Annotated in this window: 72 protein-coding genes, 2 tRNA genes and 1 other RNA gene (1 of these 75 only partly in view); 69 read left to right on the top strand and 6 right to left on the bottom strand. The window is 33.9% G+C overall.

Annotated features, from left to right (window positions below; genetic code table 11):
* The first annotated feature begins 146 nt into the window (after positions 1–146).
* From comGA to ssrA, 9 genes are all read left to right on the top strand, one after another.
* Positions 147–1,124 carry a competence type IV pilus ATPase ComGA gene (comGA, locus tag QM512_RS05380; RefSeq protein ID WP_282804772.1) on the top strand — a complete coding sequence of 326 codons (978 nt, stop codon included), beginning with the start codon at positions 147–149 and terminating at the stop codon, positions 1,122–1,124.
* Entirely contained in the window at positions 1,090–2,091 is a 1,002-nt protein-coding gene (locus QM512_RS05375) for a type II secretion system F family protein (RefSeq protein ID WP_282804771.1), read from the top strand. The genes comGA and QM512_RS05375 overlap by 35 nt, the downstream gene beginning before the upstream one ends.
* 12 nt (positions 2,092–2,103) lie before the next feature.
* A complete protein-coding gene (gene comGC / locus QM512_RS05370; RefSeq protein ID WP_282804770.1) occupies positions 2,104–2,400 on the top strand; it encodes a competence type IV pilus major pilin ComGC in 297 nt (98 codons plus the stop codon).
* Positions 2,401–2,513: 113 nt separating this feature from the next.
* On the top strand, positions 2,514–2,813 hold the full coding sequence (locus tag QM512_RS05365) for a type II secretion system protein (protein WP_282804769.1): 300 nt from the start codon (positions 2,514–2,516) through the stop codon (positions 2,811–2,813).
* Positions 2,803–3,021 carry a type II secretion system protein gene (locus tag QM512_RS05360; protein ID WP_282804768.1) on the top strand — a complete coding sequence of 73 codons (219 nt, stop codon included), beginning with the start codon at positions 2,803–2,805 and terminating at the stop codon, positions 3,019–3,021. The genes QM512_RS05365 and QM512_RS05360 overlap by 11 nt, the downstream gene beginning before the upstream one ends.
* Before the next feature lie 5 nt (positions 3,022–3,026).
* A complete protein-coding gene (comGF, locus tag QM512_RS05355; protein WP_282804767.1) occupies positions 3,027–3,545 on the top strand; it encodes a competence type IV pilus minor pilin ComGF in 519 nt (172 codons plus the stop codon).
* A gap of 197 nt (positions 3,546–3,742) precedes the next feature.
* Positions 3,743–4,744 (top strand): class I SAM-dependent methyltransferase, encoded by a 1,002-nt coding sequence (locus QM512_RS05350; RefSeq protein ID WP_282804766.1) that lies wholly within the window; start codon positions 3,743–3,745, stop codon positions 4,742–4,744.
* Positions 4,745–4,765: 21 nt separating this feature from the next.
* Positions 4,766–5,965 (top strand): acetate/propionate family kinase, encoded by a 1,200-nt coding sequence (locus tag QM512_RS05345; RefSeq protein WP_282804765.1) that lies wholly within the window; start codon positions 4,766–4,768, stop codon positions 5,963–5,965.
* A gap of 56 nt (positions 5,966–6,021) precedes the next feature.
* Positions 6,022–6,388: a transfer-messenger RNA gene (gene ssrA, locus QM512_RS05340) on the top strand.
* Between the two features lie 82 nt (positions 6,389–6,470).
* Here ssrA and QM512_RS05335 read toward each other — a convergent pair.
* The 5 genes from QM512_RS05335 to QM512_RS05315 form a co-directional block, all read right to left on the bottom strand.
* Positions 6,471–7,589, bottom strand: coding sequence for a tyrosine-type recombinase/integrase (locus tag QM512_RS05335; RefSeq protein ID WP_135352311.1), 1,119 nt, complete (start codon positions 7,587–7,589; stop codon positions 6,471–6,473).
* Between the two features lie 201 nt (positions 7,590–7,790).
* Positions 7,791–8,117, bottom strand: a complete 327-nt coding sequence (locus tag QM512_RS05330; protein WP_188884601.1) for a hypothetical protein — start codon at positions 8,115–8,117, stop codon at positions 7,791–7,793.
* 2 nt (positions 8,118–8,119) lie between these two features.
* Positions 8,120–9,649, bottom strand: a complete 1,530-nt coding sequence (locus QM512_RS05325; RefSeq protein WP_282804764.1) for a TerB N-terminal domain-containing protein — start codon at positions 9,647–9,649, stop codon at positions 8,120–8,122.
* 11 nt (positions 9,650–9,660) lie between these two features.
* Positions 9,661–10,065: a hypothetical protein gene (locus tag QM512_RS05320; RefSeq protein WP_282804763.1), complete on the bottom strand. Its 405-nt coding sequence runs from the start codon at positions 10,063–10,065 to the stop codon at positions 9,661–9,663.
* Positions 10,055–10,375 (bottom strand): helix-turn-helix domain-containing protein, encoded by a 321-nt coding sequence (locus tag QM512_RS05315; RefSeq protein WP_282804762.1) that lies wholly within the window; start codon positions 10,373–10,375, stop codon positions 10,055–10,057. The genes QM512_RS05320 and QM512_RS05315 overlap by 11 nt, the downstream gene beginning before the upstream one ends.
* 290 nt (positions 10,376–10,665) lie before the next feature.
* Between QM512_RS05315 and QM512_RS05310 the strand changes: the two genes are divergently transcribed.
* The 53 genes from QM512_RS05310 (at position 10,666) to QM512_RS05050 (ending at position 50,489) form a co-directional block, all read left to right on the top strand.
* Positions 10,666–10,875, top strand: coding sequence for a helix-turn-helix domain-containing protein (locus QM512_RS05310; protein ID WP_282804761.1), 210 nt, complete (start codon positions 10,666–10,668; stop codon positions 10,873–10,875).
* A 4-nt stretch (positions 10,876–10,879) separates the two neighbouring features.
* Positions 10,880–11,143, top strand: a complete 264-nt coding sequence (locus tag QM512_RS05305) for a helix-turn-helix domain-containing protein (RefSeq protein WP_282804760.1) — start codon at positions 10,880–10,882, stop codon at positions 11,141–11,143.
* Complete coding sequence (locus QM512_RS05300; protein WP_188884606.1) at positions 11,140–11,289, top strand: hypothetical protein; 150 nt, start codon at positions 11,140–11,142, stop codon at positions 11,287–11,289. The genes QM512_RS05305 and QM512_RS05300 overlap by 4 nt, the downstream gene beginning before the upstream one ends.
* Positions 11,290–11,431: 142 nt before the next feature.
* The gene (locus tag QM512_RS05295; protein ID WP_282804759.1) at positions 11,432–11,908 is read left to right on the top strand and encodes a siphovirus Gp157 family protein; all 477 of its coding nucleotides are present in this window, start codon (positions 11,432–11,434) and stop codon (positions 11,906–11,908) included.
* Positions 11,909–11,924: 16 nt separating this feature from the next.
* Positions 11,925–12,197 (top strand): hypothetical protein, encoded by a 273-nt coding sequence (locus QM512_RS05290; RefSeq protein ID WP_282804758.1) that lies wholly within the window; start codon positions 11,925–11,927, stop codon positions 12,195–12,197.
* A complete protein-coding gene (locus tag QM512_RS05285) occupies positions 12,198–12,323 on the top strand; it encodes a DEAD/DEAH box helicase family protein (RefSeq protein WP_262975501.1) in 126 nt (41 codons plus the stop codon).
* Positions 12,316–13,584: a DEAD/DEAH box helicase gene (locus tag QM512_RS05280; RefSeq protein ID WP_282804757.1), complete on the top strand. Its 1,269-nt coding sequence runs from the start codon at positions 12,316–12,318 to the stop codon at positions 13,582–13,584. The genes QM512_RS05285 and QM512_RS05280 overlap by 8 nt, the downstream gene beginning before the upstream one ends.
* Entirely contained in the window at positions 13,584–13,751 is a 168-nt protein-coding gene (locus QM512_RS05275; RefSeq protein WP_282804756.1) for a hypothetical protein, read from the top strand. The genes QM512_RS05280 and QM512_RS05275 overlap by 1 nt, the downstream gene beginning before the upstream one ends.
* A gap of 14 nt (positions 13,752–13,765) precedes the next feature.
* Positions 13,766–14,125, top strand: a complete 360-nt coding sequence (locus QM512_RS05270; protein ID WP_282804755.1) for a hypothetical protein — start codon at positions 13,766–13,768, stop codon at positions 14,123–14,125.
* A complete protein-coding gene (locus tag QM512_RS05265) occupies positions 14,126–14,893 on the top strand; it encodes an AAA family ATPase (protein WP_282804754.1) in 768 nt (255 codons plus the stop codon).
* Positions 14,893–15,477 (top strand): DUF669 domain-containing protein, encoded by a 585-nt coding sequence (locus QM512_RS05260; protein WP_282804753.1) that lies wholly within the window; start codon positions 14,893–14,895, stop codon positions 15,475–15,477. The genes QM512_RS05265 and QM512_RS05260 overlap by 1 nt, the downstream gene beginning before the upstream one ends.
* An 18-nt stretch (positions 15,478–15,495) precedes the next feature.
* On the top strand, positions 15,496–15,807 hold the full coding sequence (locus tag QM512_RS05255; RefSeq protein WP_282804752.1) for a hypothetical protein: 312 nt from the start codon (positions 15,496–15,498) through the stop codon (positions 15,805–15,807).
* A gap of 2 nt (positions 15,808–15,809) precedes the next feature.
* Positions 15,810–16,118, top strand: coding sequence for a hypothetical protein (locus tag QM512_RS05250; protein ID WP_282804751.1), 309 nt, complete (start codon positions 15,810–15,812; stop codon positions 16,116–16,118).
* 2 nt (positions 16,119–16,120) lie between these two features.
* Positions 16,121–16,921, top strand: a complete 801-nt coding sequence (locus QM512_RS05245) for a bifunctional DNA primase/polymerase (protein ID WP_282804750.1) — start codon at positions 16,121–16,123, stop codon at positions 16,919–16,921.
* Positions 16,918–17,406 (top strand): hypothetical protein, encoded by a 489-nt coding sequence (locus tag QM512_RS05240; protein WP_282804749.1) that lies wholly within the window; start codon positions 16,918–16,920, stop codon positions 17,404–17,406. Before QM512_RS05245 ends, QM512_RS05240 begins: the two co-directional genes overlap by 4 nt.
* The gene (locus QM512_RS05235) at positions 17,330–18,226 is read left to right on the top strand and encodes a VapE domain-containing protein (protein WP_282804748.1); all 897 of its coding nucleotides are present in this window, start codon (positions 17,330–17,332) and stop codon (positions 18,224–18,226) included. The genes QM512_RS05240 and QM512_RS05235 overlap by 77 nt, the downstream gene beginning before the upstream one ends.
* A gap of 492 nt (positions 18,227–18,718) precedes the next feature.
* Positions 18,719–18,934: a hypothetical protein gene (locus tag QM512_RS05230; protein WP_282804747.1), complete on the top strand. Its 216-nt coding sequence runs from the start codon at positions 18,719–18,721 to the stop codon at positions 18,932–18,934.
* Positions 18,935–18,936: 2 nt separating this feature from the next.
* On the top strand, positions 18,937–19,140 hold the full coding sequence (locus QM512_RS05225; RefSeq protein ID WP_282804746.1) for a hypothetical protein: 204 nt from the start codon (positions 18,937–18,939) through the stop codon (positions 19,138–19,140).
* Positions 19,141–19,142: 2 nt separating this feature from the next.
* Positions 19,143–19,301 carry a hypothetical protein gene (locus tag QM512_RS05220; protein ID WP_282804745.1) on the top strand — a complete coding sequence of 53 codons (159 nt, stop codon included), beginning with the start codon at positions 19,143–19,145 and terminating at the stop codon, positions 19,299–19,301.
* A gap of 150 nt (positions 19,302–19,451) precedes the next feature.
* Complete coding sequence (locus QM512_RS05215; protein ID WP_094497005.1) at positions 19,452–19,790, top strand: VRR-NUC domain-containing protein; 339 nt, start codon at positions 19,452–19,454, stop codon at positions 19,788–19,790.
* A 20-nt stretch (positions 19,791–19,810) separates the two neighbouring features.
* Positions 19,811–20,254, top strand: coding sequence for an ArpU family phage packaging/lysis transcriptional regulator (locus QM512_RS05210; protein WP_282804744.1), 444 nt, complete (start codon positions 19,811–19,813; stop codon positions 20,252–20,254).
* Positions 20,255–20,542: 288 nt separating this feature from the next.
* Positions 20,543–20,941, top strand: coding sequence for a hypothetical protein (locus QM512_RS05205; protein ID WP_282804743.1), 399 nt, complete (start codon positions 20,543–20,545; stop codon positions 20,939–20,941).
* Positions 20,942–20,989: 48 nt separating this feature from the next.
* Positions 20,990–21,412, top strand: a complete 423-nt coding sequence (locus QM512_RS05200; protein WP_282806453.1) for a terminase small subunit — start codon at positions 20,990–20,992, stop codon at positions 21,410–21,412.
* Positions 21,399–22,667, top strand: a complete 1,269-nt coding sequence (locus tag QM512_RS05195; RefSeq protein ID WP_282804742.1) for a PBSX family phage terminase large subunit — start codon at positions 21,399–21,401, stop codon at positions 22,665–22,667. Before QM512_RS05200 ends, QM512_RS05195 begins: the two co-directional genes overlap by 14 nt.
* Before the next feature lie 12 nt (positions 22,668–22,679).
* Positions 22,680–24,107: a phage portal protein gene (locus QM512_RS05190; RefSeq protein ID WP_282804741.1), complete on the top strand. Its 1,428-nt coding sequence runs from the start codon at positions 22,680–22,682 to the stop codon at positions 24,105–24,107.
* A complete protein-coding gene (locus QM512_RS05185; protein ID WP_282804740.1) occupies positions 24,085–25,788 on the top strand; it encodes a structural protein in 1,704 nt (567 codons plus the stop codon). Before QM512_RS05190 ends, QM512_RS05185 begins: the two co-directional genes overlap by 23 nt.
* Complete coding sequence (locus tag QM512_RS05180) at positions 25,785–25,961, top strand: hypothetical protein (RefSeq protein WP_167797437.1); 177 nt, start codon at positions 25,785–25,787, stop codon at positions 25,959–25,961. The genes QM512_RS05185 and QM512_RS05180 overlap by 4 nt, the downstream gene beginning before the upstream one ends.
* 123 nt (positions 25,962–26,084) lie before the next feature.
* The gene (locus QM512_RS05175) at positions 26,085–26,651 is read left to right on the top strand and encodes a DUF4355 domain-containing protein (protein WP_282804739.1); all 567 of its coding nucleotides are present in this window, start codon (positions 26,085–26,087) and stop codon (positions 26,649–26,651) included.
* A 15-nt stretch (positions 26,652–26,666) separates the two neighbouring features.
* Positions 26,667–27,602 (top strand): hypothetical protein, encoded by a 936-nt coding sequence (locus QM512_RS05170; RefSeq protein WP_282804738.1) that lies wholly within the window; start codon positions 26,667–26,669, stop codon positions 27,600–27,602.
* Positions 27,603–27,659: 57 nt separating this feature from the next.
* Positions 27,660–28,013: a phage head-tail connector protein gene (locus QM512_RS05165; protein ID WP_282804737.1), complete on the top strand. Its 354-nt coding sequence runs from the start codon at positions 27,660–27,662 to the stop codon at positions 28,011–28,013.
* Entirely contained in the window at positions 28,003–28,317 is a 315-nt protein-coding gene (locus QM512_RS05160; protein ID WP_282804736.1) for a hypothetical protein, read from the top strand. Before QM512_RS05165 ends, QM512_RS05160 begins: the two co-directional genes overlap by 11 nt.
* A complete protein-coding gene (locus tag QM512_RS05155) occupies positions 28,307–28,669 on the top strand; it encodes an HK97-gp10 family putative phage morphogenesis protein (protein ID WP_282804735.1) in 363 nt (120 codons plus the stop codon). The genes QM512_RS05160 and QM512_RS05155 overlap by 11 nt, the downstream gene beginning before the upstream one ends.
* The gene (locus tag QM512_RS05150) at positions 28,666–29,055 is read left to right on the top strand and encodes a hypothetical protein (protein WP_282804734.1); all 390 of its coding nucleotides are present in this window, start codon (positions 28,666–28,668) and stop codon (positions 29,053–29,055) included. Before QM512_RS05155 ends, QM512_RS05150 begins: the two co-directional genes overlap by 4 nt.
* Positions 29,056–29,682 carry a phage major tail protein, TP901-1 family gene (locus QM512_RS05145; protein ID WP_282804733.1) on the top strand — a complete coding sequence of 209 codons (627 nt, stop codon included), beginning with the start codon at positions 29,056–29,058 and terminating at the stop codon, positions 29,680–29,682. It abuts the gene before it with no gap.
* Positions 29,682–30,068, top strand: coding sequence for a tail assembly chaperone (locus tag QM512_RS05140; protein ID WP_282804732.1), 387 nt, complete (start codon positions 29,682–29,684; stop codon positions 30,066–30,068). Before QM512_RS05145 ends, QM512_RS05140 begins: the two co-directional genes overlap by 1 nt.
* Positions 30,069–30,115: 47 nt before the next feature.
* Complete coding sequence (locus tag QM512_RS05135) at positions 30,116–30,427, top strand: hypothetical protein (protein WP_135352286.1); 312 nt, start codon at positions 30,116–30,118, stop codon at positions 30,425–30,427.
* Positions 30,427–33,171: a phage tail tape measure protein gene (locus tag QM512_RS05130; RefSeq protein WP_282804731.1), complete on the top strand. Its 2,745-nt coding sequence runs from the start codon at positions 30,427–30,429 to the stop codon at positions 33,169–33,171. Before QM512_RS05135 ends, QM512_RS05130 begins: the two co-directional genes overlap by 1 nt.
* Positions 33,159–33,977 (top strand): hypothetical protein, encoded by an 819-nt coding sequence (locus QM512_RS05125; RefSeq protein WP_282804730.1) that lies wholly within the window; start codon positions 33,159–33,161, stop codon positions 33,975–33,977. The genes QM512_RS05130 and QM512_RS05125 overlap by 13 nt, the downstream gene beginning before the upstream one ends.
* A complete protein-coding gene (locus QM512_RS05120) occupies positions 33,977–36,355 on the top strand; it encodes a phage tail protein (RefSeq protein WP_282806429.1) in 2,379 nt (792 codons plus the stop codon). The genes QM512_RS05125 and QM512_RS05120 overlap by 1 nt, the downstream gene beginning before the upstream one ends.
* Positions 36,348–36,740, top strand: a complete 393-nt coding sequence (locus QM512_RS05115; RefSeq protein WP_282806428.1) for a hypothetical protein — start codon at positions 36,348–36,350, stop codon at positions 36,738–36,740. The genes QM512_RS05120 and QM512_RS05115 overlap by 8 nt, the downstream gene beginning before the upstream one ends.
* Positions 36,721–39,411, top strand: coding sequence for a metallophosphoesterase family protein (locus tag QM512_RS05110; RefSeq protein WP_282806427.1), 2,691 nt, complete (start codon positions 36,721–36,723; stop codon positions 39,409–39,411). Before QM512_RS05115 ends, QM512_RS05110 begins: the two co-directional genes overlap by 20 nt.
* The gene (locus tag QM512_RS05105) at positions 39,408–39,809 is read left to right on the top strand and encodes a hypothetical protein (protein ID WP_282806426.1); all 402 of its coding nucleotides are present in this window, start codon (positions 39,408–39,410) and stop codon (positions 39,807–39,809) included. The genes QM512_RS05110 and QM512_RS05105 overlap by 4 nt, the downstream gene beginning before the upstream one ends.
* 67 nt (positions 39,810–39,876) lie before the next feature.
* Positions 39,877–40,098 (top strand): hypothetical protein, encoded by a 222-nt coding sequence (locus QM512_RS05100; protein ID WP_282806425.1) that lies wholly within the window; start codon positions 39,877–39,879, stop codon positions 40,096–40,098.
* Positions 40,091–40,285: a crAss001_48 related protein gene (locus QM512_RS05095; protein WP_282806424.1), complete on the top strand. Its 195-nt coding sequence runs from the start codon at positions 40,091–40,093 to the stop codon at positions 40,283–40,285. The genes QM512_RS05100 and QM512_RS05095 overlap by 8 nt, the downstream gene beginning before the upstream one ends.
* Entirely contained in the window at positions 40,285–40,680 is a 396-nt protein-coding gene (locus QM512_RS05090; protein WP_282806423.1) for a phage holin, read from the top strand. Before QM512_RS05095 ends, QM512_RS05090 begins: the two co-directional genes overlap by 1 nt.
* Positions 40,681–40,689: 9 nt before the next feature.
* Positions 40,690–41,637: a GH25 family lysozyme gene (locus QM512_RS05085; RefSeq protein ID WP_282806422.1), complete on the top strand. Its 948-nt coding sequence runs from the start codon at positions 40,690–40,692 to the stop codon at positions 41,635–41,637.
* Between the two features lie 553 nt (positions 41,638–42,190).
* Positions 42,191–44,575 carry a glycoside hydrolase family 68 protein gene (locus QM512_RS05080; protein ID WP_282806421.1) on the top strand — a complete coding sequence of 795 codons (2,385 nt, stop codon included), beginning with the start codon at positions 42,191–42,193 and terminating at the stop codon, positions 44,573–44,575.
* A 246-nt stretch (positions 44,576–44,821) separates the two neighbouring features.
* Positions 44,822–45,712 carry a DUF3737 family protein gene (locus QM512_RS05075; RefSeq protein WP_282806420.1) on the top strand — a complete coding sequence of 297 codons (891 nt, stop codon included), beginning with the start codon at positions 44,822–44,824 and terminating at the stop codon, positions 45,710–45,712.
* 2 nt (positions 45,713–45,714) lie between these two features.
* Entirely contained in the window at positions 45,715–46,881 is a 1,167-nt protein-coding gene (locus tag QM512_RS05070) for a MalY/PatB family protein (RefSeq protein ID WP_282806419.1), read from the top strand.
* Between the two features lie 60 nt (positions 46,882–46,941).
* Positions 46,942–47,907 carry a mannose-6-phosphate isomerase, class I gene (gene manA / locus QM512_RS05065; protein WP_282806418.1) on the top strand — a complete coding sequence of 322 codons (966 nt, stop codon included), beginning with the start codon at positions 46,942–46,944 and terminating at the stop codon, positions 47,905–47,907.
* Between the two features lie 24 nt (positions 47,908–47,931).
* Positions 47,932–48,324: an SdpI family protein gene (locus QM512_RS05060; protein ID WP_282806417.1), complete on the top strand. Its 393-nt coding sequence runs from the start codon at positions 47,932–47,934 to the stop codon at positions 48,322–48,324.
* Positions 48,324–49,034, top strand: coding sequence for a response regulator transcription factor (locus tag QM512_RS05055; RefSeq protein ID WP_282806416.1), 711 nt, complete (start codon positions 48,324–48,326; stop codon positions 49,032–49,034). The genes QM512_RS05060 and QM512_RS05055 overlap by 1 nt, the downstream gene beginning before the upstream one ends.
* 3 nt (positions 49,035–49,037) lie before the next feature.
* Positions 49,038–50,489, top strand: a complete 1,452-nt coding sequence (locus QM512_RS05050; RefSeq protein WP_282806415.1) for a sensor histidine kinase — start codon at positions 49,038–49,040, stop codon at positions 50,487–50,489.
* A 37-nt stretch (positions 50,490–50,526) separates the two neighbouring features.
* Here the strand turns inward: QM512_RS05050 and QM512_RS05045 are convergent, their stop codons facing one another.
* Positions 50,527–52,719, bottom strand: coding sequence for an LTA synthase family protein (locus QM512_RS05045; RefSeq protein WP_282806414.1), 2,193 nt, complete (start codon positions 52,717–52,719; stop codon positions 50,527–50,529).
* Between the two features lie 159 nt (positions 52,720–52,878).
* Here QM512_RS05045 and QM512_RS05040 point away from each other — a divergent pair, with 159 nt between their 5' ends.
* The 7 genes from QM512_RS05040 to QM512_RS05010 form a co-directional block, all read left to right on the top strand.
* On the top strand, positions 52,879–53,481 hold the full coding sequence (locus QM512_RS05040) for a VanZ family protein (protein WP_282806413.1): 603 nt from the start codon (positions 52,879–52,881) through the stop codon (positions 53,479–53,481).
* 81 nt (positions 53,482–53,562) lie between these two features.
* Positions 53,563–54,906 carry a glucose-6-phosphate isomerase gene (locus QM512_RS05035; RefSeq protein ID WP_282806412.1) on the top strand — a complete coding sequence of 448 codons (1,344 nt, stop codon included), beginning with the start codon at positions 53,563–53,565 and terminating at the stop codon, positions 54,904–54,906.
* 105 nt (positions 54,907–55,011) lie between these two features.
* Positions 55,012–56,406, top strand: a complete 1,395-nt coding sequence (locus QM512_RS05030) for a DHA2 family efflux MFS transporter permease subunit (protein ID WP_282806411.1) — start codon at positions 55,012–55,014, stop codon at positions 56,404–56,406.
* Positions 56,407–56,412: 6 nt separating this feature from the next.
* Positions 56,413–56,853: a hypothetical protein gene (locus QM512_RS05025; RefSeq protein ID WP_282806410.1), complete on the top strand. Its 441-nt coding sequence runs from the start codon at positions 56,413–56,415 to the stop codon at positions 56,851–56,853.
* A 151-nt stretch (positions 56,854–57,004) separates the two neighbouring features.
* Positions 57,005–57,076, top strand: a tRNA-Glu gene (locus QM512_RS05020).
* 5 nt (positions 57,077–57,081) lie between these two features.
* A tRNA-Gln gene (locus QM512_RS05015) sits at positions 57,082–57,154 on the top strand.
* 57 nt (positions 57,155–57,211) lie between these two features.
* Positions 57,212–57,281: the 5' end (the start) of a serine hydrolase domain-containing protein gene (locus tag QM512_RS05010; protein ID WP_282806409.1), read on the top strand. Its footprint extends 950 nt past the window's final position; the window shows 70 of its 1,020 coding nt (coding positions 1–70); it begins with the start codon at positions 57,212–57,214; the stop codon falls past the right edge of the window.

Here is a 57,281-nt window from a genome sequence, read left to right as displayed (position 1 = left end):
TATCGAAAAATAGACCTAAGTTGATTTAGGTCTATTTTTTTATGGCTGACATTTGTGTCAGCCTTTTTTTATTTGTTTTTTTAAATAATAAAAAAATTTTAGCCCTTTTTGCGTACTAATAAGTGTATGGCAAAGGAGGGATTAATGTGAACGAAATATCGAAAACTATTTTAGAAACAGCATTTGAAAGCCATGCGAGTGATATCTTTATTTTTCCTACCGTTAATGGGTATGAGATAAAGATTCGAAATGCATTAGGTTTAAGTAAAGTAGAGGACCTAAGTTATCAAGCCGGGAGAGAATTGCTCAACTTTTTTAAATTTCAGGCGCAAATGGATATTGCTGAGAGGCGCAGGCCGCAAGTAGGAGCTTATCAGACTGAAATTGCGGGTAACAAAGTATTTTTACGTTTTTCAAGCGTTGGCGAGTTTACTGGTGATGAATCTTTGGTAGTTAGGTTGATTTATGGTGAAAAAAATAATAATTATTTTTTGCCAGAACAATTAACCTTGCTCAAAAAATTAACCAGACAACGTGGACTAATTATTACTAGCGGTCCAACTGGATCAGGAAAAACGTCAACAATGTATGAACTTGCACAACTGGCTGGAGAAGGAAAAGTGGTAATGACTATTGAAGATCCAGTTGAAATTTGGAATCCTGGTTTCTTACAAACACAGGTAAATTTGATTGCAGGAATCGCTTATCCAGACTTGTTGAAAGCAGCTCTAAGGCATCGACCTGATATTTTGATTATTGGAGAAATTAGAGACCAGGAAACTGCCAAGATTAGTATTAATGCTGCTTTAAGCGGACATTTAGTATTAGCAACTATTCATGCCAAAACTGCTATGCAAACAATATCACGTCTTGAAGGATTAGGGATTAAAAAAGATGAATTGGATAATTGCTTGACTGCTGTTTCTTATCAAAGGTTGCTGCCACTAAAAAAGAAAAATAAAATAGCTTGTCTGATGGATATTGGATATGGTGAAGAACTTCGCCAAGCAGTCGCAGATAACGAAAAACGTCATAACTTAAGTAGTTGGCAAAATAATTTAGAGCAGTTAGTTAAACGGGGAAAAATCAGTGAAGAGACGAAGCGTTTTTTTAAAGAAGGATAAATTAAATAGTAGCGATCAGCTTATTTTTATTGATTATCTGAGGCAAGCATTAATTAATGGATATTCTTTAAATGCTAGCTTAAAGCTATTGCCTAAAATATGGACTGGTAATTCTGAAAAACTAACTTATATAAAGGAACAAGTTGAACAAGGCAGCAAGCTAGGAGATGTACTACATGAGGTTGGATTTTCTAGCACTTTAGCTGCACAAATCAATATGGCTATTATTGACGGAAATTTATTGTCTTGTTTAGACCAGTTAAGTAAGCTTATTCGATTAAAAAACAAGCAATTGAAGAAACTAAGAGGAGAACTGGCCTATCCAGCACTTTTAATTGGAATGATGGTTACTTTGTTAATTTGTATGCAGACGTTTTTAAAGACAGAAATGTCAGATAATGACTGGACGAGTAATTTGATGCTTGTGGGACTTTTGCTGTTAGTGATTAGTGCTGTAGCTTTTATTAGTAAGACAATTAGACTGCTTAATAAGCAAGATTATTATGCTCTTAAAAAGTTAACAAAATTACCAATCATTGGCCAAGCATTAAGTTTATATGTTCATTATCTTATTGTTTCTGATTTAGCTGTTTTATTAATCAATGGCTTTTCTTTACAAAAAATTTGTCAATTAGCCGCAATTCAACCAAATAGTTCATTGCAGCAGGTAATTGGAGAAAAGGTGAATAAGCAATTAGTGCAGGGAATTGAGATTAAGGAAATTATTGAGCAAGAATTTTTTATACCTAATAATCTTGTAATGCTTTTAGAAACTGGAACAACAAGAGAGCAGATTGGAAAAAGAGCATTGTTACTTAGCAAAACCCTTTTTTATGAATTAAATCTCAAATTAAATAGTTTAATTGTTAATCTACAGCCGCTATGCTTTATTTTTATTGGAATTTGTATTTTAGGGATGTATTTAAAAATTTTAATGCCAATGTATCACTTGATGGAAACGATGTAGGAGAGAGATAAAATGGAAAAATTAAAAAAATTTATTACAAAGAATCAACAAGTAAAGGGGTTTACTTTAGTAGAAATGGTAATCGTAATTGCTATTATTGCAATGCTCATCTTGTTAATTGTTCCTGGCTTGAGTAAGCAAAAGGATAGAGCAACTAGCAAGACTGATGAAGCTTTAAGAACAACGATTGAGACACAAAGACAGTTGGCTGAAGATAATGGCGATGGGACTTCATTAGAAGAACTTGTGAAAAAGGAATATATTTCACAAAAACAAAAAGAAAGATATGAAAAATTACCACAGAGATGATTTTTAAAAAGATAAAAGCTTTTACTTTAATTGAAACGATAGTTACCTTAGCAGTTGTTTGTCTACTTGTATTAATGCCTACGTTATATGTAAAAAATATTAAGGAACAGATAGTGTTAGATAGTTCAACACGTCAAATTAAATCTACAATTAACAAATATTTGCATCGTTCAACTGTAGAGAGAAAATCCTATTTTTTATCGTATTTTGATAATAATTCTTCAATTCAGGTAATGGAGCCAGATAAGGTAACAAAGGTTTATTTAGATCGACATGTTAGAGTTTATAATTTTGACAACTTTTATATAAGTAATCGCGGAACAATTTCACCAAGAACAATAACTGTTAAGAATGGTAATAAAGAAAAGAAAATAAAAATACAAATGACATGGGGAAGAATGGTTGAAGAATAAAAGAGTATCAGGATTTATTTTATGGGAAGCATGTCTAGGATTTACGATAGCTTGTTTAGGTGTATTGCTTTTAGGGATGACGATCAAACAAAATAATCAGACTGAAAAGCGGGTCGAAAAGCGTGTAGATAAGGCTTATGCTGAATATATTTTTAGACATAGTGATAAAAAGACATTATTAGTTCATGATCATGTCTACCATAGGTAAAAATAATGAAAAGAATAAGAGGCTTTACTTTATTAGAAGCCGTTTTTGCAATTGCAGTTACGATTTTATGTGCACAAATTTTATTTGGACTGGTGGGTACACTTAGAAAAATTAATCGTCAAAAAACTGGCATAAATGAAATAGCTTATAGTTATGTGCAAGTAAATAATTTTTTAAAAGAAAGCGGACATGTTGAAGTAAGTACGACTGGTTCAGATACGACTAAGATTGTGCTTAGAAAAGTATCAAGCAAAAAGAATAAGAATAATGAGCCAATTTATGATACTTATGTGATTGATCTAAGTTCAAACGATGTTCTAAGAATGAGAACAGATGAAGGCGGACATATGCCATTACTGTTTAAAGTTAAAAAAATTCGATGCACTACTTCAAAGGATTCATTTACGATCTTAGTAACTGAAAAAGATGGCAGACAAAGTGAGATGTTTTTTAAAACTGATTTGCCAGAAAAAAAGAAAGAGAATGTAAAGGATGAGAAAGCGGAGAAGAATAAAAAGAATTAAGGGAAGTGCTCTGATTAGTAGCTTATTGCTTATTAATATTTGTATTGCCTTTGTAATGATGTATCAGCATAGCTTTACTGAAAATATGGAAAGTAATATTACTTTAATAAATTATTTTTCTAAGTAAATAATGATTGCTTGCTAGTATTTGAGGATACCGATAGAATATTAGAAGGAATATTAAAGAAGGAAGAAAAATGCAAAAAGTAGAAGAATTGTATCCAAAATTTCAGACAGCTGTTGAGCATTTACAAAAAGCGCTCAATGTTTCTTTCTCATCTGCATTGACGGAAACTTTTGATAATCTAGAAAATGGAAAAATCAAGGTAGAATCAGGTGCTCCAGATAAAGAAACGGTAGCTGAGTTGACTGAAGAATATCGTCAATTAGATTATGATAATTTGCCACGTGCCTTAAAGGTACAAGTGTTTACTTTATTAACTTTAAAAGCAATTTCTCAAGACGGCAGCGACTATAACTTGATGCCAACGCCTTCAGTAATTGCAACGATAATTGCTCTAATTTGGCAAAGAATCGTTCCTGCTGGTAAGAAAACTGTAGTTGATCCAGCTATTGGAACGGGGAATTTACTTTATTCAGTTATTAGACAGCTTATCCAAGAAAATCACTCACAGAATAATTACAATTTAATTGGAATTGATAATGAGGAATCATTGCTAGACTTAGCCGATATTGGCGCTCATCTTGAAGATTTAAAGATTGATTTGTACTGTCAAGATGCCTTAGATCCATGGATGATTGAAAAAGCTGATGTAGTAGTGAGCGATGTGCCAGTAGGCTATTATCCACTTGATAATAATGCTAAGCGTTTTGAAAATCATGCAAAAGAAGGTCATTCATTTGCACATACTTTGTTTATTGAACAAATTGTAAATAATCTTAAACGTGATGGTTTTGCATTTTTAGTGGTACCTAGATTGTTATTTACTGGTAAGGGATCTACTGAATTTATGACCTGGTTAGCTAAAAAGGTTAATATTCAAGCAATTGTTGACTTGCCAGATGATATGTTTTCAAGTCAGATTCAGCAAAAATCAATTTTGGTTTTCCAAAATCACGGAGAGCATGCAATTAAGCGTGAGGTATTGGTAGCTAAACTAGATTCATTAAAGAAGCCTGAATCTTTAGTAGCATTTAATATGAAGCTAAATGACTGGTATCATAAGAGTGAAGATTAATTTTTATAAGAGGTATATAGTATGAAAAAAGTTTTAGCAGTAAATTCAGGTAGTTCATCATTTAAGTACAAATTATTTTCTCTTGATAATGAAGAAGTGATTGCTTCTGGTATGGCTGATCGTGTTGGATTGCCAGGATCTGTTTTTACAATGACATTAGCTGATGGTAGCCAACATGATGAGCAAAATGATATTGCTAATCAAGAAGAAGCCGTTCAAAAATTGCTTAGTTGGCTTAAGGAATACAATGTTATTGATTCTTTAGAAGATATTGCAGGTGTGGGTCATCGCGTTGTTGCTGGTGGTGAAGAATTCACTGATAGCACAGTTATTACCGAAGATAATCTTTGGAAAATCTACAACATGAGTGATTACGCTCCGTTGCATAACCCAGCTGAAGCTGACGGTATTTATGCTTTTATGAAAGTCTTGCCTAATGTTCCTGAAGTTGCTGTGTTTGACACTTCTTTCCATCAATCTTTAGATCCAGTTCAATATTTATATTCAGTACCTTACAAGTATTACGAAAAATTCCGTGCTAGAAAGTATGGCGCACATGGTACTTCTGCACGTTATGTTTCACGTCGCACTGCTGATCTATTAAAGAAGCCAGTAGAAGACTTAAAGATGGTTCTTTGCCACTTAGGTAGCGGTGCATCTATTACTGCAATTAAAGATGGAAAATCTTTTGACACTTCAATGGGTTTTAGTCCTGTAGCAGGAATTACCATGAGTACTCGAAGCGGTGATGTAGATCCATCTTTACTTCAATTCATTATGAAGAAGGGTAATATTACTAGTTTTAATGATGTGATTAAGATGTTGAACACTGAATCTGGTTTACTTGGTCTTTCAGGAATCTCACCAGATATGCGAGACATTGAAAAAGCCATTAAAAATGGTGATAAACAAGCTAAGCTAACTAAAGATATTTTTATTAATAGAATTGTACGCTACATTGGTGCATATATGACTGAAATGGGTGGTTTAGATGTTTTAGTCTTTACTGCTGGAATTGGCGAACATGATGCAAGTGTGAGAAAACAAATTATGGATGGACTCACTTGGCTTGGTCTTGAATATGATGAAGATGCTAATAAGGCTAACCATGAAGGAATTATTACTACTCCAAACTCCAAAATTACTGCTATGATTGTTCCAACAAACGAAGAATTGATGATTGCACGTGATGTTGTTCGTCTGGCTAAATTAGGTAAATAGCATTGAAAGCAAAGTTATAGCATTTTAACAGTGACTGTGATATCATTGAAGCATCTGGGGATGTTTTGGGATTCGACAGGCGTAGATTCGCGTTGACTGCGATTCGTAGGTCACGTCTACGTTAAAAACGTCACAGTTAAATTATAACTGCAAATAACGAAAATTCTTACGCAGTAGCTGCTTAGTCAGCCTGCGTGATCCAATGACGGATTGCTCGTGTCTGTCTGCGGGTCTTACCATTTAACGAGCTACGTTTAACTACTTACCTTAATAGTTAGAAATAAGATTCTTAGGTTAGTTTTGATAGTTTAGCCCTGTTATATGGCGTTTTATCAAAGCGAAATTTAAGTAATATAACTATGATCGTAGAAGTTAACGACGGAATACGTTTGGACAGGGGTTCAATTCCCCTCATCTCCATAGATAAGAATAAAAACCGCTCTATATCAACATTTAGAGTGGTTTTTATTTGTTTTTGATACAATTTTGATACAATAAACGATTTTTAAATATTTAATGAGTTCATATAACTTCTGATATTTTCCATGCCTTCTTGGGTGGCATGAGTATAATGTTCAGTCATTTCTATACTGTTATGACCCATAACTGCTTCCACGTCGGTTCTTTCTTGATTCTTATTGAGAGTAGCATAGGTGTGTCTAAAACCGTGTATGGTAATTTTTTTAAGGGATTTATCGGCATTATAAATTGCTTGTAACCATCTATCGGGTTTTGAAAGATTAACGTAATTATTACTAATGCCATGAAAAATTATAGGGCAAATAATTTTTTGCTGTTTTCGATATTCTTTAAGAACGCTAATCATATGTTCAGTAAGTGGAATTGGCCGATTTGAAGTTAAACTTTTAGGTGTTTGAACAATTAATTTATTATCTATTCCTAAAGCTAAAGTTTTTGTGATAGAAACAGTTTTGGCTTCCCAGTCAATATCGGACCAAGTTAAAGCTAATGCTTCGGATTTTCTAATTCCTGAAGTAGCTAGCAAGAGAAAATAAGTATAGCTACGATAATTTTGTTTTTCTGCAACTTTTAAAAATTGCTTTAATTGATCTAATGTATAGAAATTTTTTTGAATATTTCTACGACGTCTTTTTGTCTTTCGAGGAATAATAACTGCATTAACTGGATTATATATTTTTTGACAGTATCTTAATGCAGCCCCATAATCATAAATTTGACTAAATCGATTAATGACTTCTTTGTACTTAACTAAATTTTTATAAAGTGAGTTAACCCAAGACTGAAATTTGGCAGTATCAATTTGATCTATATAATCATTCCCAAACCATGGCTTGATATGCACCTTATAATTAATCGCTGTTTTATTAGCTGTAGATTGTTTAACAGTCTCTTTATAGGCTTCAAACCATACCTTATAAACTTCATCTACTGTATGTTGTTTAGGCTTAATGTAGCCTTTAACGCCTTTAGCGATAAGTTCATCATAAACTTCCTTAGCTTCATTATAAGTAGCAAATTTTCTTTTAGTGATTTGGATAGGTTGCTCGGTTACAGGATCTTTACCTAAATAAGCATGGAACATGTAACGAACATCACCATTTTTTAATTTATATTGTTTTATGTGTTTATCTCTTTTTGGCATAATAAAAAACCTCCTATTGTAGCCTAAATAGGAACTCTGCTACAATAAGAGGGCAGAGTCCTAGTTTATGGCTTTGTTAATCGAAAATATTTATGTTTTGAGCTATTGGCGTAGCTCATTTCCTTATCCCACTGATGTTGGCGCATCGGTGGGATTTTTGTTTTATCTGGCTTTTATCGTCTTCAAGATATGGGACAAAATTTATTTATTATTTTCTTTAAGTAATTTGATTATTTCATCATTTTGCTTAATTAAACGATCATTTTGACGAATCTGCATCCAATTTTGAGCTTCTAAAACTAGCTGTTCTGCATAAATGGTTCTAATACCAGCGTCTTGAAATTGAGGAATTGTTCCTTTAGCAGCTGAAGCAATAGCAACTTGATTCATTGCCTCTTCATTTTCATCAGTGTAAAGATCTTGTAAGTGATTCTCACTTATATATTTTTTAATTTCTTTTTCCCATGCTAAAACTTCCATATCTTTTTTTGGCTGTTTATTTTGAGTTTTTTTATTAAATAATCCCAATTTTAATTCTCCTTAATTTCTTTTATATTTTTAAAATCATTCTCTGAAAGACAAGAAAGATCATGTAATTGATGTTTCTTATACTCAGTCATTGCTTTAGCTATGTCTTTTTCGGTAAATGTTTTATTGTACAGATATGACATGACTTTAGACTTAGTTGCTTCTCTAGTAATTAGGACAATATCATAATACCTTTTTTCTTTTCGATATAATATTCCTAATTTATCAATAGCATGAGGCATTAAATATATTAATTTTAACCATTCTTTTTCGGCTTTATCCCATTGTCCTAACCGATAAGATAATAGTCCTTTTTCAAATCGTGGAAGGATATAGTCTAATAACATATCTTGTTGTAAAGTGCCTGGATCCATATATTTTAATAATTCTGGATTGCTCTGAGATTTATCCTGAATTAATATAAGTGAATCATAAGTAGAAACAATTTGCTTATCGGTAGAAACTGGATATCCTGTTTCTACATTTACACGCTTTTTTCCTAATACCTTTATTTTTATTGAAGTGATATAACTAGGTAAATCGCTTTTTAATGTAGCTCCAACATATGAATAATAGGGACTACTGCTCTGTGCTGTACTACTTTTTATATGTGAACTACGTTTTGTTTTAAGTAACAATTTAACTTTGTTATGTGCTTGTTGTAAGCAAGAATTAATATCTTCTTTAAATTGTTCATTAGAAAAGGGATCAGGTATAAGAATACTTTGAGCCTTATCTCTAATAGAAATATTTGAAAAATGTAGTTCTTTTTTAGGCATTGTATCAGGATTATTAAAATTGCAAGGGAAAGTTTTTTCTCCAAATTTCTCTTTTAAAACTTCAACTAATTTATCATTAAAAATATCGGGATATGCCTTAATGTATCGCTTATTAGTAAAGCCAACTTGACGTGCACATTTAATTAAATCTATTGTAGATAGTTTTTGTTGAATAATAATTTTAAGTTCAATAAGACATTTATCTAAATTTAAATTCGAAATAATATCTTTTTGATCAAGTTGAAAATAAACATAAGCAATTGAGGCGGAAGCATAATATTTAAAAGAATCATTATCAGTTAAATTAATTAAACGTGATAAAAGAGAAACACACTCATCTACTTTTTGGTGATTAACTATATGTCGTTCAATACAATTTAATAAAATAAAGAAATATCCTATATCTGCATCTGAAGGGAGATTGTCTGATAACCACTTTAAATATCCGTTTCGTTGTGCGGGCGTAGCATTAGATAATGATGGATAATATCCTAATTTTTGTGGTAAATGTGTTGAAATTGACCACTTCATAGAAATAGCAGATGGTTCGTTTCTTTGAAGATCAATATTTTTATACTTGCCATCAGTGAAATACAGTAATGTAAAAATATCATCGTCAATTTTATATGAATGATGTGAAATTTTAATAATATTATTTTCTAATTCTGAATGTGAATATGAGGTAGCAGAATCATTTCCTATGATATTTCTACCTAGAATTATGTCTATAAAATGTTTAATTTTTTCTTTCATCTGTATACCTACTACAACGATTTTAAATATTTAACAACCCAATCTTTATAAGATGGAGGAATGCAATAATACATCATAAAATTATCTACATTCCATTCTTCTTTAGGAATATTCTCAAAATAATAATTGGCAAGAATTTTAATACCTGTTTTATGGGCATTTACTTCTATAGGGGATGAACTACTATCACCACAATAATAAAATTTTCCTTTATCTCCATTAAAAATATGGCCAATTTCATGAGCTATTTCTAACGGTAAACCTTCTTCGTCATTATTAAGATTAATGACCATTTTTCGGTTAGTAGTATTGCAACAAGAAGGGGTGCCAGGATGAAGTAAGTGAGTAGCTTCAAATTGAATATTGTGAGCCATCGCAAAATTAAATAAATAAGTAACTGTTAAATTATTCATCATCGTTTTTAAGCAACCTTCTTATAATCTTTAAGTCTTCTGGAGGGATAGGCCTGCCTTGGAAAGTAAAAATAGTGTCATCATCATCTAAATCAGCTTGAACAGTACTTTCCTTACTGTTCGTATCTGATAATAAATCATTAGGTTCAACGTGAAGAACATCAGCAATTTTGTTTAATGTTTTCATACTTGGATTAGTACCATCCTTATACTGATAAATCATATTTTTACTTAATCCAGCAGCTAATGCGACTTTTTGTAAAGATAATCCTCTTAATTTCGCATATTTTTTTATTCTCTCGAATGTTGTCATACCAACGATCCTCTCAATCGTTGACAAAATAATTATAATTTTACTGTAAAAAATACTTGCATAATTACAGTACAGCTGTTAATATAAATATCGTCAACGAGTTAATAAACAAATTGATTTACAAGTTAATAAATTAAATAAGCTTAATAAAAAAGGTGTGTATTGTTTTTACGCTTATTTATTATACATTTAATTTACAGCTATACTGTGAAAATGTCAATGATTTTTATAACAAATAAATTAACAAGTTAATTAACTTATTGAACATCAACTATATCGAGGTGAATAAAATGCCGATTGAAGAACATTTAGAGAGTGCTTCAAGAGAAATTGAAGTAGAAATAAAAACTGCACTAATGAAAAAAGGCTGGACTCAAGCTGACTTAGCTAAGAGATTAAATATTAGTCGACAACAGCTTAATCAAGCTGTAAAAGGAAGCAATTCTAAACGTGCTAAAGAAATCCGAGAAACGGTTTATGAGTTATTAGGAATGGAGTGATCTCATGGAGGCTATAGAAAAAGCTAATGGATTAGTGAGCGAAGCATTTGAATTAGTTTATCAAGATGCTAAATCAAAAGCTCCGAAATTAAAAAATCCAATGTATGGATATTTTAATAAAACAAAAGCTTCAGTTTACCTAGGAATTAGTCGAACCACGTTTGATGTTTGGCTAAAAAAATATCAAATTCCCTACACAATGATTGATGGAATTCGTAGATATGCCAAAAAGGATTTAGATAAATTTATGGAGGAACATAAGCGATGAGTAAGTGGATTAATTACAAAATTAATAAATTTATGGGCACTGATTTCACTATTAGAGAAACAGAAATCTTGAGTTTAGGCAGTGTTATCACAGCCTTAATGATTTTTACATTCATCATGTACACAGCAATTTTTCCAAACATTTAAGGAGTAAAGATGCTTAGTAAAACTACTATTAATAACTTAATTGCAAATAGCAATGCAATTACAGACGGACAAAAAAAGCCGTTACCTGCGCCAACAGATAACGACCAACAAAGTAAATATATTTATACAAGAGGATTATAACATGAATGTTTTCGATATTAACAACGCCATTGAAGAATTAGAACAAAAAGATTTAGATCCAGAGGTTCTAGTAGATACCATTGAAAGTTTAAAGCTCACTAGAGATCAGAAACTTGATGGTGCAGCTGGACTATCTGACAAATATGATAGCCAAATAAACTGGGCTAAAGAACGAATGACTGAACTTAGAGAATTCATAAAAGTATTAACCAATAAGAAGAACCGTCTTAATCAATTCATCACTGACGCAATGGATGATGCTGGATTAAAAGAGTTACAAACTGAACATCATATCTTAAAGCCACGAAATTATCGTGATTCTGTGATTGTTGAAGAAATTAAAAAGCTACCGATTGATTATGTCGTGGAAGAAAAGACTATTAAAGCAGATAAGAAGAAACTTTATGAAGACCTTAAGGCTGGTAAAGAAATTACCGGTGCACATTTAAAAGCTAATAGAAAGACATTGATTAAGTAAGAGAGGTAAAAAAATTATGTTTGAAAAAGAATTGAAATTAGATACAGAAGATAAGAAACATTTACAAAAACACTTTGATGACATCTTAAATGGCAAAGTTAAGAATTTCGTGATTTTAGGTTTGAACGATGAAACAGGAGAAGTTGTAAATCATGAATCAGGTCACAGAATTATTCTCAATGGTTTATTGCACGATGCCGTAAGAGGTAATGACTATCATGATAATGAAATGGATAAGAATGAGAGCATTAGTGGTCTAATGAATAAGCTTTTCAGTAATGGTAACTAAATGTACGAATTAAGACCATATCAAACAGATTTAATTAATAAAATTGTCGATTCGATGAAGAAAAAGCATCGTGTAATTATCGTTCAAAGCCCACCTCGAACAGGTAAGACAGTGAGTAATGGCTGAGATTGCCAGGAGAACTACTGAAAATAATAACCGTGTAATGTTCTTGATTCATCGTAAAGAAGTCCTTGATCAAGCTGTTAAGACTTTCAAGAAACAGAAAGTTAATTCTAATTTACTAACTGCAGGCATGGTTCAAACTCTTACGAGAAGAGTTAAAAAATTACCAAGGCCTAGCGTGATCCTAGTTGATGAAGCACATCATGCTTTAGCTAAGTCATATCAAAATATTTTGAATAGGTTTCCTAACGCAATTATTTTGCTTTTCACGGCTACGCCTCACAGAACTGGACGACAACAATTAGATCAGATTGCAGATGATATTATTGTTGGCCAGTCTATCCATGATTTAACAGAAAAAGGTTTCCTAGCCCCGCTTAGATATTTTCAACCTCCAGGTGATTTTGATGAAAAAGCATTAAAGCGTGGAAGTACTGGGGATTATACAGCAGAATCCATGCAAGAAGCGATGTCTACTAAAATATTTGGTCACATTGTTAAGCAATACAAAAGAATAGCATATGGTAAACAAGCGGTTGTTTATACATATTCAGTTGATTCGGCTATCAAAATAGCTACTGAATTTAATTCTGCAGGGATTTCAGCAATTGAAGTAGATGGAACGACTTCAAAAGAAAAACGTGATAGAGCGGTGTGTAAGTTTCGAGATCAAGAAATTAAGATACTGGTTAACGTTAATTTATTCACTGAAGGTGTGGACCTACCTAATGTTGATTGTGTCATTATGGCACGTCCTACAGCATCACTCGCATTATACCTCCAGTTTTCGATGAGGTGTTTAAATCCACGTGAAGGCAAGACGGCCATCATCATTGACCACGCCAATAACTTTAAAAAATTTGGTTATCCTGATGATGACCGGGATTGGAAGCAAGCAATTAAATCTGGAAAACAAAAGAGTAAAACATTGCTTAAAGATCCAGGATTATCAATTGTTACTTGTGATTACTGCTTTGCAGTCGTAAGAGCAGCAGACGTTAAGGATGGTAAATGCCCAATTTGTGGCAAACCAATTAAAGTGCATGAAGCTAAACCTATAAGTGATGTTGATTTAGTTGAAGCAACAAAAGCTAGAAAAGAACACATCAAGAAGATTATTCAAGATCAAGTAATGACTAATGTAGTTGATAAATCGGTTAGTGAACTGAAGTCAATGAGCGAATTAGTAGCATACGGTAAATTACATGGCTACAAACCGGGGTGGGCATATTTTATGGCCAAGAAGAAAGGGATATTTAAATAATGGCTGCTAAAAATGTTAATAAAAATGTTGAAAAAGTTATTGAAGATATACGGAATTTTGATAAACAAATCGAATCAAATTGGAGTCCTACTATCGAAATTAAGAAGTATCTATCAGTTACTGGAACATCATATTTAACACTAAAAATTAATTACAATGCAGATTAAGAAGGAGATTTTACATGAAAGTTAAAATTATGCACCAAGTAGATTGGCGTGGCTGGGATGATCGAAAAGGGAAAGTACCTCTTTTAGAAGATCAGGTTAATGAGTTTATAGCCGATAAAAAAATAATTGATATTAAATATTCTAACTCCATATCAATGGCAGCAAACCAAGAGATGTCTGACACTGATCATGATGAAAGTGTATTAATTATCTATGATGAGAAACCAAGCACGATCAAACAAAAAACCTTTGAATATGTTTCAAATGATTCAGAAATTAACGATTTTACTAAAAAACATGATGTTATCAAGATAGAGCATTTTGGAGCTTTAGATGACGTAACGACCATTATTACTTATAAGGAGGACAACTAAATGATTCAATTACCAAAAGTAGCAACCCTAAAGCCTAAATCACAACCCCACAACTTCTTTATTTGGGGTGAAACGATGTCTGGAAAATCTTATTTTTCAAGTTATTTTCCTAATCCATTAGTTTTAAATACCGATGGAAATAGTGAACAAGGCCAAGCTCCAGGTATTCAGATTCGCAATATTCGGGATGCAAACGGAAAATTACAACAATCAGCAATTCAACAGCTTGATGATATTGTTACAGCACTTCAAGTTGAAAATCCCAAACGACAACCTAAGGATCAATTTCAAACAATTGTCATTGATGTTATTGATGATATTTGTGTAATGATTGAGCAAGCCATCTGCATTAATGAAGGCGTACAAGCTTTATCTGATATACCTTGGAGTAAAGGATATGCCATGTTTAATTCAGTGCTTCAACAATTTGTAATGGATTTAAAGGCATTGCCTATGAATGTTATCTACATTAGTCGTGAAATTAGTATTACTGATGAAAAAAGTAACATTACCACTTATAAGCAATCACTGAAAGATAAGTACTACAACGTAATTAATGGTAATTGTGATTTAGTAATTAGAACTTCAAAAGTTGGAGCTGGTCAAAATATCCATTACATGCGTGAAGTGAAAGCAGCCAGAACTAAGTATTTACCAGAAAACATTACTAACAAACGAGTATTAGATCTATTGCTTACTTGTCAGGGAATGTTTAGTGATGAAGTTTTAAAGCAATATAAGGAAAACAAAAAGAAGGAGAATAAATAATGGGTTTATTAGAAGCGTTAAATAAGGTTAAAAGTGAAAAATTTGATCCTAAGAAAGATGATATCAACTCAGGATTTCAACCAATTCCAGACGGTACATATACTGTTACTTTAAGTGGGGTTAACCACGGTGTTTGGCAAAAATCGGGAACTGACTATATTAGATTCAGTTTTGACGTAGTTACTGGAGAACAAGCTGGTCGTCAAGAACATATCACACCAACTCTTGCATCAAAAAAGACAAATGGTGAAAAAATGTCTGAATCGACACTTACTCGAAGTATTAAAATGGTTCAAAAAATTGGTGCAATGGTTGGCTTTGATGTTCCAGATAAAGTTTTTCTTGGTGCGAATGAAAGTGAAAACTATGAAGCAATTCAAGAGGCTTTTCACAATGCTGGTGTCATTGGAAAACTACTTAAACTAACTATCAAAAGTAGTCCCAATAAAAAAGATCCAGATCATCCTTGGAGAAATTATAAATTTGATACAGCTGAGCAACCTACTACAGCTAATGTAGAAGATCCATTTAAAGATGCAGCTGGTGGCATGACTATAACTGATGATGATTTACCATTCGAATAACTTAGGAGGAACTAAACAATGCATATTAATAATAGGCCACATTCTAAAGTCTTGGTAAGTATGGGAATTGAAGTCATTCCAATTTATGTAGAAGAACCTGTAGATGTAATTGAACGTGAATTAAAAAGTTCACACCAATTAGATTTCTTAATTTTCAACGTAGCAATGTTACGTGATAATCAAGATTTAAGATGGACCCCTAATTGTGATCAAGAAATTACTTATGTTGAATGGCATGTAAGAAAGAACCAAGTAAGAGGTTTTCTAAAAAGATTAAGTCCTAAAAAAGCAAAGTATTCAAATGCTCAAGGTTGGGGAGAAGGAGAATAATTATGAATATTAAATATCCAAAAACAGAAATTATGGTTGTCTTAGGTAGTAAAGTTTATCCACTATATACTAGTCTTTCCGTTAACGAAGTACATGATCATATGTGTAAAGCACACCGAGAAGATTTTTTGATTTTCCCTACTGCTATTAATAAAGAACATGGTAATGGCTTATGGTATCCAGGATGTGGAACAGATCCAATTTGGACAGATTGGGAAGTTAAGAAAAATACAATTAAATCAATTATTAGATTACCAGAACCTAAAGTAAAAATTGATTATAATGTTGATTCTAATGACTATGAATTCTAACTATGTTAGTTAACTTAGTAAATTATGCTGTGAGCTATGCGGAAAAAGGATTTTCAGTTATTCCAATTGGTCAGAGTAAGAAACCGTTAATCAAGTTTGCAGGAAAGCCACCGCTTACTCCTGATGAAATAAGGAAAATATGGCAGAAATATCCTTTAGCAAATATTGCACTGAAAACAGATAAGTTCTTTGTAATTGATGTTGACCGTCATTCTGGTGAAGTTGATGGTATGGAATCAATCAAGAATCTACACCATGATGAATGGTTTAAAGATACTCTCACTGAAAAGACAGCGCATAAAGGTTTTCATTTTTTCTTTACAAAACCAAAGGATATGAAGATCAGTCAAAATATCGGGATTCTGCCAAGTGTAGATCTTAAAGCTCACGAAAATAATTATGTTGTTGTAGCTCCATCTTCATTAGGAGATAAAAAATATCGTTGGCTTAATAATATGCCGATGAAAGCACCCCCGCAGGGGTTGCTTGACCTGATTAAAGAAAAACAAAAAGATATTCCACCAACTAAGGTAGCTGAGGTTCTACTTGGTATGCGTAGGCGGACAAAGACGACAGATCTTTTTGAAACTATTATTCAAGGCTTTGGTGACAAAGGAAAACGCAATGATAATCTGGCTAGTTTTATGGGCGGATTGCTTATGCGCAATGTTGATCCTTATGCAGCTGCTAAATTAGCTGTGATTGCCAACGATAATACGGCCGATCCACTGCCACTGAATGAAGTTGAACGCACCGTTAACTCGATGATCGAAAAAGAAAATAGAAAGAGGGGAAACCAGTGACAGAAGATAAAAAAGTTCTCAATTTAAATAAAAAGGAAGCCGATAAACTTAAAAATAGTGAGAATAAAAAATCAATTTTTGAAACAACAAAAGATGGTGGCTTACGTACAACATCTGTTAAAAACATTGTCCTAATTCTTAAAACAGATTCTAACTTGAAGGATTTATTTAGATTTAATGAATTTACTAGAGAAATAGATGTGGTAAGGGATGCGAAAATTGAAACACCATTAGGCTTGATTACCATTACTAGGGGGCAATATACCGATCAAGCAATTAATTCTGTTGAGCTTTATATTGAATCTTCAAAAAAATATGGTGGTGTAAGTTTTAAAAATCAAGTAATTGATCAAGCTATTACGAATGTGGCTTACATGAACTCATATAATCCTGTAATTGACTATATGAATGAGGCTTATAGTAAATGGGATAAGAAACAACGATTGGATAATTTATTTTGTAAATTATTTAGGAGCCGTTCATGATGAAACAACAGCTCTAATCACTGAACTATGGTTCATGGGTGCGGTTGCTAAAGCCTATAATCCTAAAACTAAATTTGATTTTGTTCTGGATTTAGTTGGTGGTCAAGGTGTAGGTAAAACATCCCTTTTACAAAAATTAGCTCCATTAGGCTTATATACCGATCAATTTAATACTTTTAGTAATAAAGATGACTTCGAAGTTATGAAAAATGCTTTGATTGTCAACGATGATGAAATGACTGCAAGTAATTCTGCTAGCTTTGAAGAAATAAAAAAATTCATCACTATGCAAAGCTTTGAATATCGAAAAGCTTATGCACGTAAATCAGAAACTTTCTTAAAGAAATTTGTTTTAGCAAGAACAACCAATGAAGTCCGTCACTTAAAAGACCGTAGTGGTGACCGTAGATTTATTTCAATTTTCGCTAATGGAAAACGTCAAACAAAATCACCGATTACAGATTTATCGGATGAGTACGTAAAACAAGTATGGGGCGAAGCAGTTCATCTATATAAGAGTATTAAAGATCCATTCTTACTTACTGAACATCAACAAGAATTACTTGAAGAAAACAGAAAGCAATTTCGTTATACTTCGGGTCTTGAAGATGAACTTAATACTGTGCTTGAAAATGAATTTAAAAATGCTGATTTTATTTCAAACAATGATTTAGCTTTCAAACTGTTTGCAGATGAAAATGCGTTAAGTAGAAACACGAAAGAAACTCGTGATATTCGTTATTACATGGAACATTTAGGATACGAAGTTGGTGCCCGAAAGAAAATTAATGGAAAAGCTATTAGAGGATTCCAAAAGTAGTGACAGTAATGTTAGTTAAGTGACAGTTACTGTCACCTTTCAAAACACTGATATAGTGCATGGTTAAGTCAGTTGGTGACACTACTACAGTAAATATCTAATAAAAGTAAATAAATAATATATATAAATATATAGGGGTATAGAGCCTATAAAAAGTTTTTTTAAAGTTACTGTCACTTTTTGACATTTAAAGCTTTAAATCTCTTGTGGCTGTAAGAGTTAATTAAGGTGACAGTTAATCTTTTTACTGTACCCCGACTGTCACTTTTTCGAGGGAAAATTATGAACATGAAAATGACGGTGAATGATACAAAAGTGATACTAGGTTTTCTATTATTTATCTCATTGATATGGGCTGGATATAATTCTGAACATTCAGATAATAAAAGCTTACAAACAGTAACATCATTTTGGTTAGGTTCAATAGTATTCATGCTTATGTTTTATATAGTTTTTAGTTATTGAGGTATATAAGTGAAGGTTAAATTTAAAATGCCAGAAGTTGGCGATCATCTTTTATTAAAAATAGAATCTCAATTTTCACATGAAGTTATTCTAGCTTATTTAGACGATGATGAGTATTGTGCCATTAATTTGGAAGATGGCAAAGGAATTACAGATGACGATGGGTTAATTTGTTGCGACTCAATTCCTGAGCTTTTAGGCGAACTACAAAAACACAGTAATGTTTATTTAATGGAGGATTAATCATGCAAGGAAAAGTAATTATTTTTAAAGGAAACATCAAGTCATTTAAGACATCCGGGGGGGAGGTAACTCTTCAAATTACTGCTGATACTAATGATGTATCACTAGATAGACTTAATGAGATTAGCGAAGGAATGGTAATGGTTAATCTTGAAGCTAGTCAAACAGAATTATTACCACAAGATCAAGAAAGTGAGAAAAAATAATTATGAAAATATTTGCTTTTGAACGGGATGATTATATAGATAGATTTATGGAAGAGATTAATGACTGGGTAAATTTACATAAAGAAATTACAATTATTGATTATGATTTTGGATATAACGACAGAGGTTTTCTCGAAACAGTGGTGGTGAAGTGGAAATGATTACTGATGCAGTATATGAGTTAAAAAAGTTGTTTTGTCATCATGAATATATTTATCATACAACTCCATATTTTTTACCTTATATAGACTGGTATGAATGTAGAAAATGTGGTCGAAGAGTTTATAATCCGCCTAAAGAGTTGGTGGTGCATGATGACTGAACATGAAATTCAAAAATTAATTCAAGTAGCATTATCACAACATAAGTGTTCAGTATTTCGCACTAATGTGGGTAAGGTTCAAACAATTGATAAGCGTTGGTTTGATACCGGGTTACCGCAAGGTTTTCCTGATTTAATGGGATATCGTTGGGTAGACAACCAAATTTTTATGATTGAAGTTAAATCAAAAACAGGAAAACCTCGTAAAGATCAAATTAGATTTCATGAGTTTTTACAGTCACATAATGTTATTCACGGAATAGCTAGGTCAGTTCAAGATGCTTTGATGATTGTTGATGGCGGTTTAGTCGGATACGGCTATGATTAGTAATGATTGAGGGAGAACAGATGAGTTTTTGGGATTTACCAGATAAAGATGAAACAGCAGCTAATGTTGATGCTTTCTTAAAAGGACAAATTAATCGACTTGCTAGACAAGCAGGTTGTAAATTAACTGATATTGCAAGTCCTGATTTCTCTAATCCTTCAGTTACTAGAAGTCGTAGTAATAATGTTGAAGAAAAAATGTATAAAGGGTTGCATGCAATTGAAGCTTTACAAGCCATTAGATACACAATGGATAAAACATACGGATTATCTCCTCAAATTCTAATTAAGTATTATATTCAACATAAACCGGTACATGTGATTAATCGTGAATTACTAATTGATCATGATTCATTCAGAACGCTTAAGACTAAGGCCTTATGTGAGTTTGCTGATTGCTGGAATAACACACAAGAAGTATTTGATTGGGATGATGAGGATAAACTAGATTTACAAGTTTACTGAACAATGATTGAAATTTTACTTAAATTGTTCTGATTCCATAATGATTGCAATCGTGCATAATATGTATTGTGAGTTAATGAAAATTAATTCACCGCATTAATACAATTCCTCTCTATATTTATGTATTTAACAGGTGGGAAATATCTCTAAATGGTGAGACATTAAGCTTGGTTCGATTCCAGTATTTCCCATAGTCCTAAAGAGGACTTATAATTTATATTCATCTCAAAATGTCAACTCTACTACTTCTGAGTTGATTTTTTTATAATTATTTTGAGGTGAATATTTATGATAACTTTTAGTAATGCAATTTCTATATTAAAAAACGCACAAGCTTTAGCAGAAAAATTAAAAAATCGAGAATTAAATGATGCGTTATTATCTCTTCAGCAAGAATTGATAGGATTGGGAAATCAAAATCTTGAATTGAAAGAAAAATATGATGAACTAAAAAAGTATTTAGAAATACCAAATGATGTTTATTTAGATAATGATGGCTTTATTTGTAGAAAAAATGATACTAGAAAATACTGCCCACATTGTTGGAATAAGTATAGAAAATTTTCATTAATGCCTTTAGAAGGAGTGGAAGTTATGGATTATTTAAACCTGTCCAAGCCTTATATGTATAAATGTTCTGCCTGTGGTCATGGAGTACAGTCAAATAAAGCTTATTTTAAAAATTAAATTCCGGTCTAGCAAAAGCTAGGCTTTTTATTTTAGGAGGTGAGTAGCATTACTAAACTAACTCAAAAACAACGTAGATTCATTGATGAGTACATTATCTCTGGTAATGCTACTCAAGCCGCCATTAAAGCTGGTTATTCTAAAAAGACGGCACGTAAAATTGGTCAAGAAAACCTAACAAAACCAGACATTAAAGCAGCTATCGAAAAACGCAACGCTGAAATTCAATCTAAAAAAACAGCTGATATGACCGAAGTTATGGAATATCTTACTTCGGTTATGCGTGGTGAACAGACTGAATCGGTAGCAACATCAAAAGGTGTCTATTCTAATGTTGAAGTTTCAGCTAAAGATAGAATTAAAGCTGCTGAATTAATCGGTAAGCGTAATGGTGCTTGGACCGATAAGAAAGAAATAAATGGCGATTTAAGCATTGAAATAGGAATGGGGGATTATGATGCCAACGATTAATTTAAACTTCCCTAGACCCTATAATATTTTTAATAAACAGATCTTTGATAATCTTTTTGACTATTCTCATTTTACAGAGGTCTGGTATGGAGGAGCATCTAGTGGCAAATCACATGGAGTAGTTCAAAAAGTGGTTCTTAAGTCCCTAAAAAAATGGTCAAAACCTAGAAAAGTTTTATGGATGCGAAAAGTTGATAGAAACATTCAAGAATCTATTTTTACTGATGTGATTGATTGCTTATCCAATTGGCAGATATTGCCATTATGTAGAATTAATAAATCAAACCGTACTATTCATTTACCGAATGGTGCGGTTTTTCTTTTCAAGGGATTAGACGACCCGGAAAAGATTAAATCGATCAAGGGGCTTTCTGATGTGGTTATGGAAGAAGCGAGTGAGTTTAATCATAATGACTACACTCAACTTACTTTGCGTTTACGTGAACCAAAACATAAGCAAAGACAGATCTTTTGCATGTTTAACCCAGTTAGCAAGCTTAATTGGACTTATCAGACTTGGTTTGATCCAAGTGCAGATTATGATCGGTCAAGGGTAGCTATCCATCAATCAACTTATAAAGATAATAGATTTTTAGATGAAGACAATATCAGAACGATTGAAGAGCTGAAAAACACTAATCCAGCTTATTACAAGATTTATACATTAGGTGAGTTTGCAACATTAGATAAGCTTGTTTTTCCTTACTTTAAAACTAAACGGTTAAATCCTCGTAATCCTAAATTATTAGCGTTAAATGATTATTTTGGGCTTGATTATGGATTTATTAATGATCCAAGTGCTTTTATGCATATCAAGCTAGATATGAAAAATAAAACACTTTACGTAATGGACGAATTTGTTAAAAAAGGATTGCTTAATAATCAGCTAGCGCAAGTAATTAAGGATATGGGTTATTCAAAAGAAGTAATTACAGCAGATAGTGCTGAAAAGAAATCAATTGCTGAAATGAAAAGAGACGGTATTTATCGAATTAGACCAGCATTAAAAGGTCCTGATTCAATAATTCAAGGAATTCAGTTTCTACAACAATTTAAATGGGTAGTTGATGACCGTTGTGTAAAGACAATTGAAGAATTGCAAAATTACACATACGTGAAAGATAAGAAGACCGATGAATACACTAATAGGCCGATTGATGCATATAACCACTGTATTGATGCTATTCGGTATGCAGTAGAGGAAGAGAATGGTCATGGAAGTACGAAAGCTAGAATTATTAAATCATTTATTTAAGGTGGTGAGATTTTGAAGACAATTGATTTTGGAAATGATAGAGTGACTCATAATAATCGTTTTATTTATCCTGTAGGACAAAGAATGTCAATAAATGAAATTTTTGGTTTCATCTCTTACAATGAAAATACATTAAAACCTCAATATCGTAAAAATATGGAGTACTATTTGGGTAAACATAGTATTCTTGATGATCCAAATAATAAGACAGATAATATTAATAATAAATTAATCGATAATAAAATTAAGCCGTTGGAAGATTCATACAACGGCTTTTTTGCTGGCATCCCTCCAATAATTTCTGCTGAAGATAAAAATATTAATAATATTTTACAAGATTGGAATAATGAAAATTCTTTTCAAGATGAGCTTAACGAAATAAGTAAGCAAGCAGATATTTTTGGACGGTCTGTCGTGTTTATTTATCAAGGTGAAGATAAACTACCACACCTTACTCATTCAAGTCCAGAACGGGCATTTATTATATATGACGATACGGTTGCCCATAATCCATTAGCTTTTGTTAGATATGAATTAGATGACACAAAGAATTGGACTGATGCAAAAGGCCAAGTGCAATATGCTGATAAGTTTTATATTTTTGAAGGTATGAATCTTGCCGAAGATCATATAACCAATTCAGAAGGAGTTAATCCATATGGTTTAGTTCCTGCTGTTGAATTTTATGAGAATGAAGAACGGCAATCAGTCTTTGAACAAATCATTACACTTCAGGATGAATTGGATCATGTAATGAGTCAGAAAGCCAACCAGATTGCTTATTTTGATAATGCGTATATGTTTATGTTCAATATAACCCTCGATGAAGATGATGATGGTAATCCTAAGTTTGATTTTAAGAACAATCGGTTAATTTATGCGCCAACTGTAGATCCAAATAGTGATCCAAAAGTTGGCTTTATTCAAAAGCCCGATGCTGACGGAATGCAAGAAAACATGATTGATCATTTGCAAAAGTCAATCTATGAGAATACCGAGATTGCTAATTTACGTGATGAAAACTTTGCTAATAATGCCAGTGGTGTAGCAATGCAGTATAAATTGCTTTCAATGCAGAATAAAGCAGATAGTAAAGAGCGTAAATTTACTAAAGCATTGAAGCAAATGTATAAAATTGTTTTTCAAACTTTGTTTGATAATGATAGTCAAAGAGAGCAATGGTCTACTTTGAAGTTTCATTTTACTCGTAATTTACCAGATGATATTTCATCAATGATTTCTGCTGCTAAAAATGCTGAAGGAATGGTATCCCAACAAACTCAACTATCTTTATTACCATTTATTAAAAATCCGCAAGCTGAAATTGAGCAGATTAACAAAGAAAAGCAAGAAAACATCAAGAATGCACAACAAGCTGTTGGGTCATTGCCTGATTATTTGAATTCTGGTGAAGATGATGACAAGTCTGAAACAGAGTAAAGCTTACTGGGATAATCGTATTAAAGCTGAAAAAGCTTGGCAAGAATTAGCAAAAAAAGACATGGAAAAATACAACCAACATATAGTTGGTATGTATAGTCGAACGATGTCTGACATTAATCAGCAGATAAAGGCTGATTTAGCATTATCTGAGGGGAAGCTTGTCAAAGCAGATGCAATGAAAGAGTATGAATCATTAGCTAAACGAGCTGTTGATAAAGCTAATGCACTAAGAGCTAAAGGTAAGCATGTAACTCGTAAAGATTTCAGTGAAGACGTTAATAACCGACTTAAAGTATATAATGCAACGATGCGAATTAATCGCAATGAAATAATTAAATCTAAGATTGGCGCTAGATTGGTTGAGTTAGGGGTAGATCAAGAGCAAAGTTTAACTAATAAGCTCTGGAACGACTATATCAAAGAAAAAGAACGTCAAGCTGGTATTCTCGGTATTAGTGCTAAATCAAATCTTTGGACTTCAAAAGAAGTTCAAGAACAAATAGCTGGTCAAATAGCTGGTGCTAATTTTTCAAAAAGAATATGGGCTGATATAGATGGGTTGAAGGGTCAACTAGATGGACTTATATCTAGTGCAGTTATTCGGGGTGAGTCTCCGATTAAGACGGCTAAATGGCTAACTGGTATGGTGTCAGCAAGCATTACTAATCAAGAATATGCAGCTGAACGACTGGCGAGGACTGAAACTGCTCGAATTTATTTTGCTGCTGAACAAAATTCACTTATAAAATACGGCTATAAGTTCGTTAAATGGATTGCAGAAGGCAGTGCTTGCAAAGTATGTCGTGAAATTGCTACTAAAAGCACAGAATACGGTGATGATGGGGTATATCCAATTAGAGAAGTACCTAATATCCCAGTGCATCCAAATTGTATGTGTTCTATTTCAGCATACTGGGTTGATGAAAGTAAGTTGAAACTTGATGATTCTACAGTTGATAAGATTTCTATTTCTAATATCAAAGAATTTACAGATGCGGTAGGGAAGCTAGGTATTACTCAAGTGAAATCAATTAATAAAGTTGATCCTAAGATGCTAACTAGAATTTATGAAACTATCAATGATGAATTTCAAAAACATCCACAACTCAAAGGTTATTTGACTGTTATAAAAGGTGGAAATAGACCTAAAAGTGCTGATGTTGCGTATGTTGCAAGTTATGTTAAATATGATAGTGGTAATAATGAAAATGCTAAATATAGATATTATGCAGAGTTAAATTTAAATAAAGCTAAATTGAGTAATATAAACGAGATTAATCAATTAGTGAAGGAAACTGTTCAGGAGCATTGGTGGTCAAAAAAAATCGATTATACTGGATTAATAAAACATGAAATGGCTCACGCATTAAATTCACGTGCTAATTATGCAGAAATTTTTGGTAATGATCCAATAAGATTATTGAACTATAATGAAGCTAAAAAACTAATAAAAGTAAGAAAAGATAATTATTTTGCTAATGATATTTTATTAGATACTTTTGAAAAGTTGAAGGTTAAGCCTACTAAAGCTAATATTCAAAAGTATATAAGCAAATATGCAGGAAAAAATATTGAAGAAGCTTTTGCAGAAGCATATTCGGATGAGTCAAAAGCTGAATTTAGTAGAACTTTTGATAAGTTACTGAATGAACGTTTAAAGAAGGTGTTTAGACAATGATTTTAGCATTACCAAAGGAATTAATTGGAAACTTAGATTTTTCATATGATTTGCCGGTCTTGAAAGACAGTGCAACTGATAAACAGAAAGTAATTTATGCTGATTTTATTAAGCAATATATAACCGATCAACATAATGAAGATGATTTATTTATTAAACACAGTAAAAAATAAAGTAAACGACTATTTTAATAGTCGTTTTTATTTTGCCTTTTTCCTTGTGTGCAGGCTCAAAAGAACACCATGAGTTAGTTCCCCGAAACTTTAAAACGTGAGTTAAAGAAAGGACATTTAATTATGCCAAAAGATGATGTGAAAGAGACAGTTGCTACTACTGAACCTGATAAAGCTGCAGCATCAAGTTCAGAAAGTAAAGATAAGCTAGAAAAGATTGATGCTGATTCACTTGTAAAGCCTTATATTGATCGAATTACTAAAGAGCAAGCTCAAAAGAATGACTATAAGACTAAATATGAAGATGCTATGAAAGAAATTGAACAATTAAGGTCTGATAAGGGTAAGTCAGCTAAGGAAATCACTGAAGAAGATGAACGTACTAAAGAAATTGAGTCATTAAAAAAACAGAATGCTGATTTAAATGCTCAAATTAAACGTTCAAATGATATTAAAGAAGTTAACGGAATATTTAAGAAAGCAGATTTAAATATCGATGAAGATGTTCTTAATATGGTCGTTAATGAAGATGCTACTCTTACTGTTTCAAATGCAAAAGCAATTATTAATTTGGTTAATAAGGCACGTGAAGAAGGAAAAAATTCAATCCTTAAGGGAAAAACTCCTACATCAAGTGGAAGTAAGATTAAAGCTCCACAAGATGATTTAAAGCGTGCTTTAGGTTTATAGAAAGGAATTTAGAATATGCCAACAGATGCAGAAACTAAAGGTTTCAACTATGTAACAAAAGATGGAGATTTATTAGATCAAAAGATTACTGCAGGTTTATTTACTGCAGCTTTAGGAACGCCAGAGGTTGATTTAGTCAATGGAGGACGTTCTTTTACATTAAAGACTATTAGTACTAGTGGATTACAAGCTCATACCCGTGGGAAAGGCTTTAATTCAGGTACTGTTACTGATGAAAAGACTATTTACACTATGGGACAAGACAGAGATGTTGAGTTCTACCTTGATCGGCAAGATGTTGATGAAACAAATCAAGAATTAGCAATGGCTAATATTTCTAATGTATTCATTACTGAGCAAGTTCAACCAGAATTAGACTCTTATCGCTTTTCTAAAATGGCGACTTCTTTCGATAATATTGATACAAGTGATACAGAAGGAAATTTACTTGCTAAAACTCATAAGGTAGAAGAAACTTTAGATGCAACCAATGCTTACTCACAATTGAAGACTGGTATTAGTAAAATTCGTAAATATGGCACACAAAACTTACTAGGTTATGTTTCTAGCGAAGTAATGGACTCTTTAGAACGTTCAAAAGAATTTACGAGAAATATTACTAACCAAAATGTAGGCACTACTGCGTTAGAATCTCGTATTACTTCAATTGATGGAGTTCAATTAATTGAAGTATACGAGCCTAACAGATTTATGACTAAGTATGATTTTAAGGATGGTGCTAAACCAACGGAAGACGCCAAAGCAATTAATTTCTTAATTGTTGCTAAGCCTGCAGTTATATCAATTGTTAAAGAAAATGCAGTCTTTTTATTTGCACCAGGTCAACATACCGAAGGTGATGGATATCTTTACCAAAACCGCTTATACCATGATCTATTTATTAAGAAACACAAACGTGATGGTATTTACTCTTCAATAAAAAAAGCGTAACCCCGCAAGGTAATCAAGAAACCGAGCGAGGCGGGGAAAACAATAAGGAAGATCAAAATGAATGATGCATTAGATGACCAACTTGAAAAGCTTAAAACAGCTCTTCAATTGACTGATACTAAACATGATGATCTTCTAAAGCTGTATCTTGAAGATGCTACTGACTTTTTAAAATTAAGGTTATCCATTACTGGCGTAATCCCAACTGAAATGCTTGCTATAGTTCGTGGAGCAGCTGTTAAGAAATTTAATCGATTTAAAAATGAAGGTATGGCCAGCTACTCACAAGATGGAGAGTCTATAACTTTTGCTTCCTCTGATTTTGATGAGTGGGAAGATGAAATAAATCAATGGCGTAAAGATCATACTGGTTTAAATCGAGGAATGTGGGTGAATCCTTATGAGGTATGACACAGTTGTTAGCATTTTTAGGGATGCTGATGGTAAATATAATCCAAGAACTCATAAACACAATAGTGAACCTATTTTTGTTGATTCAGTCTTTGCAAATGTAACTGATCTTGGTTTAAAAAATCAGATTCAACTACTTGGCGGAATTAAACAGGGATCTAAAACAGTTAGAATGACTGAAAATTTAGATGAAAACTGGGATTATATGACAATTGATGGTGATGACCGTAAATATCGTTTTATTAGTTCACTCAATGTTCTTAAGGGTCATGCAATGATAGTAGGTGAAGACGTTGGGAATTGAAGTTAAAATTGAAGGATTAACAGCAGCTATTAGTAAAATTGATGCTAAAAAGTATGCTGGATCTCAAATTCGTAACGTAGTTATGAAAAATGGTGCAAAATTACAAACTTTAACTAAAACTAACATGACCAGAGCCTATAAAAAAGGATATTCAAAAGGTACAACTAAACAGAGTACTGATTTAACTATTCAAGATAGTGGTATGACGGCTATTGTTGCACCACATACTGAATATTTTCCGTATATTGAATATGGAACGAGATATATGGAAGCTGAGCCAGCTCTTAATCCTGCTTTTCAGAAAATTAAGCAGGATTTTTATAAAGAAGTAATGGATTTAATTAATAAATGATAGATATACAAGAAGAGCTTTTCGATAGGCTCTATTTTTTTGCACAAAATGAGTTAGGCTTTGATACCTACGACTCATTACCAAGAGACGGGACTAAGTACCCGTTTGTTGAGATGGCAGAAACGAATTTAGTTTCTGATGATTTGAAAAACGCATATTCTGGAACGATTACTCAAACTATTAATGTTTGGGGCGACCAAGATATGCGTTTTTTGATTGGGAAAATGATGAATCAATTATGTATTAATCGAATTAATAGCGATCATTACACATTTGATTTGAAAAATGTTCAAAAAAGAATATTACCTGATTCAAGCGTTCCAAATACCAGGCTTTTTCACGGAGTTTTGACGCTTGAATTTAATTACATGAAAGGAAAGATTTAAATGGCAGAAGTTCAAGCATTAGCTGGTAAGCGAATGGTGTCATATTTTCGCTTACTGAAAAATGCTACTAAAGAAAAAGCTGAAATTGTTCCACTTGAAGGAGATTCAAGTATTTCTTTCAAGCGTAGTTCTAAATCCACAACTACTAAATCAGGAAATATTTCAACTAGTGCAGGTTTAACGACTGAAATTGACCAAACTTTCTATGAAGGTATCTCTAAAGTTTCAGACGAATTCTATGACGCGATTTTGGACGATGAAGTTGTTGAGTACTGGTTAATTAACTTAGACAGAGTTAATAATAAGGGACAATATTGGGCTATTTATGCAAGAGCTAAGGTTACGGAAGATAAGGGGAGCTATAAGCCTGATTCTACAGCAGATCGTTCTCCGAAAATTGAAGTTATTGGCACTCCACGAAGAGGATACTTGACACTTAGTGATTACGAACAAGACATGCTTGCTTATGCGTTCCGTGGAATTGACAAAATTACTGACACACCTAAGGAAGATGGCACTGATGGCGGTGGTTTAGCTTATGAAAATAATAATCCACGTGAAGATACTGTTCCAACTGGGACAGCTAATACCAATGAATCCACTACTACTCAAGGAGGTAATGCATAATGCAGATTAAGATTAACGATAAAACTTACGAATTAAACTTTGGTATTCGCTGGGTGCTATTGATGAATAAAGACTATCACTATGAGAATGGTGGATTAAATCAAGGCATGGGTGTTACTCAAGCTGTAACTAGTCTTACTCAATATGAGCCAGAAGGACTAGCTAAGGTTTTATTAAATGCAACCTGGATAAATAAGAGTCGTCCTACTATTGCAGATATTTATCAATACTTAGAAACAGATGCAGATATTACTAAGCTTTGTGATGCTATCTATAAAGAAATTAAGAGTGCTAATGCGACAAAAGCTGCGGTAAAAAAAGTGGTAAAGACTATGAATCAAGCACAAGAAAGACTTTCAGAGAAGAATTCCGAGAAATTAGATTAAATTCTCTAGCTTACTTAGGTTTTCATAGTCTAAGAGATATTGATGCAATGACAATTGCAGAATATGAGTTGCGAATGGAGGCATATAACTTACAACAGGTTGAAAAACAGTATGATGCAGCAACTTTAGCTTGGATGAATCGCAACGCTCAAGCTTTTGATGAAGACGGTAATGCTGTTTATACAGAATTCAATGATTTCTTCAATCGAGATGCAGCAATTGACAAAGTCAGAAGCAACTTTGAACCAAATTATCAGCCTATAAAACATAAATCTAAGAACAAACAAAATAGACAAAATATTCTGCTTACGCGAATTAGAGAATATCAAAGATTACACCCACGGAAAGGAGCTAATTAATGACTGGTTCAGAAGAAAACTTAAGTATTAAAGCAATTCTTTCTGCGGTGGATCAAGGCTTTACGGCTGGGTTAGATGCAGCAGCTGCTAGAGCACAGACTTTTGGTGAACTTACTAATAATGCTTTTAAAGGCATTGGTACGGGAATGATGGTAGCTGGTACAGCGATCACTGCTATGGGTGTAAGTTCAATTAAATCTTTTGGGCAATTTGAAGCATCCCTTAACCAAGCTGCCGTTGTTGCTGGCGGTACTGCTAAAGATATTGGTCAACTTGATGATTTAGCAAACAAAATGGGTGCTGATTTACCATTATCAGCTCAAGATTGTGCTGATGCCATGATTGAAATGGCTCGTAATGGTGCATCAATAGGCGATATCAAGAAACAGTTTCCTGCAATTGCACAAGCGGCAACTGCTGCTGGTGCTGATATTAAAGCCACAGCTGGTGTTGTTCAAGAAGCAATGAATATTTGGGGTAAATCATTAGATTCTCCTCAACAAGCCGCTGCTATTTTAGTTCAGACAGCAAACGCATCTAATGCCAGTGTTGAGGATATGCAACAAGCTTTAGCTACTATTGGTGGTTCAGCTGGTCAAGCTGGTATGAGTTTGCAGGTAACTTCTGAAGCTATCGGACTTTTGACCAATAAAGGTTTCAGTGCGGCTCAAGCTTCTATGGATTTAAACCATGCTATTTTGCAAATGATGGCACCATCAAAAGTTGCTAGGGATGCAATGGATAGCTTAAGCATTAGTTTTACTGATGCTCAAGGTAAGATGAAAAAATTCCCTGATATTTTGCGTGAGTTAAATCAGGCTTTAGATGGATTAAAACCTGATAAAAAAGCGCAAAAATTAAAGGCAATGTTTGGCACAGCAGGTATGCAAGCTATTGTTCCATTGCTTGACACAGTTAAGAATAAGACTAATGATGCCAAAGTGAGTTGGGATGCTTACGCTAGAGAGCAAGATAAAGCTGCAGGATCAACTAAGAAAGCAAACCAGTCTTTGAAAGATCAAGCTAATGAAATGCAAAAAAACGTTGGCTCAAGTATTGAACAACTTGGTGGTAACTGGGAAGCTCTTAGAAACAAATCTATGAAGTCTGCTCAAGATATTAACGGTTCCTTAATCCAAAATGCTAATGAAGTAATGCAATGGGCAACAACTAGCAATTCTGGAGTGGCTCAATTTACTCGTGGCTTTATTGGATTAAGCCCTGGCGTTGGCGCCGCAACAGTTGCGGTGGGTGGTTTTTTAAGAAGTGCTGGTGACATTAACAAATCTTTAGGTAAAGGAATTACAGGATTAAGCAACTTAGGAAAAACTACACAAATTGTTGCTCAAGGATTAAAAAATGGGCATTCGGCTGCTGAAATAGCTAAAGATGGATTAAGTGCTCTATCTAAAAATTCTCTAATTGCTGCAACAGCTCAAAAAGCGTTAGCTACCGCTGCATTTATTGCTCAACATGCTATGGCGTTTGGAATAGTTGGAGCTATTGTAATAGTGGTTACAGCTTTAACTCTATTCTTCACTAAAACAAAAACCGGACAACAAATGTGGGCTAACTTTATTGCATGGCTAAAAAATGCGTGGAATGGACTATCGCAAGCAGCAACTAAACTATGGCAATCAGTTCTGAAAAGTTTACAACCTATAATTAAACAATTACAGGCTCTCTGGAAACAATTCCAAGTATTCTTCACCGCAATGTGGAATTTGTTAAGACCTGTTGTAATGCCTGTTTTTAATTTCATCAGACAGTATATAACCACAGTAATGAAAAATATTATGACTGTCATTAAAACAATGATGAATATCATTAAGATAGCATTTTCAACAGGTTGGAATGCTCTAACAATAATTGTTAGAACAATTTGGAACATTATTCGGACAATTATAAGTACTTCTTTATCCGTAATTACTGGTTTATTAAAAGCTGGGACGGCTTTAATGCGTGGTGATTGGTCAGGTGCTTGGAACGCAATTAAGGGTGTAGCATCATCAATTTGGAATGGTATTACATCAATCATTAATACCGCCATGAATGGGCTTGTTAACATTGTTCGAACTATGATGAACGGCATGAAAAATGTTTTCAGCTCAATCTGGAATGGAATAAAACAAATTTTCCAAAATAATATTAATTTCATCAAATTAGTTACTCATATTGATTTAGCTGCTCAAGGTAGAGCAATCATGGATTCTTTTCTTAGCGGATTAAAACAAGCTTGGGAAAACGTCAAGAGTTTTGTCGGTGGAATTGGTAACTGGATCAAGGAACACAAAGGTCCACTTAGCTATGATGAACAGTTATTAATCCCAGCTGGCCAAGCAATCATGTCTGGTTTGAATGGTGGTTTAACTGCTGGCTTTAGTGATGTACAAGACAATGTTTCAGGAATGGCTGGAATTATTTCTAGCCAAGTTACAAGTGTCATGGATACGGCGCAAAATGCTTTAGACGATGACCGCTTAACCATTCCTGCTATCAACTCTCAACAATACTCCGAGTCAATTGACCGACTAAATGGCATGGTTCAAGGTGGCAATTACAGCCAAAACGTAACTATGCAAGAGAGTGGATTGCAAAAGACTAACACTGAATTGCTTCGTAAGATTGCTAATAAGGATAATACGATGATTCTTGATGATGGTACGTTAGTAGCCAAGACAGCACCTCAATATGATGAAACTATCGGCGGTAAGATTAACTTGAAAGACAGGTGGTCAAAATAGTAAAAGATTTATTCTCACAATTTAATCATCAATATCAAGAAAGATACGACTTTCATGATTTAGATAAGAATGCAGATGTTGATCTTTACATGTCACCTGATGAAGGTTTTACTTTCGCTAACTTCAACTCCGCTGACAAAGGCTGGTGGCTTACTAAAAGGGATGCACCAACGCCAAAAGAGAAAGAGATAACATATTCTGTTCCTTACTCACAAGGTGAGGAGGATTTTTCTAACTTAGATAATCAACGTTTTTTCGAAGCCCGTGAGATTACTTACGAGCTTCTTTTAGTTGACGAGGATTACTCATACAGAAAAGCTAAAGAAAAGGAAATCAAGCGTCTAATTATGCAAGCAGCAGGGTATAGAGAGCTAGATGATACTTTTAATTCTGGCTTTTGTTTCTCTGCTAAGTCTGAAAGCGTAGAGTGTTCTGATGATGAGAGTAACGGTACTTTAACAGCAACAGTTAAATTTAAGGCTTATCCTTATGCGATTGCTAGAAGTTATGAAGGGTCTGATATCTGGGACGAGATTAATTTTGACAATTGGCAAGACCAACAGACCACTTTTAACGTGAATAATAATTCTGCAAAAGCTGACTTAGATAATTACGGCTCTAAGCCGGTAGAACTAGGCTTTTCGGTAACTGGAAATGTTAAGGTAACAGGATCTAATATCAACCTTGATTTAGATCAGGCTGGTGCAACTAAGGTAACAGTAATGCTACCAATTGGAGGGACTAGTCTTACTGTTTCAGGAAGTGGTACTGTTCACTTTCAATTCAAGCGAGAGGAGATGATTTAGTGGGCTATAGGATTGTGGCATACGATAAGCCAACTGATAAGAACGGCTATATCGTGTATGATCAAAACTTAGCAACAAGAAACTTAGTATCTGGTAGCCTTAATTTAAAGCTGACAGATATTGATGATCTTGATCTTACTGTTAATCAGTTAAATCCTCTCTATGATCGTGTTGAACCGCTTATCACTCACATTGAAGTTTATGAAGATGAAAATCTTATTTTTCGTGGTCGAGCGATTAAACCGACCAAAGAAATGGCTTCTAATGGTGGTTTTACTCGTGAGTATATTTTTGAAGCAATTGATGCTTATTTACTAGATAGCATACAGCGCTTTGACAATGATTCTGGGTCAAGTGCTAAGCAGTACTTGCAGAAACTAATTAAGGTGCATAATGAGCAGTTGAATGATACTTATAAGCACTTTACATTAGGTAAATGTGATTATTCAGACAATGAGGGGATCGTTCAAAGACAGATTGATTATCCGACCACGAAAGAAGCAATTACAGCCCAGCTAATCAACAAAACTGGTGGTTATATCAGAGTTAGATATGACCATAATAAGCAGATTAATTATATTGACTACACGAAAACAATAGGAGTATCGCATAAGGCTGATACTCCTATTTCTGTTGGCAAGAATATGCTATCTGCTAAGCAGACCATTGACCCTACAGGAATAATCACTCGATTAATTCCACTTGGTAAAGTACAACCAGCACCTAAAACTACTCTGGGTGATGATGACACAGTTGATGAAAATGGCGTTGCTACTGGTATAACTCATGCGGTCAATGGTGACTGGGGACCAGCTATTCGTAATGCTGGTAAGGTCATGGGCGTAAACATCGATGACGAATATGTTCAAAAGATTAAAACCATGATTCAGGGTGAAAGTGGCGGATCTGAAACAGTAGTCAATGGCTGGGACAGCAATGCCCAAGCGGGTCACCCTAGTGCTGGAGTACTGCAATTTACTGAAGCAACTTTCCGAAGGTACATGGTTAAACCTTTCACTACTTGGAAAAAAGGTTGGGATCAGATTTGTGCATTGCTAAATATGAAAGATTGGAAGTCAGAGGTTGATAAGTGGCAAATCTATCGTTCTTGGTCTCCAAACGGCACGAAAAGAATGGACGAAGTCAAGACAACTCACAAGGGTTCGCTTAACTCTTGGGGTTGGCCGTTTCCATCAGTTGGCGAAGGTCATTTCATGGACGCACAACTTTTTGGAGTACATGTAGGTAATGGAAGAACTAATAACTTTCACGATGGTTTAGACTTCGGCAGTATTGACCACCCTGGAAGTGAAGTACATGCAATTCACGGTGGTACAGTAACTAGAATCGGCAATGATGGTTATATTGGCTGGTATGTAGTTACTCACTCACGAGACGGCTATGACATTGTTTACCAAGAAGCTTTTTCTGGTCGTGGAAACATTAGAGTTAGTCAAGGACAAACGATTAAGACTGGCGATGTAATTGGTATTCGTGATACTAGTCACGTCCATATAGGTGTAACCAAGAAATCATGGTATGAGGGTTACACAAAAGGTCATTCTTTTGACCCTAACTGGGCTTGGTTAGACCCTTTAAAGCTTATCAAAGAGGGCGGTCAAAAAGGCGATAGTGATAGTCACTCTAAGACTTACGAGGATGAAAGCCCACAGCCTAGATTTAACATCACTAGTGTTAATGGTGGCAAAGATTACATTGAAGATGCTGATTTAATCAGACAATTTGGAATAATCGAAGGCACACAGATCTTTGACGACCTTCAAGATCCAGCCCAGATTAAGCAGATGGGTGAGAAGTGGTTAGCTAATGAGAAACAGCACGTCACAAAGAACTCTTTTGAAGTTTCAGCTTTAGAATTACCTGAATTTGACCGTTTTAAAGTCGGCGATTTTTATCAATTCATCAATCCTCAAGTATCTAAGACAGCTCAATTACTTCAAGTAGTTGAAAAAGATATTGACTTTGCGCACGAAAGAAATAGCAGCTTAAAAATTGCTGACGTTGCTAAGAGCTTGACCGATTATCAAATCGAAGATAGCAAGAAAATTGATGCTCGATTTAGGTCAATTCAGAAGACGCTGACTCAACAATCACTAACAATTGCTAATTTATCATCTGGTGCAATGAGCGTTGAGAGTAGTAATAATCAAATTAACCAAAGCATTAACCAAGTGTCTGAACAGAGTAATTTTGATGCTAAATACATCAAGGATGAGTTAGATAAGCACCTGAAAGACTATGCTGAAATCAAAAAAATTATTGATGATCTGCCGAATAAGTATGCAACCACAGAGCAGTTAAAAGTAGTAAGTGAAAAAGTAGATAAATTAGAGCAGAAGGGAGAGGACAATGGCTAATTATTTTGACAACAGCCACATAGATGGCAAGCAGTTAACGCCACAGCAGATTGCTGACGCTATTCGTCACAAGAAGTTCGGCGTTGATGTCCGTGAAGCTATGGCACAGGGCTTAGAGTACTGCATGACACAAGCTCAAAAGGTGGATAAGGTTGAGAGTGATTTAAGCAATCTAAGTAAACGAGTAACAGTATTAGAAACATTACCTAGTGAAGTAACAAACATCAAAGAGAGTATTGGAACGATTAATAAACAGATTGACAAGCTCAATCTTGCCGTCTTCGGCGATGGGGCTACTGAAATATCAATTGATGGTCAAAACGATATCAATAATGCAAAGAGAGCAAAGGGGATAAGTATAGATTATGACAATGACAAGCGTTAATAATGGAGAACCATATTACCTAAAAGTAGACATTTCTAAGGCAGGAGAATCAGCTGTATCAATCAATAATTACATTAAAATGCGTGTCTTTGACAATGGAAAGATCTTACCGGTTAAATGGTTTGACCAAAATGTTGTCATGAACGTTAACGGTATGATTCCCTTTATAGAAGGTTCTGTTGGTCAATGGTCTACAGATGATAATGACAATATCGTGATGGCGCCTGATGCAGTCCATCGTGATTGGCAAGGATCTGCTGCTAACACTCGAGATGGTGGTTGGGCGGACTATATACTTACTGACCAAATGTTTACCGAAGAAGGTATTTTTTACGGTTTCATCGGTTTAATGGATGGTAATGGTCGGCGTCTAACTTCAATTAATATTTGGTTCAGAGTATTAGGCGATAATCTTATTTTTGGGTTAACGCAAAAATACTACAGTAACAAGATTGAAAAATTTATTCGGCAGATGCAAGCTAAGGGGGATCAAGCAGTAGCTGATCTTTATGAAAAATATAAAAATAAAGCTCAAAAATCAGAAGATACTCTAGATAGTATTCAGAAAAATCTTGATACTATAGATGCTTCTTTTAAGTCTGCTGCTACATCTGCTAAAGCAATTCAAGACAGAATTGATAGTGAAGATATTGTAACTAATGCCCGCTTTGATGATGTTACCAAAGGATTAACCAAAAATATCACTGCTAAACTCTCTGAGATTTCATCAACTATCCCATGGCTAAAAAATTCGGAAGCTATTGAAGAGAAGTATCCTAATGGGTACTCTGGAGCAGTAATTGCAGCTGATACGATGCACAAGTGGCTATATTATGATGGACGCTGGAATGATGCTGGACTGTATACAGAATCAATTACTAAAGATGGGGATATTGTTGCATATTTAGATGAAGGAAAAGTGCTAAATTGGGATCCTAACAGTTCAGATTGTAAGCTGGATTTATCAGATATGACTACAGGTATTACTATTCGTGGTGCAGTTGATATTTCTTTTACTAAAGAAGAAATCTATAAAACATTTAATTCTTCTCCTGAAACTAAATTAAATGGAGATATTGTCACTGGTAAATCTTTTGCATTGATCTTTTACTTTTCAACAAACAAACTCGGTATTATTAACCCATCAGATGATCTTATTACACAAGATGCAAAGATTTTATTTTTACATCACTATACCAGTACTAATGATGGATTATTAGTTAGTTCACAATTTTACTTACAGCAACTAAGAGAACTGCAAGTTAATGCAGCTAATATGCCATTTGCCTATGTGGCTGAAAACAAAGATTTAAGTTATGACTACTGGGATAATGAATGCAACTTAAAATTTGACGGAGACTGGGTTGAAGTATATTTCAATCATTGGAAATGGGACGTTAAAGTATCTGATATTTTAGTAGCTGCTAAAGAATCAAAAGTTGTTAAAGTAACGGATAATGATATCATCAAAGGAAATACATTTATTATGTATTTTGATGGCAACGATAAGAAAGTTAAATTCACCAATAAAGAGGATGGCGTACCAACTGGTGGCTTTACTTTATTTGCTCATGAATATAATTCTTATACTGGTGGACCGCTAGTTGACTATCATGTGCATAAACAAGCTCAAGAATTCATTCGAAAATATGAAAAAGGTGAGCAGGAAAACAACAAAGTTCCAGCATATTTTAAAGATAACTTAACTCAAGGAATTGATAGAGTTAATCAAAACATGGGTGAAGCTGGTCCAAATTCAATGTCATTCCTATTCATTACTGATATGCATTGGGGTGGAAATGCTAAACATTCTCCAGCTTTAGTACATGAACTAATGAAAAAGACTGGATTACCATTAATGGTTAATGGCGGTGACTTTTTTGACCAAGGTGAAAAAGCTGAAATGAGAAATGAAGTGACTACAGCCATTGGATCAGTTAAGTATCCAGGTACTTTTATGGCTACCGTTAGAGGTAATCATGATGGTAATTGGAATAATTGGGGAGGTCAACATGACCATCCTGACTGGAAATTTTCATATAATGACATCTATGGTTATGAATTTGCATACATGATGCGCGACAAAAATCTTGTTAATGATTTTCATTATTTAAATATAGGTAATGATTTCACCTATACTTTTACTGAAATAGATGGAAGCGGACAAGTATGGCGGTTTATTTGCATTGATACGCTTGATTTAGATGGCGGAACAAATATCAACTTAGATAGCTTTAAGAAAATCTGCGATTTACTTAAAGAATCTAAAAATGAAAAGATTATTTTTGTTGCACATATTTTTAGCAATAATCACGATCATACTGATTTTGAAAAAGATCTTGAAAAAGTCATTGATGCACGTAATTCACAAGGTACAGCAACAGTATCATGGGGAACTGTAGATTTTTCACAATCAGAAAATACTACTAAAGTTATTGCATGTTTCGGTGGTCATGAGCATGAAGATTATGACTGGACTACGCCAAGTGGCGTCCCGTTCATCTTAACTGATAGTGATAATGCACCAAGAACTGAGACTACCAAATATGGGCATGACTATGGAACTATTGGAGAACAATGTTTTGATGTTGTGACTATTAATCCCTCTGCTAAAAAAATTAAAGCAGTTCGTATTGGTAGAGGTATTGATAGGAGTTGGGATCTGCGATGAAACACAAGCTAAAAAAACTCCTACATTCTGAACACCCACAACATGAGATCCTAGCTTTCGCAATGATGGGGATAGGGTTAATTCTTATCTGCAATGACTTCTACTTTTTCTGGCCACCTTTTGCGGTTGGGGTCTTAAATGACGACTTAGTAGGTGGTATCTTCATTGCTATTGGTGTTTGGCTTTTTAGTTGGGCAATCAGCAATAAAAATAGCATTTCTACTAATCGCAATCTATTAATTATTACTGCAGGCTTGTTAGCATTTGAAGCAATTGCTGAATTCTGCCACGGTTATATATCCGGACATCCACATATGTTTACAGCCGGTTTCCTAGAAGTTATTATTTTACTTTTTGATTTTTCTATCATTAGCAAAAGTAAGAAGCATAATTATTAGATAGGGGTGGTGCTTTATAGGCGATTTACTAAGGGCACTGCCTTATCTTGGTGGTATAGGTACGTTCTTGATTGCGGTTTGGAAGTGGGTATTCGATGCTCTCAAAGAAGAGCGTGACCACTATCAGCAAAAATGTCAAGAACAAGAGAAAGAGATAGATAGACTAAAAGAAAAAAATCTGAAATTGCAACGTAAAGTTGATCAACAACAGATTTTAGTAGATGAATATGTAAAGAAGACACCAACTAGTGGTGTCTTTTTTGATGGAAAGAGTGAAAAACATGATTAAAAAGTTAGAAAAAGAATTGAAAAAACTAAACGCAAAGCGTGCAAAGTTATCAAAATTCTTATCCAAACAAAATAAGAAAACTTTGTCTGCAACCCAATTAGAATTCTTAAAAGAGCAAAAGCAAGCAATGGGTAAGTATGCCAAGGTCTTAAAGTTGCGTATTGAAGATTTAAAGGAGGCTAAATAATGAGTTTCAGTCACATTTTAGATTTAATGGTTGTTGTAGTATCCGTTGCAGCAGTTGCGATTGTATCTTTTTATACTAAGCACAAGATCGAAATTGATGAAAGAGCGGCTAAAGGTGACCGAGTTGCAATGTCACAGCAAATTGTGGCACAAGCGGTAACCCCTCTTGTTTATCAAGCAGAGAAGAGGGGTGGGGCAGGCGAAGAGAAGATGGACTTTGTGATTAATGGATTAAATCTCATCTTATCCTTGGCTCACTTACCAGCTTTACCAGCAAGCTTTTTGAAGGGCTTAGCTGAAAAAGCAGTAGTAGCAATGAAACAAGCTCAATCAATTGCAGATACAGTTGATAAACCTAAGACCACGATTGTTGGAGAACTAAAAGACGTTAAGTAGGAGGTTACTATGGAAGTAGAAAAAAGAAGTTATGGAGTAGACGTATCAAGCTACAATACTACTGACCTATCAAGTATGGCTCACTCGGGAGCTAAGTTTGCTATAGTTAAGTTGTCAGAAGGTACAGGATATCAAAATCCTAAAGCACAAGCACAAATTTCAAGTGCTAAAGCTAATAACATGCTTATTATGGGTTATCACTATGCCCACTTTGGCGCTGACAGTAACCGAGCAGTGCAAGAAGGTAATTATGCAGTAAGTTCAGCCAAAAGTGCTGGGCTACCAGTTGGTACATACTTGGCTAGTGATTGGGAAGTAGATGATAATAATGCTACTAATGCTGGACGAGTACCTAGTGCTAATGCAATTCTTGCGTTCTTAGATACAATTGTAGCAGCAGGATATAAGCCACTCTTATACTCTGGTGCAGCATTACTAAAAGGTAATATTGACACTGATAAGGTACTTGCTAAGTATCCTAACTCGCTATGGGTAGCAGCATATCCACTAGGTAATGGTGTGCCAGCAAGTGAACCAGACTTTGGCTACTTCCCATCAATGGACGGTGTAGCAATTTGGCAATTTACTGATGATTGGAAGGGTATGAGCGTTGACGGCAACATCTCACTGATTGACCTTAAATCTGACAGTAAGGCAACTCCTCAATCATCTAAGCCTGTAGTTAAGCAAACAGCACCACAATCTTTTGTAGATGAACTAGGAGACACTTGGTACAAGGAAGAAGGTAAGTTCTATCCAAACGGTACTATCAACATTCGCTATGGTGCTAGAACTACTAGCGATATTATCGGCACAGTAACCAAAGGTGATTGCGTTAAATACGATGCTTATAGCCGTCATGGCGGGTATGTCTGGATTAGACAACCAAGAGCCAACGGAGAACATGGTTTCTTAGTTTGTCGTCAAGGTAACGATCCATGGGGTACGTTTAAATAGTATGGTATAATTTAATCACTGGGCAATTAGTGCCAAAGATAGATTCCTTCGAAGCTTCTGTTTCTATCAGCATTAATGAAGCGAATTAAAATGCATTTTAAAAGCCACTCTGGAGATTAGTTTCTCTGGAGTGGCTTATTTTTGTGCTTATATAGTAGTAGAAAAATGATATAATTTTATTTGCTGTGTCATGGAGAGTAAGACGTGACACGGCTTTTTTGATACAAAATTGATACAAAAAAATCATACAACCATGTTTAGTAATAGGCGAAAATACCGTTAAAAGCATAGATTAATCTATAATAAACATTATTTGATGTAAAAAATGAGACCCCTCATCTCCACTAATCATTGAAAAGACCGTATTAGATTTGATCTAATACGGTCTTTTTTATGCTTTTGGATATAAAAATGATAAGCGTTTAACATTTAATGAAAAAGTGCAAACTTTTTAAATCTATACAATTTTTTCAAAATAATATTTATTTTTATAACAAAAGATGTTAGCCTATTAGATGAAATGTTAAACGCTTAGCATGTAGGAGGAGAAAAGATGTTGGAAAATAAAAATCACAAAAAGATGTCTTTAAGCGGAAAATCTTTATTAATGGGAACCTTGTCTACAGCAGCAATTGTATTAAGTGCTTCCACTGTAAATGCTGCTACTACTAATGCAGACAACGTTAATGAAAATCAAACTGTAGCAGTAACTACTGCATCAACAAACAATGAAAATAAAAATCAAACAAATTCAGATTCAGCTAAAAGTGCTGATACTGCAGTTGAAAAAGCGACTACTGTAAGTTCAGATTCAGCTAAGGACAACAAAGCAGACAACGCTAATACAGTAACTGCTACTGCACCAGTAAGTGATGTTAAGGCTCCAGTTGTTCCTGAAAAAACAGCTACTGATAAAGCAGAAAATGAAGATACAGCTTCTACTTCAACTGCTGACACTCAAAAGAATGATGTAGTAAAACAAGATGAAAAAGCAACTATCTCTGATAATTCAAAGAATGAAGTAGTTAAAGAAAATAAGGATACTTCAGCAAAAGCTACAAATTCTAACAAAGCTGAATTAAACGGTCAAATTAAAGATATCGTTAAAGAATCTGGTGTAGATACTAGTAAATTAACTGACGATCAAATTAACGAATTAAATAAAATTAACTTTTCTAAAGCAGCTAAGAGCGGAACTCAATTAACTTACAATGACTTTAAGAAAATTGCTAAAACTTTAATTGAACAAGATGCTCGTTATGCTGTTCCTTTCTTCAATGCAAGCAAGATCAAGAATATGCCAGCAGCTAAGACTCTGGATGCCCAAACTGGAAAAGTAGAAGACTTGGAAATTTGGGATTCATGGCCTGTTCAAGATGCTAAGACTGGTTATGTTTCTAATTGGAATGGATATCAATTAGTAATCGGAATGATGGGAGTTCCAAATACTAATGATAATCACATTTACCTTCTTTATAACAAGTACGGTGATAATAATTTCAATAACTGGAAGAATGCTGGTCCTATTTTTGGGTTAGGCACTCCAGTTATTCAACAATGGTCTGGATCAGCAACTTTGAACAAAGATGGTTCAGTACAACTTTACTACACTAAGGTTGATACAAGTGATAACAATACTAACCACCAAAAGCTTGCCAGCGCTACTATTTACTTAAACCTTGAAAAGGCTCAAGATAAGATTTCTATTGCGCATGTTGATAACGATCATATTGTCTTTGAAGGTGATGGCTACCACTACCAAACTTATGATCAATGGAAGAAGACTAACAAGGGTGCTGACAACATTGCAATGCGTGATGCTCACGTGATCGATGATGAAGATGGCAACCGTTACCTTGTCTTTGAAGCAAGTACTGGTACTGAAAACTATCAAGGTGCTAACCAAATTTATCAATGGGTAAACTATGGTGGTACTAATAAAGATAATTTGGGTGATTTCTTCCAAATCTTATCTAACTCTGACATTAAAGACAGAGCAAAATGGTCAAACGCTGCTATTGGTATCATCAAGTTGAACAATGATACTAAGAATCCTAGTGTTGAAAAAGTTTATACTCCACTTGTTAGCTCACCAATGGTAAGTGATGAAATTGAACGTCCTGATGTTGTTCGCTTAGGTAACAAGTACTATCTATTTGCTGCTACTAGATTGAACCGTGGTAGTAACGATGACGCTTGGATGGCAACTAACAAAGCAGTCGGCGATAACGTTGCAATGATTGGATATGTTTCTGATAACTTAACTCATGGATATGTTCCATTGAACGAATCTGGCGTTGTTTTGACTGCTTCTGTACCAGCTAACTGGCGTACTGCTACTTACTCATACTATGCAGTTCCAGTAGAAGGAAGAGATGATCAACTCTTAATCACTTCCTACATTACTAACCGTGGTGAAGTTGCTGGGAAGGGTATGCATGCAACTTGGGCACCAAGTTTCTTGATTCAAATCAATCCAGATAACACTACTACAGTTTTAGCTAAAATGACAAATCAGGGTGATTGGATTTGGGATGATAGTAGTGAAAATGCAGATATGATGGGTATACTTGAAAAGGATGCTCCAAATAGTGCTGCACTTCCTGGCGAATGGGGTAAACCAGTTGACTGGGATTTAATTGGTGGATATAACTTAAAGCCACATCAACCTGTGACACCACCAGATACGCCAGACATTCCGGATATACCAACAACACCAGATACACCTGACACACCGGATACACCAACAACGCCAAATACACCGGATACACCACGTACTCCAGAAGTTCCAACTACCCCCGTTAAGAAAACTACTCAGTCAGAACTTCCAAAGGCAGGAGCTAAAGATGGTATTGCTGCAGCAATTTTAGGTGCTGTAAGCTCAATGTTAGGAGCTATCGGTTTAGCGGGTATTTCAAAACGCAAGCGTAATAACTAAATTTATAAAAAAAGATGAGTTTTAATATGACTCATCTTTTTTTGCTATAAATATAATTTATTCTAGTATGAAAAACTGTAAATTTTCTCAAAATTATCTTTTCCCTATAATAAATTTGAAAAGTAATCGTGGTGAAAAGCCAATCTATAGCATAAAAATATATTTCATTATGCTTAGCAAATATTAGACATTTACTTTTCATAATTTAGACTAAATATTTGAAAGAGTTTAATAAAGAGGAAATTTATGCAAGAAATTAATGAAAAATATTTCGAAGGAGAAAGAGCTTTATATGGCCTTTCTAACACAATTTTAGAGAATGTTACGTTCGGTGAAGGAGAATCGCCGCTAAAAGAAACGCAGGATTTGGAAATAAAGTCTAATATTTTTAAATATAAATATCCTTTATGGTATTCAAACAATATTAAAGTTACTAATAGCACATTTGAAACAATGTCTAGAAGTGGTATTTGGTACACTAATAATATTTCAATTAAAAACTCCAATTTGCAGGCTCCTAAATTATTTAGAAGATGTAAACATGTTTCTTTAGATCACGTATTTTTTTCTGATGCTGAAGAAACAATGTGGACTTGTGAGGATATTACTATTAAAAATACTGAGATTAATGGCGATTATTTTGGAAAAGACAGTTCTGACATCTATATGGAAAATGTGCGCGTGATTGGAAACTATGTTTTTGATGGTGCTAAAAATATTGTCTGCAAAAATTGTAGTTTTGTATCTAAAGATGCATTTTGGAATTGTGAGAATGTAACTTTAATTAATTGTCAAATAGATGGGGAATATTTAAGCTGGAATAGTAGCAATATTATTTTCAGAGATTGTACTATTGAAAGTGATCAAGGACTTTGCTACATGGATCATGTTACTTTAGAAAACTGTATTTTAAATCAGACGACTTTAGCCTTTGAAAAATGTAGTAACATTAACGCAATTATCAAGAGTAAGATTACGAGCGTTAAAAATCCTATTTCTGGAGTAATTAAAGCGAAGAAGATTGAAACATTAATTATTGATCCAGCAAAGATGGATCCTCGTGATACTAAGATTATCTCTGAGGAAGCAATCGATAAAAAAGTTTCAGTTTCTGATCAAAATCAAGAGGGTGAATAAAATTGAACTATGATTTTACAACCGTGATAAATCGGCGACATACAGATTCAGTTAAGTGGAATGTTAAAGATAGTGAATTACCAATGTCAATTGCAGATATGGATTTTAAAACAGCACCTGAGATTGTTTTAGCAATGCGTGAAAAACTTGAACTAGGAGCCTTTGGCTATGAAGAAGCAGGAGCCGATTATTTTAATGCAGTAAGTCATTGGTATCAATTAGAGCATGGTGCAGATGCCGATCCAAGTTGGATGATTTTTGCTACTGGAGTTGTACCAGCTATTTCCTCAATTGTTAGACGTATTTCTCATATAGGTGATAATGTATTGGTTCAAGAGCCGGTGTACAATATTTTTTATAATTCTATTGAAAATAATGGCCGACATGTATTATCAAGTGATTTAACTTATAGTAAAGGGAAGTATGAAATTGATTGGCAAGATTTGGAAGAAAAGCTGGCTAATCCTTTAACTACTTTGATGATTTTCTGTAATCCGCACAATCCTACAGGAATTGTATGGAAAAAGAGCGAAGTGGAAAGAATTGCTTCTTTATGTCAAGAAAACCATGTAATTCTTTTGTCTGATGAGATTCATGGGGACTTAGTGCGTAATAATGTCAAATATACACCTGCTTTTTCTATTACTGAATCCTTAAGAAGCAATGTAATTAGTTTGGTATCTCCAAGTAAAACTTTTAATGTTGCTGCCCTTCATGCCGCAACTGTGATTATTCCTGATAATAATTTACGTGATATCGTTAATCGTGGATTAAATAGCGATGAACTAGCTGAACCTAATCTTTTAGCTATTCCAGCGACAATTGCGGCTTATACGGAAGGATTTAATTGGATGCATGAGTTATTAGCGGTAATTGATAATAATTTTGCTTATGCTGAAAAGGAAATAACTAAACAGTTAAAAGATATAAAAATTGTTTCTGGTCCTGCAACTTATTTAATGTGGTTAGATGTGAGTGAAATCTCACAAAATAGTCAAGAATTAGCTGATTATATTAGAAGAGAAACTGGTTTAATTGTTTCACCAGGTAGCATTTATCGTGGTAACGGTAAAACCTTTTTAAGGTTGAATCTTGCATCCCCAATTTCAATGATAAAAGATGGGATTAATCGATTAATTACTGGAATTAAAAAATATTCAAAAAAATAGCTGAAAGTGGTTTCAAAATCATCTCAAAAAGATATATACTTTTATTGAGGTGATTTTTTTATGGAACCATTATTTTTAACACCATACTTTAGACCAAAAATTTGGGGTGGTCGCAAATTAAATACTGTTTTAGGATATGACATTCCTGATGGAAAAGTTGGAGAGGCTTGGGTAATATCTGGCTATAAAGATGACGCTTCAACTGTTAATGAAGGACCGTTAAAAGGAAAGACATTAAGAGAAGTATATTTGGAACATCCAGAATTGTTTGGTAATCCAAAAGCTAAAGAATTTCCCTTATTAGTTAAATTCTTAGATGCAAATGATAATTTATCTGTTCAAGTGCACCCAGATGATGAATATGCTAAAATTCATGAAAACGATTCAGGAAAAACTGAAAGTTGGTACGTGCTTCATGCTGAACCTGGTGCTAAACTGATTTATGGGCACAACGCAAAAAGTAAGGAAGAACTAGAAGATTGGATTAAAAATGGAAAGTGGTCAAAACTTCTACGTTACGTACCAGTAAAAGAAGGAGATTTTTTATATGTTCCTTCTGGTACTGTTCACGCATTAACTAAAGGTATTATGGTTATTGAAACACAACAATCAAGTGATGTAACCTATAGATTGTATGATTGGGACCGAGTAGATAAGAAGATTGGTAAGAAGAGAGAGTTGCATATTAAGCAATCTCTTGATACTATTCAAGTACCACATAAAGATCCAAAGCTGAACATTACTTCTGAAACAATTGGAGATGCTAAGATTACTACTTTGGCTCAACCACCAATGTCACCACATTTTTACTTGTGGCAAATTGATGTTGATGGAGAATTTAATTGGAGTTTAAAGGATCATCCTTATCTTTTGGTATCTGTAATTAAAGGTAATGGTAAGTTTATTGCCGATGGTAAAGAATATGACATTAAGTTGGGAAGCAATTTTATTATCCCTAATGAAATTAAAGACTTTAGTTTTAGCGGTAACTTACGTTTAGTAATTTCAGCTCCTGGTAAAGAATAAGTTTAAATGAATGGAGTTGGTCAAATGATATATATTGGTTGCGGGGTAATAATGTTTGTAATCGGAGTCATTTGGCTAATTGCTCCTTCTCCTAATCCTAATCAAGTTTATGGATATATGTCATATTTGGCTTCGGTTAATGAAGCTAGTTATAAATATGCCCAAAAAGTAGCAAGAAATTACTTTATGCTATTTGGATTAATCCAGTTTTTATTAGGTTTAGGTATTCATTTATTGCATTGGGATCGCTATTTTTTGATCTGGTTGCTTACTTTTTATTTGTTTATTTTGGCTCCAATAATCTTAACTGAAAAGAAATTACAGGCTTTTTTACGTGCTCGTCATGAATTGCCTCATGATTATGTTGAACCAGATAAAATTAAACATACTAGAGTAAAGGGATTTAAGGACAAATAATGCTAAAGATATTAATGGTCGAAGATGATAATTCAGTTGCAGAAATGATGAAGATGTTCTTTAGTAAAGAACAATGGGATGTTGATATAGCTAAAGATGGCGTAGAGGCTGTTGAAATGTTTAAAGCAAATTCAGATTCCTACGACATTGTTACGCTAGATCTTAACTTACCCAAAAAAGATGGGATGGAAGTAGCTAAAGAAATTAGAGCTATTTCGCTTTCAATTCCAATCATTATGTTGACAGCTCGAGATTCAGAAACTGATCAAATTTTGGGTTTAGGTATTGGTGCAGATGAGTATGTTACTAAGCCATTTAGTCCATTAGCATTGATTGCTCGAATTAAAGCATTATACCGTAGAAGTCACTTAGAAAAGGATATGCATGCTTCTAATGGCTTAAAGTATGATGTAGTGACAAAGCATTTAAAGATCTCAGAGGACCGTCGAGAAGTACGATTTGATGATAATATTGTTGCCGGCTTAACACCTAAAGAATTTAATTTGCTTTATACTATGGCTCAAAAACCAAAACAGGTTTTTTCAAGAGATAAACTTTTAGAATTAGTTTGGGGATATGAGTTTTTTGGTGAAGAGCGTACTGTTGATGCTCACATTAAAAAGCTCCGTCAAAAATTAGAAAAAGCTGGTCCACAAGTAGTTCAAACTGTTTGGGGTGTAGGCTATAAGTTTGACGATTCTGAGGTATAGAAGTTGAAATTATTCTATCAAGAAATGTTAGGTTTCCTGCTAGTAATTGTTACTAGTATTGTAATTATTGGCTCATCGACGATTCACTTTGCAACGATTCAAGCTTATTCTCAAAGCTATTCACGTCTAGAAGGCTATGGAACTTCAATTGGAAAATTGGCTTTAGCTAAAGATAATCCTCGACATGAATTAGATGCTAAATTTTTAAAAAATTTACAAGTTGTAATGGAAGGCGAAGATGTAAATCTTCGCATTTTTAATAATAAAAATAGGCAAGTTTATCCAGAAACAACAATGAATTGGGCTCTGCCACAAAAGTTGTTTAAGCAGCTGAAAAATGGCAAGACTATTCGAATTAGAAATGACCATGAAGATGGAAGAATAAATTCTTTTTCAAGTAAGGATGCTTATACGAGTGTCATTGTTCCTTGGCGTAGTAAGGGAAAACTTGTTGGGGTTATTTGGATTGGCTCACGTGTTCAAAATGTTGAACAAATGATTGTTCGAGAAAAACACAATCTCGTTACAGCCTTACTAAGTTCACTTGTAATAGGTGGCTTAATTAGTTTTGTATTGTCATATTATATTTCAAGAAAGATTAAGCTTTTATCTAGTGCTACTAAGAAGGTCGCACAAGGTGATTTTAATGTTCATTTGAAGCATAAAGATACCGATGAAATTGATGATTTGGCACGTAATTTTAATATTATGGTGAACGCCCTAAAAGAATCGAATGATGAGATTAAGGCGCAAGAAAAGCGTCGAGAGCAGTTTATGGCTGATGCAGCCCATGAAATGCGAACGCCGCTAACTACTATTAATGGCTTACTAGAAGGCTTTGAATATGATGCAATTCCTGAAGAAGCAAAACCAAAATCAATTGCTTTAATGCATAGTGAAACTAAGCGATTAATCAGGTTGGTAAACGAAAATTTAGACTATGAAAAAATCAGGAATAATAAAATTAGTTTGATTCAATCTAAATTTAATGCAGTTGAAATTTTGACGAATTTGTTAACGCAAATGAAACAAAAAGCAACTGAGAAAAATGATGAATTAATTTTAAAATGCCCATCAGAGGTTGAAGTTTATGCTGATAAGGACAGATTCACGCAAATAATGGTGAATTTGGTCCAGAATGCTTTGCAGTTTACTGAAAACGGCAAGATTACAATTTCTGCTAAGAGAATTGAACATGGTGCTCAATTTAAAATTGCTGATACAGGAATTGGTATGAACAAAAAACAAATGAAATATATCTTTGAAAGATTCTATAAAGCTGATCCATCAAGAGCAAAAATTGGATCAGGAGAGTCAGGTTTAGGTCTATCAATTGTATTATCTTTAATTAAGCAGCATGGTGGTAAGATTGATGTTGATTCAGAACCAGGAAAGGGTGCGCAGTTTACTGTGACTCTATATGATAAGGGATATAAAGAGTTTATTAAAGACTAGCAAAAAGACCAGTGCTCATTGAGTACTGGTCTTTTGTTTATTTGTCAGGATTATCTTTTTCCTTAGAATTATTTTGGTTATCTTTAGTCTTTTCACTTGTTGCGGATTGAACATTTTCTGGAATATTATTAATCTCGTCTTTATTAATTTCTGGAGCGTCAGTTGTATAGAGATCTGTTGTTGTCCCTTTGTGTTGGGAATAAAGAGAAGTAGATTTATTGCCTAAGTCTTTTCTTAACTTTAACATCTTTTGATAGTTGACTTTATAGTCAAATTCATTCGGATCAGTTGGGATAAAGCCAGTCGGAGTGTAAAAACGTAAAAGATTGTGATTATTTAATAAATCAGAATAATGAAGAGAATTATGACCATACTGCACTAATTTATTGATTTCATCTTTTTGTTTTTTACTAAATTTAGTAATCTTTTCACCAGTTTGCTGATTGTAAACAGTGCCTTTAACTCCCTTGCCACCAATAATTATGTACTTAGGAGTAACAATTGTGCCGTTTCGGAAAACTAATACTTGACGGTATTGTTTTGAAAATACATCTTGTCCAAATTGAATGTAATTTTTATTTGAAACTCCTAACAGATGAAGCAGAGTCGGTAAGACGTCAATTTCACCACTAATTTTATTATCAACTTTTCCCTTAATTCCATTCATATGAATCATGAAAGGAACTTTTTGAAGTTCGGTTGTATCATAAGAGGTCCAGTTATTGAAATCTTTACCTAAAACGGGAGCTAAAGCAGATAATTCATCATCAGAACTACCAACGCCGTAGTGGTCACCATAAAGAATCACCATTGTGTTTTTATCGAGACCACTCTTTTTTAGATAATCAAAAAACTCTTTAACTGACTGGTCAAGATAATGAGCTGTTTCAAAATAGTTATTAATTGTGGCGTTTGAAGTATCTGTAGTTGTAAAATTATTATCTTTGTCTTCTTGATCTAGTTGAAATGGAATATGGTTAGTAACAGTTAAATACTTAACATAAAATGGCTGCTGCATTTGTTCAAGGTATTTAATACTTTCGCCAAATAATAGTTTATCTTTTAAGCCATATCCAATTTTGTCATTCTTCTTTTGAGAGAAATAATTTGCATCAAAAAAGTAATTATAACCTAGATTTTTATATACTTCATTTCGATTCCAAAATGTACCGGTATTACCGTGGAAGACGGCGGAAGTATAACCAGATTGACGAAGAATTTGTGGAGCACCTTGGAAGGTGTTTTCAGAACCTAGAGAAGAGAAAAGAGAACCATCTGAAATACCATATGTTCCTGTTTCAAGCATATTTTCGGCATCACTGGTTCTTCCAAGGCCAACTTGGTGGTAGAAGTTACTAAAACTAACAGTATCTTTATTGTGATAGAGAGAATTGAGAAATGGGGTAACTTCTTGACCATTAACTTTTAAGCCAATTAAAAATTGCTGGAAACTCTCTAGGTGTAAGACAATGACGTTCTTGCCTTTTGCCTTGCCAAAATATTCGGGATTAGCCTTGGCATAGTGCTTTTTCGTAAAATCAAGTACTTGATTAATATCTTCGGCATTAGCATTTTTTTTAACTTGGTTTGATTGGGCACTTTTTAGAAGATCATAGACTGAATAGGTATCAATTCCCAAGTATTTAACGACATAAGAGCGGTCAAAAGTATTTCTTAATAATCGCGGACGTGAAGTTTCAGCCAAAAACATATTTAAAGTTAGCATGAAAACTCCAAAGGACGATACTGCAAAGGGACGTTTAAAACCGTATTTACGTGGATCAATTTTGATAACTTTAACGATCAACAAAATAATGATAATTATCAAGTCTAACCATAGGAAAATATCGCTGGGATGCAATAGAGCAACAGTACTTTTTCCTAAACCTTGTGATACTTTACCAGTATTTTGAATAGTCTTGCTAGTTAGAAAATCAGAAAACTGACGATAGTAAATTACATTTGCAAAAAGTAAGATAGTATTTACTGTATCTAAAACCAGCATCGCGATATAAGAGACAAGAGGCTTAGAAAAATAGAGACCTAGACTTAAAATAATAATGCATGTCCCAAGCGGAGTTAGCCAGACAATAAAGTGCTGGTATGGATCGCTTAAGCCAAGCTTAAAATCAAAGTAAGCTGTATACATGTATTTTGCCCAAAAGCAAAGAGTAAGGATTGTTAAAAATCCAATTCTAGTTTGCCAAAAATTACGTTTTGTTTTATTCACGCTTCAATACTCCTTTTAATAAGGAATATTTTACTGGTAAATTTAAAAAACGACAAACTTTTGTCAAAGGTTTGCGATTTTTTAATATTTTTGAAAAAAACATCTTTCATTACTAGCTTTACGTTATAATTAAGCCAAAATTACGGAGTCGGTTAAGATATGCTTTTTTTACAACCCTTATATGAATATATTTTCCATCATTATGCAGCCCATATTAATCATTTTGCTTTAATTAAATTGATTTTATATAGCTTAGATAAGACAATTTTTTATTTTATTATTTTTGCAATTATTCGCTTATGTTGGCTGTTGTTTGTAAGACATCGAAGAACATTGAAATCTGAAGCATGTGTTTGGATTTTTAGCTTTTATGTTATTTTGCTTTTAATGCTTACAGTCTTTCGAAATACATATTTCCCATGGCAACTAACGTTCAATTTTCACCGTAGCTTAAACGATATAAATTTAGTATTTATGAAAGAAACGCTAAAATTAACTCATGGACAAAGCATGCTGGATTTTTTCTATAATTCATTAGGAAATATATTATGGTTTATTCCTTTTGGTTTATTGTTTCCTGTAGTTATTCAAAAAAGAAGTATGGTATTAACAATTTTTACAGGTGCTTGTCTGTCGATATGTATTGAATGTTTGCAGTTTGTTCTTGAAACTGGTGTAAGCGATATAGATGATGTGTTTTTCAATGTTTGTGGCGCAGTAATTGGTTTTATAATATATCGAATTATTTATCGATTCTTATAATAAAAACTCTAGTTTTATGAAGACGTAACTGCTAAAATAAGGTTTGTACGTGAAAAAGTTACAAAAAAGGAAGTTTAAATAATGAGTAAAGTTGTTCACTTTGATGCAAGTAAATTAACTCCTTTTGTTCATGAAAATGAATTAAAGGAAATGCAAGCAATGGTAACTGCTGCAGATCAAGAATTACGCGAAGGTACTGGCGCAGGTAGTGACTTCCGTGGTTGGATTGATTTACCAATTAATTATGATAAAGATGAATTTGATCGTATTAAAAAAGCTGCTAAAAAGATTCAAAATGATTCAGAAGTTTTAGTTGGTATTGGTATTGGTGGTTCATATCTTGGTGCCCAAGCTTCAATCGAATTCTTAAATAGCTCTTTCTACGGTAGAGAAAAAGAAAAGTACCCAACTGTTGTATTTTGTGGTAACTCTCTTTCTGGTTCATACCTTTACGATTTGCTTGAATGGTTAGGAGACAAGGACTTCTCAATTAATATTATTTCTAAGTCTGGTACTACTACTGAACCTTCAATTGCATTCCGTGTCTTAAAGGACAAGTTAATCAAGAAGTATGGTAAAGAAGAAGCTGCTAAGAGAATTTATGCAACTACTGACCGTGCTAAGGGTGCTTTGAAGACTGAAGCAGATGCAGAAGGCTACGAAGAATTCGTAGTTCCAGATGACATTGGTGGTCGTTTCTCAGTATTATCAGCTGTTGGTTTGCTTCCAATCGCTGTAGCTGGTGGTGACATTGATGCAATGATGAAGGGTGCTGCTGATGCACGTGCTGCATACACTGATCCAGATGTTTTGAAGGATAGTCCCTACCAATACGCAGCTCTTCGTAACATTCTTTACCGTAAAGGTTACACTACTGAATTGCTTGAAAACTATGAACCATCATTAAGAATGTTTGGCGAATGGTGGAAACAATTAATGGGTGAATCTGAAGGTAAGGATCAAAAGGGCATTTACCCATCTAGCGCTAACTTTACTACTGACCTTCACTCACTTGGTCAATACATCCAAGAAGGTCGTCGTAATTTGATGGAAACAGTTATCCGTGTTGAAAATCCAGCTCACGATGTAACTATTCCTGATGATAAGGAAAACTTGGACCAATTAAACTTCTTATCAGGTAAGACTATGAACTACGTAAATGATCGTGCATACGAAGGTGTAGTTTTAGCCCACACTGATGGTGGTGTACCAGTTATGACTGTTGATATTGAAAATCAATCAGCTCATACTTTAGGTTACTTAATTTACTGGTTCGAATTAGCTGTAGGTATTTCAGGTTACTTGAACGGTATTAATCCATTTAACCAACCAGGTGTTGAAAGTTACAAGAGAAACATGTTTGGTCTTTTGAACAAGCCTGGTTATGAAGATTTACATGATGATTTAACTAAACGTCTAAAATAAATCTACTTAGCATATTTTGATAGTATGTGAAAATAATATAACTATAAGAATAGTTAAAGAAAGGGTAGAGGCTAATTGCCTCCACTCTTTTTTATTGGAGGAAAAATGGAAAAACAGGCAAAAAACACACTTGCAGTTCTGGCAACAGCATTTATGTCTTTCGTTGGAATTTTAACTGAAACAAGTTTAAATGTAACTTTTCCTGCAATGATGAAGCAGTTTAAAGTTTCTCTGGATACCATTCAATGGACTACTACTGGCTATTTGTTAATGATTGCAATTATTATGATTAGCTCGTCATATCAAAATGAACGTTTTACAGCAAGACAATTATTTGTGACAGCTGCAGTTGCTTTCATGATTGGAAGTCTAATTTCAGCATTTGCACCTACTTTTTATATTTTATTGTTAGGAAGATTAATTTCGGCCTTAGGTGTGGGACTTTGCACGCCGATGATGTTTAATTTGATAGTAGAAGTAATTCCCAGACGGCGTTGGGGATTCTACATGGGTATTGCTGGCCTAGTTGTTGCGATGGCACCAACTTTGGGACCGGCTTTTGGCGGAAGCGTATCATATTATCTTAATTGGCGCTGGATTTTTATTATTGCTACAATTTTTGCCCTAATAGTATTTATTGCGGGAATTTTTGTAATAGGAAGCTATCATCCGGTTGAAAAGAAATCATTTAATTGGATGGCTTACATAGTTTTAAGTCTTAGTTTGGTTAGTTTAGTAATCGGCGTCAATCAATTAAGTAAGGGACTGAAAAATTGGCACTTATGGACATTATTAGCCATAGCGGCAGTTCTGTTTGTTTTATTTGTGGTAATCTCCAAAAGATCTACTAGTAAATTACTCGACTTAGCAGTTTTTGAAGACAAGGCATTCATTTTTGGAGCTTGTGCATATTTTTTACTTCAATTTATTAATATTGGTGTAAGTTTTGTACTTCCTAATTATATTCAAATTGTCAACAAGCAGACATCTTTGATCGGTGGTTTAGTTTTACTTCCAGGAAGTATTATTGCAGGCTTATTGAATCCGTATTTTGGCCGCATATATGATCGCTGGGGTGCAAAGGTGCCATTGTATAGTGGAGCTTTTTTAATGGCATTAGGAAGCTTTTTATTGGCTATTTGGGGATTGAACTTAAGTACATGGATGATTATTTGCTTTTATGGTGTTCTAATGTTGGGACACAGAATGTCATTTAGCAACACAATGGCTCAAAGTCTAAAAATAGTAGATAATGATTTGAAGTCTGATGCGACCGCAGTTTGTCAAACGGCGCAACAATTAGCTGGTTCAATGGGAACTGCGATTTTAGCTGCGATTATAGCGATTTTTCAAAATAAACATACAGCAAATTATGCTACTCTTACTGCTCAAGGAAGCAGAACAGCATTTTACTTTACTTTTGGTCTTGGAATTTTGATTTTATTGTGTGATTGGATTATGTTTAAGCTAAGTAAAGAAAATGTATCAAAGAAAGCGTAAGTAAAGATGAATAATGATTTTTTAACTATGGAAAAAGAAGTCTATAATTTTGCTCAAAATCTTTATTTTAGAAATGAAGTCGCAATTGATTTAGTAGAAAAAGATGAACAAAAGGACTTATTGCATTTTGATAGAAGTGGAGTTGAAAAATTACAAGAAATAGCAGGTGTCCTAAAAGATTTTTGTCAGCCACAAGTTCGTGCAATTTTGCAAGTTAGTGAAGATGCAAAAGATGTGAAAGTAGATTATGATTTGATTCAAAATCAGACGCATCAATTAATTCAAAATTTTTCTAACTTAGAAAAATTGGTTTCTTATGCAGAAGAACAGGCAAGACAGAAAAACAAGGGTCTAAGTAAGCAATGGTTAGAGTTAAAAGAAAACCTAGCCAAAATGAAGATTGATCAAATAAAAGATATTGAGAAAACTAGTAAAAGTATGTCATAAATCAGGAAAATAAGTGATATAATTGAAAAGCTGCATCATGGTGAGTAAGACGTGATGCAGCTTTTTTCTTTCTTAAATAACTTTTTAAAGAAAAATAGTCAGGTAACTTGACAGATTTACAATATTCAATTATATTTACATATGTTGAATTTGCCCGTTGGTCAAATGGTTAAGACGCCACCCTCTCAAGGTGGAGTTACGAGTTCAATTCTCGTACGGGTGATATACTGAGATATAGCCAAATTGGTAAGGCACAGGATTCTGGTTCCTGGATGTTTCGGTTCGAGCCCGAATATCTCAATACGTTACCGTCAGATCGCTGATCTGGCGGTTTTATTTTATAATCCAGGTGGTAAGGTTGATAGAATTTTTTAAGACTCAGCATTTAGTAGAAAGTATGGTTAGTGAACGAATTGTACCTGGTGTAA

It is taken from the genome of Lactobacillus isalae (assembly GCF_947539375.1).
Classification (GTDB): Bacteria; Bacillota; Bacilli; order Lactobacillales; family Lactobacillaceae; genus Lactobacillus; species Lactobacillus isalae.
The sequence above is the reverse complement of the archived record's forward strand: the minus strand, read 5'-3'. Positions and strand labels throughout refer to the sequence as shown.

Excerpts from the sequence above, each read along its gene's own strand:
- comGC (WP_282804770.1), top strand. The coding sequence starts at position 2,104 with ATGGAAAAATTAAAAAAATTTATTACAAAGAATCAACAAGTAAAGGGG.
- comGF (WP_282804767.1), top strand. The coding sequence starts at position 3,027 with ATGAAAAGAATAAGAGGCTTTACTTTATTAGAAGCCGTTTTTGCAATT.
- QM512_RS05350 (WP_282804766.1), top strand. The coding sequence starts at position 3,743 with ATGCAAAAAGTAGAAGAATTGTATCCAAAATTTCAGACAGCTGTTGAG.
- QM512_RS05345 (WP_282804765.1), top strand. The coding sequence starts at position 4,766 with ATGAAAAAAGTTTTAGCAGTAAATTCAGGTAGTTCATCATTTAAGTAC.
- QM512_RS05335 (WP_135352311.1), bottom strand. The coding sequence starts at position 7,589 with ATGCCAAAAAGAGATAAACACATAAAACAATATAAATTAAAAAATGGT.
- QM512_RS05325 (WP_282804764.1), bottom strand. The coding sequence starts at position 9,649 with ATGAAAGAAAAAATTAAACATTTTATAGACATAATTCTAGGTAGAAAT.
- QM512_RS05320 (WP_282804763.1), bottom strand. The coding sequence starts at position 10,065 with ATGATGAATAATTTAACAGTTACTTATTTATTTAATTTTGCGATGGCT.
- QM512_RS05315 (WP_282804762.1), bottom strand. The coding sequence starts at position 10,375 with ATGACAACATTCGAGAGAATAAAAAAATATGCGAAATTAAGAGGATTA.
- QM512_RS05310 (WP_282804761.1), top strand. The coding sequence starts at position 10,666 with ATGCCGATTGAAGAACATTTAGAGAGTGCTTCAAGAGAAATTGAAGTA.
- QM512_RS05305 (WP_282804760.1), top strand. The coding sequence starts at position 10,880 with ATGGAGGCTATAGAAAAAGCTAATGGATTAGTGAGCGAAGCATTTGAA.
- QM512_RS05300 (WP_188884606.1), top strand. The coding sequence starts at position 11,140 with ATGAGTAAGTGGATTAATTACAAAATTAATAAATTTATGGGCACTGAT.
- QM512_RS05295 (WP_282804759.1), top strand. The coding sequence starts at position 11,432 with ATGAATGTTTTCGATATTAACAACGCCATTGAAGAATTAGAACAAAAA.
- QM512_RS05290 (WP_282804758.1), top strand. The coding sequence starts at position 11,925 with ATGTTTGAAAAAGAATTGAAATTAGATACAGAAGATAAGAAACATTTA.
- QM512_RS05285 (WP_262975501.1), top strand. The coding sequence starts at position 12,198 with ATGTACGAATTAAGACCATATCAAACAGATTTAATTAATAAAATTGTC.
- QM512_RS05280 (WP_282804757.1), top strand. The coding sequence starts at position 12,316 with ATGGCTGAGATTGCCAGGAGAACTACTGAAAATAATAACCGTGTAATG.
- QM512_RS05275 (WP_282804756.1), top strand. The coding sequence starts at position 13,584 with ATGGCTGCTAAAAATGTTAATAAAAATGTTGAAAAAGTTATTGAAGAT.
- QM512_RS05270 (WP_282804755.1), top strand. The coding sequence starts at position 13,766 with ATGAAAGTTAAAATTATGCACCAAGTAGATTGGCGTGGCTGGGATGAT.
- QM512_RS05265 (WP_282804754.1), top strand. The coding sequence starts at position 14,126 with ATGATTCAATTACCAAAAGTAGCAACCCTAAAGCCTAAATCACAACCC.
- QM512_RS05260 (WP_282804753.1), top strand. The coding sequence starts at position 14,893 with ATGGGTTTATTAGAAGCGTTAAATAAGGTTAAAAGTGAAAAATTTGAT.
- QM512_RS05255 (WP_282804752.1), top strand. The coding sequence starts at position 15,496 with ATGCATATTAATAATAGGCCACATTCTAAAGTCTTGGTAAGTATGGGA.
- QM512_RS05250 (WP_282804751.1), top strand. The coding sequence starts at position 15,810 with ATGAATATTAAATATCCAAAAACAGAAATTATGGTTGTCTTAGGTAGT.
- QM512_RS05245 (WP_282804750.1), top strand. The coding sequence starts at position 16,121 with ATGTTAGTTAACTTAGTAAATTATGCTGTGAGCTATGCGGAAAAAGGA.
- QM512_RS05235 (WP_282804748.1), top strand. The coding sequence starts at position 17,330 with ATGAGGCTTATAGTAAATGGGATAAGAAACAACGATTGGATAATTTAT.
- QM512_RS05230 (WP_282804747.1), top strand. The coding sequence starts at position 18,719 with ATGCCAGAAGTTGGCGATCATCTTTTATTAAAAATAGAATCTCAATTT.
- QM512_RS05225 (WP_282804746.1), top strand. The coding sequence starts at position 18,937 with ATGCAAGGAAAAGTAATTATTTTTAAAGGAAACATCAAGTCATTTAAG.
- QM512_RS05220 (WP_282804745.1), top strand. The coding sequence starts at position 19,143 with ATGAAAATATTTGCTTTTGAACGGGATGATTATATAGATAGATTTATG.
- QM512_RS05215 (WP_094497005.1), top strand. The coding sequence starts at position 19,452 with ATGATGACTGAACATGAAATTCAAAAATTAATTCAAGTAGCATTATCA.
- QM512_RS05210 (WP_282804744.1), top strand. The coding sequence starts at position 19,811 with ATGAGTTTTTGGGATTTACCAGATAAAGATGAAACAGCAGCTAATGTT.
- QM512_RS05205 (WP_282804743.1), top strand. The coding sequence starts at position 20,543 with ATGATAACTTTTAGTAATGCAATTTCTATATTAAAAAACGCACAAGCT.
- QM512_RS05195 (WP_282804742.1), top strand. The coding sequence starts at position 21,399 with ATGCCAACGATTAATTTAAACTTCCCTAGACCCTATAATATTTTTAAT.
- QM512_RS05185 (WP_282804740.1), top strand. The coding sequence starts at position 24,085 with ATGACAAGTCTGAAACAGAGTAAAGCTTACTGGGATAATCGTATTAAA.
- QM512_RS05180 (WP_167797437.1), top strand. The coding sequence starts at position 25,785 with ATGATTTTAGCATTACCAAAGGAATTAATTGGAAACTTAGATTTTTCA.
- QM512_RS05175 (WP_282804739.1), top strand. The coding sequence starts at position 26,085 with ATGCCAAAAGATGATGTGAAAGAGACAGTTGCTACTACTGAACCTGAT.
- QM512_RS05170 (WP_282804738.1), top strand. The coding sequence starts at position 26,667 with ATGCCAACAGATGCAGAAACTAAAGGTTTCAACTATGTAACAAAAGAT.
- QM512_RS05165 (WP_282804737.1), top strand. The coding sequence starts at position 27,660 with ATGAATGATGCATTAGATGACCAACTTGAAAAGCTTAAAACAGCTCTT.
- QM512_RS05160 (WP_282804736.1), top strand. The coding sequence starts at position 28,003 with ATGAGGTATGACACAGTTGTTAGCATTTTTAGGGATGCTGATGGTAAA.
- QM512_RS05150 (WP_282804734.1), top strand. The coding sequence starts at position 28,666 with ATGATAGATATACAAGAAGAGCTTTTCGATAGGCTCTATTTTTTTGCA.
- QM512_RS05145 (WP_282804733.1), top strand. The coding sequence starts at position 29,056 with ATGGCAGAAGTTCAAGCATTAGCTGGTAAGCGAATGGTGTCATATTTT.
- QM512_RS05140 (WP_282804732.1), top strand. The coding sequence starts at position 29,682 with ATGCAGATTAAGATTAACGATAAAACTTACGAATTAAACTTTGGTATT.
- QM512_RS05135 (WP_135352286.1), top strand. The coding sequence starts at position 30,116 with ATGACAATTGCAGAATATGAGTTGCGAATGGAGGCATATAACTTACAA.
- QM512_RS05130 (WP_282804731.1), top strand. The coding sequence starts at position 30,427 with ATGACTGGTTCAGAAGAAAACTTAAGTATTAAAGCAATTCTTTCTGCG.
- QM512_RS05115 (WP_282806428.1), top strand. The coding sequence starts at position 36,348 with ATGGCTAATTATTTTGACAACAGCCACATAGATGGCAAGCAGTTAACG.
- QM512_RS05110 (WP_282806427.1), top strand. The coding sequence starts at position 36,721 with ATGACAATGACAAGCGTTAATAATGGAGAACCATATTACCTAAAAGTA.
- QM512_RS05105 (WP_282806426.1), top strand. The coding sequence starts at position 39,408 with ATGAAACACAAGCTAAAAAAACTCCTACATTCTGAACACCCACAACAT.
- QM512_RS05095 (WP_282806424.1), top strand. The coding sequence starts at position 40,091 with ATGATTAAAAAGTTAGAAAAAGAATTGAAAAAACTAAACGCAAAGCGT.
- QM512_RS05090 (WP_282806423.1), top strand. The coding sequence starts at position 40,285 with ATGAGTTTCAGTCACATTTTAGATTTAATGGTTGTTGTAGTATCCGTT.
- QM512_RS05085 (WP_282806422.1), top strand. The coding sequence starts at position 40,690 with ATGGAAGTAGAAAAAAGAAGTTATGGAGTAGACGTATCAAGCTACAAT.
- QM512_RS05080 (WP_282806421.1), top strand. The coding sequence starts at position 42,191 with ATGTTGGAAAATAAAAATCACAAAAAGATGTCTTTAAGCGGAAAATCT.
- QM512_RS05075 (WP_282806420.1), top strand. The coding sequence starts at position 44,822 with ATGCAAGAAATTAATGAAAAATATTTCGAAGGAGAAAGAGCTTTATAT.
- manA (WP_282806418.1), top strand. The coding sequence starts at position 46,942 with ATGGAACCATTATTTTTAACACCATACTTTAGACCAAAAATTTGGGGT.
- QM512_RS05060 (WP_282806417.1), top strand. The coding sequence starts at position 47,932 with ATGATATATATTGGTTGCGGGGTAATAATGTTTGTAATCGGAGTCATT.
- QM512_RS05055 (WP_282806416.1), top strand. The coding sequence starts at position 48,324 with ATGCTAAAGATATTAATGGTCGAAGATGATAATTCAGTTGCAGAAATG.
- QM512_RS05040 (WP_282806413.1), top strand. The coding sequence starts at position 52,879 with ATGCTTTTTTTACAACCCTTATATGAATATATTTTCCATCATTATGCA.
- QM512_RS05035 (WP_282806412.1), top strand. The coding sequence starts at position 53,563 with ATGAGTAAAGTTGTTCACTTTGATGCAAGTAAATTAACTCCTTTTGTT.
- QM512_RS05030 (WP_282806411.1), top strand. The coding sequence starts at position 55,012 with ATGGAAAAACAGGCAAAAAACACACTTGCAGTTCTGGCAACAGCATTT.
- QM512_RS05025 (WP_282806410.1), top strand. The coding sequence starts at position 56,413 with ATGAATAATGATTTTTTAACTATGGAAAAAGAAGTCTATAATTTTGCT.